General features: G+C 58.3%; 56 protein-coding genes and 2 riboswitches (2 of these 58 only partly in view). Of the genes, 34 read left to right on the plus strand and 22 right to left on the minus strand.

From position 1 onward, the window contains the following. Positions 1-104: the 3' end of a cytochrome b/b6 domain-containing protein gene (locus tag K325_RS0110630; RefSeq protein ID WP_029654248.1), read on the plus strand. 580 nt of this gene lie to the left of the window's left edge; the window shows 104 of its 684 coding nt (coding positions 581-684); the start codon falls outside the window, past its left edge; its stop codon occupies positions 102-104. Between the two features lie 12 nt (positions 105-116). Here K325_RS0110630 and K325_RS0110635 read toward each other — a convergent pair whose 3' ends face one another. Continuing rightward, complete coding sequence (locus K325_RS0110635; RefSeq protein WP_029654249.1) at positions 117-578, minus strand: c-type cytochrome; 462 nt, start codon at positions 576-578, stop codon at positions 117-119. A gap of 135 nt (positions 579-713) precedes the next feature. On the opposite strand from K325_RS0110635, the gene K325_RS0110640 reads away from it, so the two are divergent. Both K325_RS0110640 and K325_RS0110645 read left to right on the plus strand, forming a co-directional pair. Next, a complete protein-coding gene (locus tag K325_RS0110640) occupies positions 714-1,142 on the plus strand; it encodes a hotdog fold thioesterase (RefSeq protein ID WP_029654250.1) in 429 nt (142 codons plus the stop codon). A 112-nt stretch (positions 1,143-1,254) separates the two neighbouring features. Continuing rightward, positions 1,255-2,085, plus strand: a complete 831-nt coding sequence (locus K325_RS0110645) for a substrate-binding periplasmic protein (RefSeq protein ID WP_228128438.1) — start codon at positions 1,255-1,257, stop codon at positions 2,083-2,085. A gap of 21 nt (positions 2,086-2,106) precedes the next feature. Here K325_RS0110645 and K325_RS0110650 read toward each other — a convergent pair whose 3' ends face one another. Continuing rightward, positions 2,107-3,072, minus strand: a complete 966-nt coding sequence (locus K325_RS0110650; protein ID WP_029654252.1) for a GGDEF domain-containing protein — start codon at positions 3,070-3,072, stop codon at positions 2,107-2,109. Positions 3,073-3,291: 219 nt separating this feature from the next. Here K325_RS0110650 and K325_RS0110660 point away from each other — a divergent pair, with 219 nt between their 5' ends. After that, positions 3,292-3,750 (plus strand): YchJ family protein, encoded by a 459-nt coding sequence (locus K325_RS0110660; protein WP_084694214.1) that lies wholly within the window; start codon positions 3,292-3,294, stop codon positions 3,748-3,750. Between the two features lie 3 nt (positions 3,751-3,753). Here K325_RS0110660 and K325_RS0110665 read toward each other — a convergent pair whose 3' ends face one another. After that, the gene (locus K325_RS0110665; RefSeq protein WP_029654255.1) at positions 3,754-4,134 is read right to left on the minus strand and encodes a rhodanese-like domain-containing protein; all 381 of its coding nucleotides are present in this window, start codon (positions 4,132-4,134) and stop codon (positions 3,754-3,756) included. 145 nt (positions 4,135-4,279) lie between these two features. Here K325_RS0110665 and rarD point away from each other — a divergent pair, with 145 nt between their 5' ends. Together rarD and K325_RS0110675 are read left to right on the plus strand one after the other, a co-directional pair. Then, positions 4,280-5,176, plus strand: a complete 897-nt coding sequence (rarD, locus tag K325_RS0110670) for an EamA family transporter RarD (RefSeq protein ID WP_029654256.1) — start codon at positions 4,280-4,282, stop codon at positions 5,174-5,176. Next, entirely contained in the window at positions 5,173-5,409 is a 237-nt protein-coding gene (locus tag K325_RS0110675; protein WP_029654257.1) for a DUF3565 domain-containing protein, read from the plus strand. The genes rarD and K325_RS0110675 overlap by 4 nt, the downstream gene beginning before the upstream one ends. Here K325_RS0110675 and K325_RS0110680 read toward each other — a convergent pair. Continuing rightward, complete coding sequence (locus tag K325_RS0110680; RefSeq protein WP_029654258.1) at positions 5,388-6,269, minus strand: LysR family transcriptional regulator; 882 nt, start codon at positions 6,267-6,269, stop codon at positions 5,388-5,390. The genes K325_RS0110675 and K325_RS0110680 overlap by 22 nt on opposite strands. A 93-nt stretch (positions 6,270-6,362) precedes the next feature. On the opposite strand from K325_RS0110680, the gene K325_RS0110685 reads away from it, so the two are divergent. Then, positions 6,363-7,136 (plus strand): cation diffusion facilitator family transporter, encoded by a 774-nt coding sequence (locus K325_RS0110685; RefSeq protein ID WP_029654259.1) that lies wholly within the window; start codon positions 6,363-6,365, stop codon positions 7,134-7,136. Positions 7,137-7,145: 9 nt separating this feature from the next. Here K325_RS0110685 and K325_RS0110690 read toward each other — a convergent pair whose 3' ends face one another. Further along, on the minus strand, positions 7,146-8,483 hold the full coding sequence (locus tag K325_RS0110690) for a CHAD domain-containing protein (protein ID WP_029654260.1): 1,338 nt from the start codon (positions 8,481-8,483) through the stop codon (positions 7,146-7,148). A gap of 237 nt (positions 8,484-8,720) precedes the next feature. Here K325_RS0110690 and K325_RS0110695 point away from each other — a divergent pair, with 237 nt between their 5' ends. The 7 genes from K325_RS0110695 (at position 8,721) to K325_RS0110725 (ending at position 17,614) form a co-directional block, all read left to right on the plus strand. Further along, positions 8,721-10,397, plus strand: a complete 1,677-nt coding sequence (locus K325_RS0110695; protein WP_029654261.1) for a methyl-accepting chemotaxis protein — start codon at positions 8,721-8,723, stop codon at positions 10,395-10,397. A 115-nt stretch (positions 10,398-10,512) separates the two neighbouring features. Continuing rightward, the gene (locus tag K325_RS0110700; RefSeq protein WP_029654262.1) at positions 10,513-11,583 is read left to right on the plus strand and encodes a TRAP transporter substrate-binding protein; all 1,071 of its coding nucleotides are present in this window, start codon (positions 10,513-10,515) and stop codon (positions 11,581-11,583) included. 136 nt (positions 11,584-11,719) lie between these two features. Beyond that, the gene (locus tag K325_RS0110705; RefSeq protein WP_029654263.1) at positions 11,720-13,741 is read left to right on the plus strand and encodes a bifunctional metallophosphatase/5'-nucleotidase; all 2,022 of its coding nucleotides are present in this window, start codon (positions 11,720-11,722) and stop codon (positions 13,739-13,741) included. A 97-nt stretch (positions 13,742-13,838) separates the two neighbouring features. Then, positions 13,839-14,960, plus strand: coding sequence for a spermidine/putrescine ABC transporter ATP-binding protein PotA (potA, locus tag K325_RS0110710; RefSeq protein ID WP_029654264.1), 1,122 nt, complete (start codon positions 13,839-13,841; stop codon positions 14,958-14,960). Beyond that, complete coding sequence (gene potB, locus K325_RS0110715) at positions 14,953-15,810, plus strand: spermidine/putrescine ABC transporter permease PotB (protein ID WP_029654265.1); 858 nt, start codon at positions 14,953-14,955, stop codon at positions 15,808-15,810. Before potA ends, potB begins: the two co-directional genes overlap by 8 nt. Then, the gene (gene potC / locus K325_RS0110720; RefSeq protein WP_029654266.1) at positions 15,807-16,577 is read left to right on the plus strand and encodes a spermidine/putrescine ABC transporter permease PotC; all 771 of its coding nucleotides are present in this window, start codon (positions 15,807-15,809) and stop codon (positions 16,575-16,577) included. Before potB ends, potC begins: the two co-directional genes overlap by 4 nt. Then, positions 16,574-17,614 (plus strand): extracellular solute-binding protein, encoded by a 1,041-nt coding sequence (locus tag K325_RS0110725; RefSeq protein WP_029654267.1) that lies wholly within the window; start codon positions 16,574-16,576, stop codon positions 17,612-17,614. The genes potC and K325_RS0110725 overlap by 4 nt, the downstream gene beginning before the upstream one ends. Positions 17,615-17,620: 6 nt before the next feature. On the opposite strand, the gene K325_RS0110730 is transcribed toward K325_RS0110725, so the two are convergent. Genes K325_RS0110730 through phnD form a run of 5 tightly spaced genes read right to left on the minus strand, consistent with a single transcriptional unit; the run spans position 17,621 to position 21,981 of the window. Then, the gene (locus K325_RS0110730) at positions 17,621-18,565 is read right to left on the minus strand and encodes an HAD-IIA family hydrolase (protein WP_029654268.1); all 945 of its coding nucleotides are present in this window, start codon (positions 18,563-18,565) and stop codon (positions 17,621-17,623) included. 7 nt (positions 18,566-18,572) lie between these two features. Then, a complete protein-coding gene (gene phnE / locus K325_RS0110735) occupies positions 18,573-19,382 on the minus strand; it encodes a phosphonate ABC transporter, permease protein PhnE (RefSeq protein ID WP_029654269.1) in 810 nt (269 codons plus the stop codon). Next, positions 19,379-20,197, minus strand: coding sequence for a phosphonate ABC transporter, permease protein PhnE (gene phnE, locus K325_RS0110740; protein ID WP_029654270.1), 819 nt, complete (start codon positions 20,195-20,197; stop codon positions 19,379-19,381). The genes phnE (K325_RS0110735) and phnE (K325_RS0110740) overlap by 4 nt, the downstream gene beginning before the upstream one ends. Continuing rightward, a complete protein-coding gene (gene phnC / locus K325_RS0110745; RefSeq protein WP_029654271.1) occupies positions 20,197-21,015 on the minus strand; it encodes a phosphonate ABC transporter ATP-binding protein in 819 nt (272 codons plus the stop codon). The genes phnE (K325_RS0110740) and phnC overlap by 1 nt, the downstream gene beginning before the upstream one ends. 18 nt (positions 21,016-21,033) lie before the next feature. Further along, positions 21,034-21,981 (minus strand): phosphate/phosphite/phosphonate ABC transporter substrate-binding protein, encoded by a 948-nt coding sequence (gene phnD / locus K325_RS0110750; RefSeq protein WP_029654272.1) that lies wholly within the window; start codon positions 21,979-21,981, stop codon positions 21,034-21,036. A 184-nt stretch (positions 21,982-22,165) separates the two neighbouring features. Between phnD and K325_RS0110755 the strand changes: the two genes are divergently transcribed. The 5 genes from K325_RS0110755 to K325_RS0110775 all read left to right on the plus strand — a co-directional run bounded on the left by K325_RS0110755 (position 22,166) and on the right by K325_RS0110775 (position 28,359). Further along, positions 22,166-23,242 carry an extracellular solute-binding protein gene (locus tag K325_RS0110755; protein ID WP_029654273.1) on the plus strand — a complete coding sequence of 359 codons (1,077 nt, stop codon included), beginning with the start codon at positions 22,166-22,168 and terminating at the stop codon, positions 23,240-23,242. Positions 23,243-23,249: 7 nt separating this feature from the next. After that, positions 23,250-24,344, plus strand: coding sequence for an ABC transporter ATP-binding protein (locus K325_RS0110760; RefSeq protein ID WP_029654274.1), 1,095 nt, complete (start codon positions 23,250-23,252; stop codon positions 24,342-24,344). After that, a complete protein-coding gene (locus tag K325_RS0110765; protein ID WP_029654275.1) occupies positions 24,341-25,201 on the plus strand; it encodes an ABC transporter permease in 861 nt (286 codons plus the stop codon). The genes K325_RS0110760 and K325_RS0110765 overlap by 4 nt, the downstream gene beginning before the upstream one ends. Positions 25,202-25,205: 4 nt before the next feature. Further along, the gene (locus K325_RS0110770; protein WP_029654276.1) at positions 25,206-26,054 is read left to right on the plus strand and encodes an ABC transporter permease; all 849 of its coding nucleotides are present in this window, start codon (positions 25,206-25,208) and stop codon (positions 26,052-26,054) included. Between the two features lie 67 nt (positions 26,055-26,121). Further along, positions 26,122-28,359, plus strand: a complete 2,238-nt coding sequence (locus K325_RS0110775; protein ID WP_228128439.1) for a GGDEF domain-containing protein — start codon at positions 26,122-26,124, stop codon at positions 28,357-28,359. Positions 28,360-28,362: 3 nt separating this feature from the next. Here the strand turns inward: K325_RS0110775 and K325_RS0110780 are convergent, their stop codons facing one another. From K325_RS0110780 to K325_RS0110810, 7 genes are all read right to left on the minus strand, one after another. Then, a complete protein-coding gene (locus K325_RS0110780; RefSeq protein ID WP_029654278.1) occupies positions 28,363-29,775 on the minus strand; it encodes an alanine/glycine:cation symporter family protein in 1,413 nt (470 codons plus the stop codon). Between the two features lie 148 nt (positions 29,776-29,923). Next, the gene (locus K325_RS0110785) at positions 29,924-30,367 is read right to left on the minus strand and encodes a universal stress protein (RefSeq protein WP_029654279.1); all 444 of its coding nucleotides are present in this window, start codon (positions 30,365-30,367) and stop codon (positions 29,924-29,926) included. Positions 30,368-30,397: 30 nt separating this feature from the next. Beyond that, on the minus strand, positions 30,398-31,684 hold the full coding sequence (locus K325_RS0110790) for a TRAP transporter large permease (RefSeq protein ID WP_029654280.1): 1,287 nt from the start codon (positions 31,682-31,684) through the stop codon (positions 30,398-30,400). 36 nt (positions 31,685-31,720) lie between these two features. Beyond that, on the minus strand, positions 31,721-32,314 hold the full coding sequence (locus K325_RS0110795) for a TRAP transporter small permease (RefSeq protein WP_029654281.1): 594 nt from the start codon (positions 32,312-32,314) through the stop codon (positions 31,721-31,723). A 108-nt stretch (positions 32,315-32,422) separates the two neighbouring features. Beyond that, positions 32,423-33,451, minus strand: coding sequence for a TRAP transporter substrate-binding protein (locus tag K325_RS0110800; protein ID WP_029654282.1), 1,029 nt, complete (start codon positions 33,449-33,451; stop codon positions 32,423-32,425). A 141-nt stretch (positions 33,452-33,592) separates the two neighbouring features. Further along, entirely contained in the window at positions 33,593-34,132 is a 540-nt protein-coding gene (locus K325_RS0110805) for a YqiA/YcfP family alpha/beta fold hydrolase (protein ID WP_029654283.1), read from the minus strand. Then, positions 34,129-35,166, minus strand: a complete 1,038-nt coding sequence (locus K325_RS0110810) for an LLM class flavin-dependent oxidoreductase (protein WP_051146623.1) — start codon at positions 35,164-35,166, stop codon at positions 34,129-34,131. Before K325_RS0110810 ends, K325_RS0110805 begins: the two co-directional genes overlap by 4 nt. Positions 35,167-35,371: 205 nt before the next feature. Between K325_RS0110810 and K325_RS0110815 the strand changes: the two genes are divergently transcribed. Continuing rightward, entirely contained in the window at positions 35,372-36,553 is a 1,182-nt protein-coding gene (locus K325_RS0110815; RefSeq protein WP_036193406.1) for a mechanosensitive ion channel family protein, read from the plus strand. Further along, positions 36,546-37,304: a putative 4-mercaptohistidine N1-methyltransferase gene (locus tag K325_RS0110820; protein ID WP_029654286.1), complete on the plus strand. Its 759-nt coding sequence runs from the start codon at positions 36,546-36,548 to the stop codon at positions 37,302-37,304. Before K325_RS0110815 ends, K325_RS0110820 begins: the two co-directional genes overlap by 8 nt. Positions 37,305-37,452: 148 nt before the next feature. On the opposite strand, the gene pdxR is transcribed toward K325_RS0110820, so the two are convergent. Then, on the minus strand, positions 37,453-38,949 hold the full coding sequence (gene pdxR, locus K325_RS0110825) for a MocR-like pyridoxine biosynthesis transcription factor PdxR (protein ID WP_029654287.1): 1,497 nt from the start codon (positions 38,947-38,949) through the stop codon (positions 37,453-37,455). A 106-nt stretch (positions 38,950-39,055) separates the two neighbouring features. Between pdxR and K325_RS0110830 the strand changes: the two genes are divergently transcribed. The 4 genes from K325_RS0110830 to glyA all read left to right on the plus strand — a co-directional run bounded on the left by K325_RS0110830 (position 39,056) and on the right by glyA (position 43,718). After that, positions 39,056-40,297, plus strand: a complete 1,242-nt coding sequence (locus K325_RS0110830) for a benzoate/H(+) symporter BenE family transporter (RefSeq protein WP_029654288.1) — start codon at positions 39,056-39,058, stop codon at positions 40,295-40,297. Continuing rightward, entirely contained in the window at positions 40,297-41,097 is an 801-nt protein-coding gene (locus K325_RS0110835) for a YggS family pyridoxal phosphate-dependent enzyme (RefSeq protein WP_029654289.1), read from the plus strand. The genes K325_RS0110830 and K325_RS0110835 overlap by 1 nt, the downstream gene beginning before the upstream one ends. An 81-nt stretch (positions 41,098-41,178) precedes the next feature. Beyond that, the gene (locus tag K325_RS0110840) at positions 41,179-42,399 is read left to right on the plus strand and encodes an aspartate aminotransferase family protein (protein ID WP_029654290.1); all 1,221 of its coding nucleotides are present in this window, start codon (positions 41,179-41,181) and stop codon (positions 42,397-42,399) included. A 47-nt stretch (positions 42,400-42,446) separates the two neighbouring features. Then, positions 42,447-43,718, plus strand: a complete 1,272-nt coding sequence (gene glyA, locus K325_RS0110845; protein ID WP_029654291.1) for a serine hydroxymethyltransferase — start codon at positions 42,447-42,449, stop codon at positions 43,716-43,718. A 27-nt stretch (positions 43,719-43,745) separates the two neighbouring features. On the opposite strand, the gene K325_RS0110850 is transcribed toward glyA, so the two are convergent. Beyond that, positions 43,746-44,534, minus strand: coding sequence for an FCD domain-containing protein (locus K325_RS0110850; protein WP_029654292.1), 789 nt, complete (start codon positions 44,532-44,534; stop codon positions 43,746-43,748). A 219-nt stretch (positions 44,535-44,753) separates the two neighbouring features. On the opposite strand from K325_RS0110850, the gene K325_RS0110855 reads away from it, so the two are divergent. The 4 genes from K325_RS0110855 to K325_RS0110870 all read left to right on the plus strand — a co-directional run bounded on the left by K325_RS0110855 (position 44,754) and on the right by K325_RS0110870 (position 49,447). After that, on the plus strand, positions 44,754-46,448 hold the full coding sequence (locus K325_RS0110855) for an L-lactate permease (protein ID WP_029654293.1): 1,695 nt from the start codon (positions 44,754-44,756) through the stop codon (positions 46,446-46,448). Positions 46,449-46,509: 61 nt separating this feature from the next. Next, complete coding sequence (locus K325_RS0110860; RefSeq protein WP_029654294.1) at positions 46,510-47,337, plus strand: (Fe-S)-binding protein; 828 nt, start codon at positions 46,510-46,512, stop codon at positions 47,335-47,337. Continuing rightward, positions 47,334-48,776, plus strand: a complete 1,443-nt coding sequence (locus tag K325_RS0110865) for a LutB/LldF family L-lactate oxidation iron-sulfur protein (protein WP_029654295.1) — start codon at positions 47,334-47,336, stop codon at positions 48,774-48,776. Before K325_RS0110860 ends, K325_RS0110865 begins: the two co-directional genes overlap by 4 nt. Beyond that, a complete protein-coding gene (locus K325_RS0110870; protein WP_029654296.1) occupies positions 48,776-49,447 on the plus strand; it encodes a LutC/YkgG family protein in 672 nt (223 codons plus the stop codon). Before K325_RS0110865 ends, K325_RS0110870 begins: the two co-directional genes overlap by 1 nt. A 9-nt stretch (positions 49,448-49,456) precedes the next feature. On the opposite strand, the gene nfsA is transcribed toward K325_RS0110870, so the two are convergent. Then, the gene (gene nfsA / locus K325_RS0110875) at positions 49,457-50,194 is read right to left on the minus strand and encodes an oxygen-insensitive NADPH nitroreductase (RefSeq protein ID WP_029654297.1); all 738 of its coding nucleotides are present in this window, start codon (positions 50,192-50,194) and stop codon (positions 49,457-49,459) included. 159 nt (positions 50,195-50,353) lie between these two features. Then, entirely contained in the window at positions 50,354-51,403 is a 1,050-nt protein-coding gene (locus K325_RS0110880) for a cytochrome-c peroxidase (protein ID WP_029654298.1), read from the minus strand. Positions 51,404-51,632: 229 nt separating this feature from the next. On the opposite strand from K325_RS0110880, the gene K325_RS0110885 reads away from it, so the two are divergent. Next, positions 51,633-52,175 carry a rhodanese-like domain-containing protein gene (locus K325_RS0110885; RefSeq protein WP_029654299.1) on the plus strand — a complete coding sequence of 181 codons (543 nt, stop codon included), beginning with the start codon at positions 51,633-51,635 and terminating at the stop codon, positions 52,173-52,175. Positions 52,176-52,258: 83 nt separating this feature from the next. Here the strand turns inward: K325_RS0110885 and K325_RS0110890 are convergent, their stop codons facing one another. Further along, the gene (locus tag K325_RS0110890) at positions 52,259-52,702 is read right to left on the minus strand and encodes a DsrE family protein (protein WP_029654300.1); all 444 of its coding nucleotides are present in this window, start codon (positions 52,700-52,702) and stop codon (positions 52,259-52,261) included. Positions 52,703-52,933: 231 nt separating this feature from the next. Between K325_RS0110890 and K325_RS0110895 the strand changes: the two genes are divergently transcribed. From K325_RS0110895 to K325_RS0110910, 4 genes are all read left to right on the plus strand, one after another. Continuing rightward, on the plus strand, positions 52,934-54,199 hold the full coding sequence (locus tag K325_RS0110895) for an NAD(P)/FAD-dependent oxidoreductase (protein WP_051146624.1): 1,266 nt from the start codon (positions 52,934-52,936) through the stop codon (positions 54,197-54,199). 312 nt (positions 54,200-54,511) lie between these two features. Continuing rightward, entirely contained in the window at positions 54,512-54,964 is a 453-nt protein-coding gene (locus K325_RS0110900) for a protein tyrosine phosphatase family protein (protein WP_029654302.1), read from the plus strand. Next, positions 54,961-55,587 carry a peroxiredoxin gene (locus K325_RS0110905; RefSeq protein WP_029654303.1) on the plus strand — a complete coding sequence of 209 codons (627 nt, stop codon included), beginning with the start codon at positions 54,961-54,963 and terminating at the stop codon, positions 55,585-55,587. Before K325_RS0110900 ends, K325_RS0110905 begins: the two co-directional genes overlap by 4 nt. Before the next feature lie 99 nt (positions 55,588-55,686). Beyond that, a riboswitch (glycine riboswitch) is annotated at positions 55,687-55,774 on the plus strand. After that, positions 55,775-55,873, plus strand: a riboswitch (glycine riboswitch). A 40-nt stretch (positions 55,874-55,913) separates the two neighbouring features. Continuing rightward, positions 55,914-55,950, plus strand: the beginning of a protein-coding gene (locus K325_RS0110910; protein WP_228128445.1) for a trimeric intracellular cation channel family protein. It continues 563 nt past the right edge of the window; only the first 37 of its 600 coding nucleotides appear in the window; the start codon lies at positions 55,914-55,916; the stop codon falls past the right edge of the window.

The raw sequence follows: 55,950 nt of genomic DNA on the forward strand, positions 1-55,950 counted from the left end.
TTGCGTTTGTAGTTGCTGTGGCGGTGGCCGTGGCGGCAGTCTGGGTGGCGAGTGGCGGCATGGTACCGCCCCCGCCCCCACCACCCCAGGATCTGGGATGGTAAGCCCGGCCTGAATTACTTGGCGCGGAAGTTGTCGTGGCAGGCTTTGCAGGTTTCGCCGACTTTGGCGAACTGGCGCGCCACGGCGGCTTTATCGCCACCGGCGGCTTCTTCCTGCAGTTTGTTGGCTTCACGGACGAAGCTGACGGCAATTTCCTGAACCTTCATCGGCTCTTCAAAGAAGCTGGGCTTCAGGCGGGTGTTCTCGGCCCGGTCATTGGCGCTGTCGCGACTATACAATGCGCTCATTCCGGAATTGGCCACGGCCGCAATGGCGTTGGCTGCTGCCGCTACCTGCTTCTCGTCATAGGCTACAGAACCATCGATGGCATGAGCCTTGATCTTGCCCATGTTCCAGGCGGCAAACTGGTAAGCCGACTGGCGGGTTTCAATCTGGTCTTCAACGCTCATCTGGGCAACGGCGGGTGTAGCCAGTGCGGCCGCAATCAAGGCAGCGGAAACAAAGCCTTTTTTCATGACAAGTCCCTCTCAGGGTGTGGTTGGTTATGTGATAATAATGCTTTATAAAAGCATGGTTATAAGCATGCTACCCGTATAGACTAATTCCTGACAGCTATAAGAGACAAAAGTTCAATCTGGAGATACTGCACAATGTCGATCTGGACGGTTACCCCGAATCTTGAACAATTGGCCGAAGCCAGTAAGCAGACCGCGGTCAGCCATATGGGTATTGAATACCTCGAAATCGGTGACGATTTTGTGAAGGGGCGGATGCCAGTCGATGAGCGCACAGTGCAGCCGTTCGGCATTCTTCATGGCGGTGCTTCCGTTCTGCTGGCGGAGACTCTGGGCAGCATGGCGGCGAATTGTTGTCTGAAAGACCGGAATACCGTGGCCGTCGGTCTGGATATCAACGCCAACCATATCCGGCCGGTGAGTGGTGGTTGGGTGTACGGCATCGCCAAGGCTATTCACATTGGCAGCGCGACTCAGGTATGGGAAATTCGTCTGGAGAATGAGCAGGGCAAAGTCACCTGCATTTCCAGGCTCACCATGGCGGTGACAAAGCGCCCGGGATAAGGCGCATGCCGGGTTCCGTGCGCTCTGTCGGTGAGCGGGGGATTGCGGCTATCCTCAGATGTTTTTTGCGAGAGTAAATCAGAGGCTTGTCACTCAGCGGTTAGGAGTATCTGTGTCAGAAAACAGGTGGAAGTCGGCGCCCACGGTGCTGCGCGATTGGTTTTTTGCGACGGTTTTCCTGATCGTTTTTGCCGAGGTTGCTGAGGCACAGCAACGCTTTGCGTGCGATACGCTGGTGGTCAGCGGGAACCCTGAATACCCCCCGTTGCTGTGGCAGTCCAGTCAGGTGCCAGGGCAGCTGGTGGGTGCCGTCCCCGAATTGTTGCAGGAGATTGCAGCGCCCCTTGGGCTGCGGGTGGAAGTCCGGAATATTGGTTCCTGGGCCCGGGTTCAGAGGCAGGCAGCGCAGGGTGAAATTGATCTGGTGGCCGGCGCTTTCCGGACGCCGGAACGCCAGGCGTACCTGGATTATGTATTGCCACCGATGATCTCGCTCGAAACCAGTGTCTGGGTGCCCAGAAGCCGTGAGTTTACCTACCAGGGCTGGCCGTCTCTCAGAAACAAGAAAGGATGTACTCTGATCAATAACAGCTTTGGCGCGCTGTTCGACCAGTATGCTTTGGAGTTTCTGAATATTGACGGGGTACGCTCCATTGAACAGTCTTTCCGGATGGCTAAAGCCGGGCGCGTGGATTATGTGTTGTATGAGCAGCTTCAGGGCCAGGTGAAACTGGCTCGTCTGGGGCTCGATGATGAATTCGTAGCGCTTGGGCCTGTGGTCAGCCGGGAAGGGCTGTTTTTCGCCTTTCCCAAGCGGTCTCCGTGTAACAATGGCGTCATGCGTGAAGCCTTTGCGAGCCGCCTTGCGAAGCTCGTGGACAACGGGCGCGTTCTGGAGCTGGTCAGTGAGTACGGGCAGAAATACCGGGTCGGGAGCCTCTGACTGGCGCGGGAGCGGTGTGGTTCAGAGGCCGATGTTCGTGTTCACTCTGCCCCGTCCCTGATTCTTGGACCGATACAGGGCGCGATCCGCCCGCGCCAGCATGTCTTCAAGGCGTCGGTCTTTGGTGTCCCGCAGGCTGATGCCAAAGCTCGCCGACGGGGAAATGGCCTGCCCATTGTGCTCCACCGTCAGCTCCAGAAGGAGTATCAGAAGTCGCTCAGCCAGGGCGCGTGCCATCTCTGGGCCGGTCCCCGGAAGCAGAACCGCGAATTCCTCGCCGCCCATCCGGGCGACAATGTCGCAATCTCGAATCCGGGCCTGAAGAAGGGCGGAAACCTGCCTCAACACCTCGTCGCCGGCATCGTGACCATGAGTGTCATTGATGACTTTGAAGTGGTCGAGATCCATCATGATAAGGCTCAGCGGGGTACGGTGTCGGTTCGCCTGGTTCAGTAGCTGGGTTCCGAATTCAAAGAAGGCTCGCCGGTTGTGCAGCCCGGTAAGTTCGTCTTCCAGCGCGGCGGATCGGGCCTTTTCATGGGCAGCCCGAAGGGCCAGTTCCATCTCTTTGCGCTCGGTGATGTCGGTGGCGATCTCCAGCCGGACCAGCCGGCCATCTGTCCAGCGAATGGCCTGGTCCCGGCACTGGTACCATCGCTGGTCGAGCTGATTCTGAAACTCCCAGACATGGGGCTTGCTGGGTTCTCCGCGGTCGTTAACCAGCAGATGGTTGGTGCAGAAGCTGCAAGGGCCGTCGCTGTTCTGGAGGACCTGCCAGCATTTTCGGTTGTTGATGGCACCCCATATCTGGCGGCCGTAGGCGTTCATGTACAACAGATCGTGTGTGTCAAAATCTGAAACGTAGACCAGCGCATCCAGGTTGTCGAGTACTGCCAGCAGTCCCTCCGGGGGTGTATCATCATCGGGAGCTGGCGGTATCTGGTCCCGATCTGCGGGCAGGTTCAGTGACGGAATGCCGGATTTCATGGGGCGTGCGCTGTCTGTTTTTTGTTCAGTCTAGTGGCCAGTATGGCGTTTGTCATACGGCGCTGTCTCCAATTTAGTGTCATGTCTTCGGATATTACGTATGCGGATGGCAGGAGACGTCGCTTCAATTTACAAGGATTGAGTCCGGCTTTATGCCTCGCCTCGTCAGCCTCTGTGTTCCCGATTTCAAAACCTACAACGTTCAGATAAAGGGCCATCATGACCCCGGATACTTCTACCCGAGACTGTCCCTGTGGCAGTGGAATGACCTACGACCTGTGTTGCCAGCGCTGGCATCTGGGTGCCATGGCTCCGACCCCGGAGGCGTTGATGCGTTCCCGCTTCAGTGCGTTCGCGCTTGCAGACCGGGCATACCTTCTTGCAACCTGGCACCCGGATACCCGCCCTGCCGAACTCAATCTGGCGGACTCTCCGGAGTGGGTTTCACTGCAGGTGCTGTCTGCAAACGCCAATGCCGGTCAGGGCCAGGTGCATTTCCGGGCGGTGTATCGCGCTGGCCATGGCTGGGGTTATCTGGAAGAGCGGTCAGGCTTCGTCAAGGTGGATGACCGCTGGTTCTATCTCGAGGGCGAAACGACCGAGGGCGTGCTGAAGCCCGGCCGTAACGACCTGTGTCCCTGTGGCAGCGGGCGGAAATACAAAACCTGCTGCCTGTAGGGCTTACTCGAAACTGGGCAGGTCAGGCTGGGCGATGTCTTTGCCGGCGGCAACCCAGGCGTCAAAACCACCCTCAATGGACTGAACGTTCATGTAACCCATGTCCTGCAGAGCTTTGGCGCTCAGCGCGGCGCGGCCGGATGTCTTGCAGTAGAGTACGATCTTCATCTGCCGGTTCTCCAGTGACGGTTCGTTGGTGAACCTGAACTCCAGCATACCGCGAGAGATGTTCACAGCGCCGGGCAGGTGGCTGGCGCGGTATTCGTCAGCATCCCGGACATCCAGCAAAAGATCGGCCTGCCGGATGGCAGCATCGGCTTCTGACAGAGGCACTTCCTGAATGTCTTTCCGGGCTTCGGCAACAAGATCGTGGGCGGTTTTCATGGCTGCTCCCTGAGTTTAATCTGACAGGTTTCAGGTTACGGCATTTACCCCTTGCTCGTCATCCGTCAATGTCTTGAGACCAAGATCATTGCTCCGGGCGCTCATTGTCTGTGCTAGATTGGAACCCTCGGTTAGTGAGGAAGCTATGAAAACGCTTGATGAAACCCCGAAAGGCGTCGCTTACGGCCTGGGTGCCTACATTCTGTGGGGGTGCTTTCCCCTGTATTTCGCTCTGTTTGACGGGATTCCTGCCTGGGAGGTTCTGACCCACAGAGTGATCTGGTCCTGTCTGTTCCTGGCGGTGGTGATCTCGCTCTTCAAACGCTGGCCGCCGGTGATCAGTGCCCTGCGGGAGCCACGGAAGCTTGGGTTTGTGTTTGCCTGCGCGGTGTTTATCGCGCTGAACTGGGGGGTCTACATCTATGCGGTGGAAACCCGTCAGGTGCTGCAGGCCAGTCTGGGGTATTTTCTGACCCCGCTGGTGAATATCGCCCTGGGGCTGCTGATTCTGGGTGAGCGCATTTCCCGGACGCAAGCCGCAGCGGTAGGGCTAGCCGCCGTTGCCATTCTTTACCAGTTGTTCCTGCTGGGCGAAGTGCCCTGGATTACCCTGTTGCTGGCCTTCAGCTTTGGTACCTACGGCCTGACACGAAAAAAAGTGGCGCTCGACGGGCTGTCTGGATTGTTTGTGGAAACGCTGTTATTGCTGCCGCTGGGGTTGCTGGCGTTGGCCTGGTTGTCGATGCTGGGCGCTTCTCATTTTTCCGATACCCCGTCGGGCGCTCTCCTGTTGCTTTCCAGTGGTGTGGTGACGGCGATTCCGCTGCTGGCGTTTGCCGGAGCTGCCCGGCGGCTGACGCTGTCGACGGTGGGGTTTCTGATGTACATCAATCCGACCATTCAGTTCCTGATCGCGCTTTTGGTGTTTGAAGAGCCGCTGGGTCAGGAGACTCTGATGAGTTTTGTGATGATCTGGGTGGCTCTGGCCCTTTATTCCTGGTCTGCCTGGGTGGGCCGTGCCAGGGGAGAGGCTGTGGCATGAAGCGGTGTATTGAAAGCTATCACAAGGATACAGATAACCACTGGGTTGCCCGTCTGGCGTGCGGCCACCATCAGCATGTGCGCCACGATCCGCCCTGGATCAACCGTCCATGGGTGATCTCGGAGTCAGGACGGCAGGCAATGCTGGGGTTCGAGCTGGACTGCAAGAAATGTGATGAGGGGGCCCCGGTGGATGAGGAGCCAGCACACCATCAGGCCAGAGAGTCCAGGTAGGCTTCTAGCTCATTGGCGAGCCAGCCAACCACCGCCCCGCCCTGGGCCTGCTCCGACTCCAGCGCGCTGAACACCTTCCACCAGAGGGCGCTGCGGTGGTGAATGGTTTTCAGTTGTTCTTTGCGCAGGGCCTCGGCAATCAGAGGGAGTGGCAGATCGGCCCAGCCAGCCCCATCAATCACGGCATCCCGGATCAGCTCATACTGGGTGAACGCAAGGTAGTTGGCGGTTTCGGGGGACTCGGCCACCAGTTGTGCATCTTTCAGGTAGGCCAGTGTGATCTCGGTGTGGCTGATCAGGTCATCCTGGGTTACCCGTTTGAGCTGGCTGAGTGGATGTTCCGGTGCGGCAACGGTCAACATGCGCACATCGGCCAGTTCCCGAAACCACTGGTAACCCTCACTTAACAGCTCGGGCATCAGGCCGTAGGCGACATCCACAGACTGATTCCCCACCAAAGCCGGCAGCTCCCGGGGAGACGCCAGGCAGATCGACAGGCTGGTCTGGGGAAAGCGCTGCTTCAGCCTGAGCAGAATGTCGCGCCAGATCACTTCCGGAATGGCATCGTCCCGGGCAATGCGCAGCACCGATTCCGCGCCACTCAGGTGGTGCTGACAACGGGCCTGTATCTGCCCCGCTACCTGATCAAAGCGCCGGCAATCCGTCAGAATGGACTGGCCGATGGCGGTCAGATGCAGCTGATTGCCGCTGCGTTCGAACAGCTCCACCCCCAGTTCATCTTCCAGTGAGGCGAGCACTGTACTGACCGTGGTGCGGCTTCGGTTTAGCTCCCGGGCGGCAGACGCCACGCTGCCGTTGCGCACAACGGAAAGAAAGACTTTGATCTGTGAGGTCTTCATCAGGATCTCTTTGCGCCGGATTTTTCGTCGCTCAGCGACTCACGCGTTTTTACGAGTGCCGATAATATGACCGGCAATTCCAAGGAGGTCAAAATGTTTTCTTATCTGGCGCGGGAAAATCTGGCGCTGACATTATCTGCTGTGGGCGCTGGCCTGTTTGCCATTGTCGGAATTGCCTGGGGAATCTGGGTGGATTCACTGGTCATCCTGTTTGATGGTGCCTATTCACTGGTCAGCCTGGCGCTGTCCCTTCTTTCTCTTTATGCGGCCAGGCTGGTGCGCCGGCCAGCCAACAAAGACTACCCCTTTGGCCTGGGCGCCGTTGAACCCCTGGTGATTGCGGTGAAGGGGCTGGTGATTGCCCTGGTGTGTGTGATCTCGCTGATTTCCGCCGTGTTGTCGCTGTTTGAGGGGGGGCGGCCTGTTGCCGCTGATATGGGGTTGTTGTTCGGGATCATCAACGTTGTGGGGTGCCTTGGAGCCTGGTGGTATCTGCGCTGGTCGAGCCGGCGCAATGACTCGGGGCTGGTTCGCGCAGAGCAGCGCCAGTGGCTGATGGACAGCGCTCTGAGTGCTGCCGTGATGCTGGGGTTCGCAGGGGCCTGGATGCTGGAACGCACGGAATGGGCCTCGTGGTCGGTCTACGCAGACCCGGTCATGATGATTGTGATCTCGCTGTACTTCATGACCGTGCCGGTGCAGATGGTGATGGAATCTGTGCGCGAGCTGCTCCTGGCCGCCCCCCGTGGAGAGACTATGGATGACGTTCAGGACACACTGGAAGAGCTGGGACTGAATCCCGAGCAGGTGAAAGTTGCGAAACTTGGCCCTACCCTGCTTCTTGAAGCCCGACTGATTCGCATCTGAAGGACGCTGTCAGACGTTCAGACCGCCGATGGACAGGATCTGTCGGCGGACGTCTGACTGGCGCTCCGCGATGTCCTTTCTCAGATCACGGGTTCTGGCCTCCGGGCAGTCTGCTTCAAACCGCTCGATCAGGGTGGCCTGAACATGCAGATCCTGGAACCGCCCGTACAGATCCTGCCGACTGCGCAGCTGCCGGAGTGCCGGTTTCCAGTGGGAACTGTCCAGTTCCATCAGGTAGCGAATCCGCTTCAGTTCCTTACGCAAGCGATGAAACGCATCATCCGGTGCGGTATGCAACAGTTCGGCGGTGCGCCGGTTGAAGCGTTTCAGGCGCTTCTCAACGGCGGTGTGAATGTCGTCGGCTTTCAGATGGCTGGTGAGCTTTCTGGCGTGCCGGGAGTGCAGGTAGTCCTGCCAGCGCGTCAGGCTTTGCTGGTATCGGGTCTGGGTCAGACGCCGGACCAGCTTGCGCTGGCCGTCCCGGGATTTCTTGCCCGCCCAGTCAGTCAGGGGCTGCAATAGCTCCGGGTGGTTGTCGCATAGCTCTGGCAGGTCCTGAAGAAAGACGTGAAGGTCTCTCAATGGGCTGGTGGCCCGGGCGTGGCGTTTGAGCTCACTGATGTGCTCCGTCAGCGAAGGATCGCCGGAAAGATCGGCGATTGACTCGGCAATGGCCCGGCTGCGACGGAGTGCTACCCTGTACTGATGCAGGAATTCGTCGTCCAGGCCCGCCGTAACACCCGGGGTAAGCTTCTCCAGCTGGGTGGACAGTTGCAAGAGGGCTGCCGGAATGGCCTGAGATTTGTTAACGGTTTCCACCGGTTGCGCATTCCGGTTCTTGCGCAGAAATTCCTGATAACTGAAATCTCTGGGGGCCAGAAAGGTCTCCAGTCGGCCGGTGTTCTTGCCGACTTTCTTCCAGCTCTTCAGCGGCAAGCGGATTTCAATGATGCCGGCGGTTGGCAGCTCGAATGGCGCTTGTGGCACCAGATAGGCGGCCAGTTCCAGAAGTGCGGGATTGTGGCCGATAACGGTAAGGCTCTGATGGGTGCCAGGCTGGCTCTGCAGCCAGTGTAATAGACGGCGATAGTCGAAGGTGTAAAGCTCAGGCTCAGTGCCAACCTCCTTTGCTTTGGAAAGGAAAGTGCGGAGGCCTTCAAGCGTTTGCTGAGCTCGTACAGCCGGGCTGGCGAACACGGTGCCAGACAGGGCGTTGAGCGAATTCAGGGTTCTTGCTAAGGGTGTCAGCTGGTGTTCGCCGCGTTCGCTCAGCGGGCGCTGCCGGTCACTCAGGGAGTCATCCTGCCAGCTTGATTTGGCGTGGCGGATCAGAAACAGACGCTTCATAAAAAGGACTCCTTCGGCGCAACGATCGGATTTTTAGTCTGGCACAGCCTCAAGTCGTTTACATGACGGCCGATACGCAGTGTACCCTACAGCCCTTGGTATGACTGCTTTGTCGACATGCCAGAGGGCGCCGGGTGCAAGTTTTGGACACAGCTTTTAACAAACTGCAACGGCACCCGGCGCCGGGTTGTGGATAATGAAACGGCCTGCAGGATACTGACCCCCGGAGTACGTAACATGGCTTTCATGAGCAATCTGAGAATAAGCACAAGGCTTCTCATCGGCGTTATCGTGCCGGTGCTGATCACCGCTGGCGCCATTGCCTGGATCACAGCGAGCCAGATCGCTTCCAATGGCGAGGTTGAGCTCGAGCGGCTCGAGCGGGAATTGCTGGAAGCCCGAAAAGAAGGCCTGAAGAACCTCGTTGAGGCGGCAAAATCCGTGGTGATGGAGGCCAAGCGTGAACCTGGGCTGACCGATACCGAAGCCCGGGATGAAGCCCGGGACCGCCTGCGCTCCATCCGGTTCGGCGAGGACAACTATGTGTTTGCCTATGACCGGGCCATTAACAACCTGGCTTTTGCACCGGACCCCAGCCAGGAAGGGCCAACGACGAATCCGAGGGCATTGAAGCAGGCCAGAGAATTGTTTGATGCTGCGGCCCGGGATGGATTCCTGCCCTACGACTGGATGAACCCCGCTTCGGGCCAGATCGAGCCCAAGGTATCCTACTCCATCATCATTCCCGGCTGGGACTGGATGATTGGCGCGGGTGTGTATGTAACCGATATCCAGCGGGCTGTCGCGTCGGCCGAAAAGGAAGTGGATGCCACCATGTCGGCGGCCATGTGGATCATTCTGGTGGCGACCCTGGTGGTGGTTGGCATCTCACTGATTATCGGCCTGGTGATCGGTCGCACCGTGACCTCCCCTCTGAACAACGTCAGTAAGATCATGCAGGAAATTGCCGACGGGGATGGCGATTTGCGACAGCGGTTGCCGGAAGCGGGCAAGGATGAACTTGCGGAGTTGGGGCGCCGGTTCAATCATTTTGTGGTTAAGATTCAGAACACCATTCGGGAAGTCGGGTCCACCACGGATCAGGTGGCATCGGCGGCGGAGGAACTGAGCCGGGTGGCGAGTGAAACCCGCCAGTCTGTGCAGGAACAGGGCTCGGAGACAGATCAGATTGCCTCGGCCATCAATGAAATGGCGGCGACGATTCAGCAGATTTCAGGGAATGCCAACGAAGTGGAAGGGGCCGCTTCGGATGCCGATCGCATGGCTAAAGAAGGTGGTGAAACCATCAACAGTGCTCAGGGAGCGGTAAACCAGCTGTCTCAGGAGATGGACGACACCGCTCGCAGCATTAATGCCCTGGCCGAGAAATCGAATGACATTCAACAGGTACTGGATGTGATTCATGCGGTCACCGAACAGACCAACCTGCTGGCCCTGAACGCTGCGATTGAAGCAGCCCGGGCAGGTGAGCATGGTCGCGGTTTCTCGGTGGTTGCCGACGAGGTGCGCCAGTTGGCCAAGCGTTCTGCGGAATCGGCGGATCAGATCCGGGAGATGATTGACGGATTTGTTACCGAGTCCCGGGCGTCTGTGGAGCGTATGAATAACTCGCGCAGGAGCTCTGAAGCCACGGTGGAGCGGATTAACCACGCCACCAGTGCGCTGAATACGATTGTGACGTCGGTAACGCAGATCCACGATCAGGTGACGCAGATTGCCACCGCAGCAGAGCAACAGAGCCAGGTTGCCGAAGAGATCAACCAGAACGTGGTGCGCATTGTGGACGCTGCCCAGCGCAGTGACACAGGCGTTACGCAGACCAACGAAGCCAGCCACGAGCTGGCCCGGCTTGGGGAGCACCTGCGGGATCTGGTCGCCCAGTTCAAAGTCTGACGTTTCCCGCCTGAGCGAAGCCGGCCCCGCCTCATTGGCGTGGCCGGCTTTCGTCGTTATGATGAGGCCTTCAGGCATGTTTAACCAACAACTGACAACAATGGAAGTGAACACTATGTCTATGCGTAAAACCCTGCTGGCGGCAGTCAGTGCCCTGGGGCTGTTGGCCAGCCCGTGGGCCCTGGCAGACAAAACCTATACCCTGCGTCTGGCAGAAACCTGGGGGCCGAACTCCGGCTTGTTGGGGGATGCGCCCCGCAACATGGCCTCCATGGCTGAGGAAATGTCCAATGGCCGGCTGAAGATCCGCATTGATTCCTCCAACAAGCACAAGGCACCTTTTGGTATTTTTGATATGGTGCGGAATGGTCAGTACGACATGGGGCATACCGCGTCCTATTACTACAAAGGCACCATCCCCAATGCGATGTACTTCACCACCGTCCCCTTCGGAATGATTGCGCCGGAGATGTACGCCTGGTTCTACCATGATGATGGCATGGAACTCATGCAGAAGGTGTACGAGCCCTTTGGTCTGCTGTCCTTCCCCGGTGGTAATACCTCAAATCAGATGGGGGGCTGGTTCCGCAAGGAAATCAATTCCCTGGAAGACATGAAGGGGCTGAAGATGCGCATCCCGGGCTTTGCCGGTGAAGTGATGTCTGAAGTCGGCGTGGCAGTTACCAGCCTTCCCCCGGGCGAGTTGTATACCGCGCTGGAGCGTAACACCATTGATGCGGTTGAGTGGGTTGGCCCTGCGCTGGATCTGCAGATGGGCTTCCATCAGATCGCCAAGTACTACTATTCCGGTTGGCAGGAGCCGAATGCCGAAGTGCAATTCCTGATCAACAAGAAAGCCTGGGACAAACTGCCGGCCGATCTTCAGGCCATCCTTCGGGTTTCCATGCGCACAGCGGCCTACGATATGTACATTCAGAGTACACACGAGAGTGGTGTGGCCTGGGAAAAAATGAAGCAGGAATACCCGGACGTGACGCACAAGGTGTTTCCGCCAGAGGTTGTTCATGCTCTGCGTGAAACCACCAACCGGCTGCTGGATGAGTTTGCCGAGAAAGACGAGCTGGCGCGGGAAATCATTACCTCCCAGCGCGAGTACCTGGAACAGGTGCGTCCCTGGACTAACATTTCAGACAAGGCGTATCTGAACAGCGTCGCCAACGACTGAGCTTTTATCGCCTGCGGTGACATATTCCTGACTTGCTCTGGTCATGGATATGTCACCCGATCTTTCTATGGTCATTGAGGACTTGCGGCGAATCCCGCCGCCGGGGTTTCTCACTCAGTGACAAGGAAGGAACGCGATGCCTCAAACCAAGCGACTGACCCGTGCAGTCATTCTGGCGCTTTCGGCAAGTATGTTGGCGGCGTGCAGCGATGACGATGATTCGGCACCGGCAACCGGAACCGATGCATTTTCACTCCAGATTCTTCACTTTGCAGACATTGACGGCAGCGGTGGCGCTGCGGATGCGCGCAACATGTCGGCGCTCATTGACGGCTTCCGTTCCGAAATGCCGGGCCGAACGCTGGTGCTGAGTTCCGGTGATAACCTGATTCCCGGGCCGGAATATTTTGCGGCCAGTGATGAGCGCCTGACGGAGGCTCTGGGTGAGCCTGGTAATGGGCGGGCCAATATTGCCTGGCTCAATGCTATGGGGGTTCAGGCGTCGGTGGTGGGTAACCATGATCTCGATGCTGGCACTGAAGCGTTCGCTGAGCTGATTTCGCCTGATGGTGAGTGGCCTGGTGCCGGGTTCCCCTATCTCTCAGCCAACATTGATTTTACCACGGACAGTCATACGGCGGCCCTGGTGGCAAGAGAGGGGGTGCCGGCCGAGGCGGGCAAGCTCTCAGCCACGGCAACGCTGAATGTTGAGGGGGGTGTGATTGGTGTTGTGGGGGCGTCTGTGCCCACGTTGCCCAGCATTACCAGCACGGGCGGGCTGACGTTGTCGCCCTCGACGTTTGATCCGGCCGTAGCCGCCGACCTGGATGCTCTGGCGGCAGAAATTCAGGACGATGTGAATGCTTTGATGGACGCCGGCATCAACAAGATCATCCTGCTTGCCCACATGCAGCAGTTGAGTGTGGAAAAAGCTCTGGCTCCCCGGCTGGATGGGGTTGATGTGATTGTGGCCGGCGGCTCGAATACGTTGCTGGCTGACAGCAACGATTCACTTCGCGATGGCGACCATGCGGCGGGGGATTATCCGTTATCGTTCGAATCTGCCTCGGGTGAACCGGTGCTGGTGGTCAATACTGACGGTGATTTCAGTTATCTGGGGCGACTGGTTCTGTCGTTTGATGAGCGTGGCCGGATCGTAACCGAGGCACTCGATCCCGGCGTAAATGGCGCCTGGTCAACCGCAATGATCAACCCCGCCTTTGAGGTGAATGCCGCGGTTGCTGCCCTAACCGATGCTCTGGATGCCGTTCTGGTTGCCAAAGATGGCAACGTTCTGGGTAAAACGTCTGTCTATCTGGACGGGCGCCGGAGCCAGGTGCGCACTCAGGAAACCAATCTTGGGAATCTGACGGCCGAAGCCAACCTGTGGCTGGCGCAACAACAGGATGCATCAGTGTCGGTCTCTCTGAAGAACGGTGGGGGTATCCGTGATGGCATTGGCCTGGCCTTGCAGCCACCAGGCACGACCGACCCCTCCGAGATCGAATTCCTGCCGCCAGCGGCCAATGCACTGGTTGGCAAGCCGGCGGGCGGGATCTCCCAGCTGGATCTGGAAACCAGTCTGCGGTTCAACAACCGGCTGGCCATGGTCACGGTGACACCGGCCGAACTGGCAGATTTGATGGAATATGCTTTTGCCGCCAGCGGTGAAGGTAGCACTCCGGGCCGTTTCCCTCAGATTGCTGGTATGCGGGTGGCGTTTGATGACCGCCAGACGGCCCGGGCCAATGGCGATTCCAATCTGGCCAGCGCGGTCACCCGTCGGGTCCGGGAGCTGGAAATTCTGGATGCGAACGGGGCCGTGGTACAGGACGTGGTCACCGGGGGCGTTGTCGATATCACCGGAGCCCCCATCCGCATGGTCACGCTGGCGTTCCTGGCAGGTGATTGCGTGAACGACAGCTCGGCCTCATGCGGCGATGGCTACCCGTTCAAGAATCTGGTGGCGCCGAACCGGGCCGATGTTACGGTGGACCCCGGACAATCAGACTTCTCTCCGGCAGGTGGCGAACAGGATGCCATGGCGGAATATCTGAAGGTTGTGTATCCGGTCTCTGGTGAGGGATTCGCCGAGCCTGAGACCACCGTGGATCAGGACGCGCGCATTGTGAATGTCGCGGTTCGTGCAACGCCCTGATGAGGCCTGTGCGGGGCTGTCAGAAAAAACCGACAGCCCCCTTTTTGATTGGGTCGGTTTCTGGAAAAATAGGCCGCTCTTTCTGTGGGCAGGGCCGATGAAACAGACACTGCTATTTCTGAGCAATCTCACCAAAGAATTTGACGGTAAAAAGGTACTGGATTCCCTGAATCTGGAGATCCTTGACGGCGAATTCATAACCCTCCTGGGGCCGTCCGGCTGTGGTAAAACCACTCTGCTGCGAATGATGGCCGGTTTTGAGCACCCGGACGAAGGCACCATTGCCCTGGGTAGCCGGGATCTCACGCACACGCCCCCGGAGCACAGGCCGTTGAACACGGTGTTTCAGCACTACGCATTGTTTCCCCATATGTCGGTTTTCGACAACGTGGCTTATGGCCTGAAAATGGAGAAGCGGCCGAAAGAGGAAATTCGGCAGCGGGTGGAGGAAGCCCTGGCAATGGTTCAGCTTGAGGACTTTTCCCGACGTAAACCCCATCAGCTCTCTGGTGGCCAGCAGCAGCGTGTGGCCATCGCCCGGGCGGTGGTCAAACGACCGAAAGTCCTGTTGCTGGATGAGCCTTTGTCGGCACTGGATTATAAATTGCGCCGGACCATGCAGGTTGAGCTAAAACGCCTGCAGCGGGAACTGGGCATTACCTTCGTGTTCGTGACCCACGATCAGGAAGAAGCGCTGTCTATGTCAGACCGGGTTGTGGTACTGAAAGACGGGCTGATTCAGCAGTTGGGAACCCCGAGGGAAGTGTATGAGCGGCCAGCTAACCTGTTCACGGCACGATTTGTGGGTGAAACGAACTTCTTCCCTGGCCGGGTCGAGCAGGCCCACGAGGAAGACACCATTATTGTGGATGTCTTTGGTCTGAAGCGAACCTTCCGCAAACCGGACTTTCCCGTGACCGTGGGCCAGTCTCTGCACGTGCTTCTTCGCCCGGAGGATATCCGGGTACTGGCGCCCGGAGACGACGAGGGCGTGGCTGGCAAGGTGGTTGAGCGGAACTACAAGGGCAGCACCCTGGATTCGGTGATTCATCTGGAGGATGGCACCGAGGTACTGGCGTCGGAATTCTTTGATGAAGACGACCCCACATTCGATTACCGGCTCGGCGAGCCGGTCAAGGTCAGTTGGGTGGATGGCTGGGAATGGCTCCTGCCAACCGAGCCGGAAACCCCTTCCGAGGAAGCCGGCACTGATGCGTAGCCTGATGCAGCAGCCGTTCCGTACGGCGGTGTTGGTGCTTGTCTGGGGCTGGTTGCTGTTTCTGGTGCTGGCTCCGAATCTTCTGGTGGTCGGGGCCAGTGTCATGACTCGCGATCCGGCCTCCTTCATTTCGCTGCCAGTGACTCTGGATGCCTACCGGCAGTTGCTGAATCCGCTGTACCTGGATGTATTCCTGCACTCCCTGTACATGGCGGCAATGACCACCCTGGTGTGTCTGCTCATCGGATACCCGTTTGCGTGGTCGCTGTCGAAAGTGGCCAAACGACATCAGGTACTGCTGATTTTCCTGCTGATTGTGCCGTTCTGGACCAACTCGCTGGTCAGAACGTACGCCCTGAAACTGATTCTGGCTACCAATGGTCTGCTCAACAATGCGCTGTTATCGATGGGCCTGATCGATGAGCCCATGCAGTTGCTGTATACCGAAGGTGCGGTGGTGATCGGCCTGGTGTATCTGCTGCTGCCGTTCATGATCCTGCCGTTGTACTCGGTGTTCGACGATCTTCGGGAGGATTACCTCAGAGCGTCCCACGATCTGGGCGCCGGGCGCTTCTCGACCTTTATCCATGTCATCGTGCCCCTGACGCTGCCGGGGGTGCTGGCCGGCATCATGCTGGTGCTGCTGCCTGCCATGGGGCTGTTCTTTGTGCCGGATATTCTTGGCGGGTCCCGAAACCTGCTGGTGGGCAACGTGATCAAAAATCAGTTCCTGGACGCCCGAAACTGGCCCTTTGGCGCGGCTGCCAGCATCATGCTGACTCTGGCCATGGCGTTCCTGATGTTTGCCCATCGGTTGAGTAAACGGCGGATCGGGGAGGAGGGCGTATGAGCCGCTGGTTGCCACGCACCTATCTGACGCTGATCTATCTGCTGTTGTACGTGCCGATTGTGGTGCTGGTGGTGTTCTCATTCAACGACTCACGCACCGGCTATGAATGGGGCGGGCTCAGCCTGCGTTGGTATGACGCCTTGTTCAATAACCGGGCGATGGTGCAGGCCATGTGGAATTCACTGTGGCTGGCCCTCTCGGCCGCGACGGTATCGACCCTGATCGGGGCGCTGACGGCTCTGGCGTTGCACCGTTACCGGTTCCGCGGGAAGAATGTCCTCAATGGCATGTTGTTTGTGGTGATGATGTCGCCGGAAATTGTGCTGGCGATCTCATTGCTGGCGTTGTTCCTTCTGGTTGGGTTTCAGCTGGGCTACGTTTCTTTATTACTGGCGCATGTGACCTTCTGCCTGCCTTTTGTGGTCATTACTGTGATGGCGAGGCTGAGCGGTTTTGATGAGCGCCTGCCGGAAGCCGCGCGGGACTTGGGTGCAAATGATTTCACCATGACCCGTACTGTGCTGATTCCGGTAATTATGCCGGCTCTGCTGGCAGGCTGGTTGCTGGGCTTTACCCTGTCACTGGACGATGTGGTGGTGAGCACTTTTGTCAGTGGCCCGAGTTATGAAATTCTGCCTTTACGCATCTACTCCATGGTGCGGGTTGGCCTGAAACCCGAGGTGAATGCCCTTGGCACACTGCTGCTGGTGTTTTCACTGGTGATGTTGATGTTGTCTCAATGGATACTCTTAAGGAGCAAGCGATGAAGAAACTGGCACTGGCTGGCCTGCTGGCGGTGGGCCTGACGGGCTGCAGTGGTTCCGAGGAACCCAGGGTTCTGAACCTGTACAACTGGTCTGAGTACATGCCTCAGGAAGTTCTGGACCGATTCACCGAGGAAACGGGTATTCAGGTGGTGTACACCACTTACGATAGCAACGAAGCGATGTATGCCCGGCTGAAACTGCTCGATGAAAGTGCTGCCTACGATCTGGCCGTGCCCTCGACCTATTACGTTAGCAAGATGCGCCAGGAAGACCTCCTGATGCCGATTGATCGCAGCAAGATTGAAGGCTTTGACAACCTGGACCCGGAGCTGATCAACCTCGATATTGACCCGGACAACCAGTACAGCATGCCCTACCTCTGGGGAACCACGGGGATCGCCGTGGATACCACCGATGTTGAAGGCGAGGTTACCGCCTGGGCGGATCTGTGGGATGAGCGTTTCGAGGGTCGGGTGATGCTGACCAACGATATGCGAGAGGTTTTCCACATTGGCTTGCGTGTGCTGGGCTACTCGGGCAACAGCACCAACCCCGAGGAAATCAGGGAAGCCTATGAGAAGCTGACGGAACTGATGCCCTCGGTGCGTACTTTCAATTCAGACGCGCCCCGGATGCCTTACCTTGAAGGGGAAACCGACGTTGGCATGATCTGGAACGGTGAAGCTGTGATGGGGCGGGAAGCTATGCCGGCTCTGGACTACGTGTACCCGGACGAAGGCATCATTGTCTGGCTGGACAGTTTTGTGATTCCCAAGAACGCCAAGAACCCGGAGGCTGCTCACCAGTTCATCAGCTTTGTGATGAAACCGGAAATCTCGGCTCTGATCAGCGAAGACATTGGTTACGCGACCCCCAGCGTGGCAGCCCGTGACCTGCTGGACGATGACGTTGCTGCCGACCGGGCCAGTTACCCGACCCCGGACGACATGGTCAACGCTGAGTTCCAGACCGACATTGGCGATGAAGCCCTGCAGGTTTACGCCAAGTACTGGGAAATGCTCAAGTCCGGTCAGTAACCGGGCTCAGATGGCCGGAGCGACATAGTCCGGTGCGATTCCGGACTGCGCAATGCAGTCCGGAATGTTCATTCCCTTCAGCGACCCTTCCGCAGTCACCAGCAGGGTTTTCATACCCGCCGCCTGACCGCCAAGAATATCGGTGTGCAGGGTGTCCCCAACCATCAGTATGTCCCCGGCCGGAATCCCCGGGACTTTATCCAGCACCGCCTGGAATGCTGGCAGGTAGGGCTTGCCGAAAAACTCCGGAAGGGTGTCGCACTGGTCCATCAGGCGATGGGCGAAGAACCCGGGTTCCAGAGTCAGGCAATCTCCCCGAGGGGCGACCAGGTCTGGGTTGGCCACAATCACAGGGCGAGGGAGTCGTTTCAGACTGTCCGCCAGCGTGTCGTGGTCCGCTTCATTCCAACCTTCGCTGCTGAGGAAGATAAACCCGTCGAATGCATCCAGCTGGGAGCCTGTGGTTCCGGGTAGCACCGGGTGTCCGTCCACCGGCAGCGTATCGGGTTCCGAGGAAGCGGGCGCCAGGACGCCATACCGACCGGTCACCGGCGCTGAACGCAGCCGCTGCTCCAGCACCCAGCGGCTGGAAACGAGGTTTTCGGGCGCAATGGCAAACCCCATCAATTGATATTTCCTGACCAGGGCGGCGTGGCTGGCCGTGGCCGCGTTGGACAGGATCATGACCGTTTTGCCCAGAGACTGCAGCTGCCGGATACGCTCAATGGCAGAAGGAAACGCACGGGTGCCCGCGTTCAGCACGCCAAAGGCATCAAATACGAAGACCTGAAACTGCTCAAGGAGCGGAGCCAGAGAATCGAGTGCCCGGGTGTTCGGCTGTTGGTCCGCAGGCAGGCCCTCTGGCAGGGTGGCGCGGACGTGTTGGTACTGGGCAAAGGCCCAGGCCGGTGTGGGGGTAACGCCGGCAAACGAAGTCGGATGATTGTCCATGGTTGTCTCAGAGTACCGCCTGTCGCACTTTCGCAGAAACCCATTCGGAAATCACGACGGTCCCGAGGATCACGATGAAAATCATGGCCACCTGATTCCAGGCCAGGGTGCTCAGGGAGGCGTTGAGCTGAATGCCCAATCCGCCTGCGCCGACCAGACCGAGAATGGTGGATTCGCGAATGTTGATATCCCAGCGGAATACGCTGATGCCCCAGAACGCGGGCAGAATCTGGGGAACCACCGCGTAGTCAATCACCTGAGCGCCGGAGGCACCCGTGGCCCGGATGGCCTCGACCTGCTTTTCGTCGATTTCTTCGATGGCTTCGTAGAGCAGCTTGGCGACGAAACCGATGGATCGTAGACCAATGGCAACGATGCCGGCGAGCAGGCCAGGGCCGATGATGGCGACCAGCAGCAGGGCCCAGATCAGGGAGTTGATGGACCGGGACGAGACGATGATAAGCAGGGCCAGTGGCCGGACGAAACGGACGCTGGGAGTGGTGTTGGTGGCGGCCATGAAGGCGACGGGAATCGCGAACAGGACACCCAGCAAGGTACCCAGAGTGGCAATGTTGAGGGTATCCCACAACGGCTGCCAGAGGTTGTTGATGTAGCCCCAGGCGGGTGGGAACATCCGCCCGCCGATGTCGGCGGCCTGTTGTGGGGCATCACTGACGAACGCCCAGATGGTGTTCTCGTTCATGATCTGCCAGCACACGACCGTGAAAGCCACCAGCCAGAACCAGCCAAACCATCGCAGCAAGGATTGTTTGGGCGTCCGGTATTGCCATTGTGGGTTGAGGGATGGATGGTTCACTGAACCCACCTGCGAATGTAAGAAGATGAATACTCTACCACCAGAACGATGGCGATGATGATGATCAGCACGGCGCCGGCCGAGTCATACTCATAGCGGTCGATGGCCGTGTTCAGGGTAGCTCCGATACCTCCGGCACCGACAATGCCGATGACTGCGGATTCCCGGAAGTTGATGTCAAACCGGTACAGCGAAAGCCCTACGAGACGTGGCATCACCTGAGGCTGAACGGCGTAGTTCACCACCTGCCACCAACTGGCGCCCGTGGCACGTACGGCTTCTATCTGGCTGCGGTCGCAGTCCTCGATTTCCTCCGCCAGGAGTTTCGACAGAAAGCCGATGGTGGCGAAGGCCAGAGTCAGAAAGCCCGCGAAGGGGCCGAAACCGAACATGGCCACCAACAGGATGGCAATGATCACTTCCTGAAACGACCGGGATACGGTGATGATGCCCCGGCAGGCCAGGTAAACCGGTGCCGGTGCAAGGTTCCGGGCAGCGCCGATCCCGATCGGCACAGACACCAGAATGCCGGCGACCGTGGATGTGACAGTCATGGTCAGGCTTTCCAGCAGGCCTGCGTAGATGTCGTTCCATCGGGAGGTGAAGTCGGGCACCAGAAAGCCCTGAACAAAGCGCCAGCCCCGTTCAAGCCCGAGGTACACCCGCTGCCAGTCTACCTCGATGGTCTGGATGGCCAGAATTAGGTAAACCAGCCCGCCCAGCAGGATAACCTTGCGCCAGAACGGGTGAGTCAGAAGCAGTGGGGGGCGTTTCCAATGTCTGGGGTAGGTGTGTGCAGTGGACTTGCCGGGCATCACGCGCTCTCCATCAGATCAACGCCGGAGGCGTCCTCGCCTTGATCTCCGGAACCATTCTCACCCCGCAGTTGAGTCCAGTCTTCATCACCGTAGATGGTCGTCAGCACGTCGTCCGTCAGGGCGTCCGGGGGCCCATCAAACACGATTTCACCGGCACGCAGGCCGATGATGCGGTCAGAGAACTGCTGGGCCAGCAGAACGTCGTGAATGTTGATGATGGCGGGCAGATTGCGTTCCTGGCAGGCGCTTCGGATCAGTCGCATGATCTGCCGGGAGGTTTTCGGGTCCAGGGATGCGGTGGGTTCATCCACCAGCAGCAGCTCCGGGTTCTGTTCCAGAGCCCGGGCGATACCCACCCGTTGCCGTTGTCCGCCGGACAGGGCATCGGCCCGCTTGTTGTGATGGTCAGCCAGACCAACGTTGTCCAGAAGTGAGAACGCCAGCGCAATGTCATCGCCGGTGAACTTGCGGAAGTAGGACCGCCAGGCCGGCATGTACCCGAGCCTGCCAGACAGTACGTTTTCCATCACGGTCAGTCGCTCGACCAGAGCGTATTCCTGAAAAATCATGCCGATTCGCCGCCGTGCCCGGCGTAGCTCCCGCCGGCTCAGGCCGGTCAGCTCGGTATCACCCAGAGTGATGGAGCCCGATGAGGGCTCCACCAAACGGTTGATACAGCGGATCAGCGTGGATTTACCGGCGCCCGAGGGACCGATCAGGCCCACCACCTGTCCCGAAGGAACCTCGAAACAGGCATTGTGGAGGGCCTTGTCACCCGTTTTGTAGGTTTTGGAAACCTTATCCAGTTTTAACACGTAGTACCGCCTGACTGATTAACGACAGTTGTATTCCACGCCATTGGCGGCGTCGATCTTACGGATCACTTCCCAGTGGTTCTTGAAGGTGATGGGCACGAACTGGGCCTCACCGGATTTGGAGAACTCTTCCTCAAGTGCGGTTCCTTCCCACTCAAAGGAGAAGAATGCCTCCTGGATTTTCTTCTGCAGTTCCGGGGTCAGGTTGTGGGCAATGCCGTAACCGGTTGTCGGGAAGGTCTGGGATTTGTACAGGCTGACCAGCTGGTCTTCGCTCACTACATCCCGGCGCAGCATGCGCTTGAGAACGGAGTTGGCAACCGCTGCCGCGGGGTAGTCCTTGTTGGCCACGCCCAGAATCGAGTTGTCGTGCTTGCCGGAGAACACCGGCTCGAAGTCTTCACCAGCGATCATGTTGTAGTCGGCCTTCAGAATGGCAGACGGGGCCTTGAAGCCGGAGTTGGACGTCTGAGAGGTGAACGCCATCTCGCTACCGCGAATGTCTTCGACCTTCTCAATGCCGGAACCCGGGTAGCTGAGGATCTCCATCTCGTAGCCGAAGGAACCGTCAGCTGCCGCCATCATGGTGAACGGACGCAGACCGGCACAGGCAACGGCCAGCGGGTTGGAGCCCGTGTTGAAACCGGCAATGTGCAGACGCCCTGCGCGCATGGCTTCAATCTGGGCAGCATTGGACTGGACCGGGAAGAACTGAACTTTCTTGCCTGTGGTCTCGGCCAGGTGGTCCAGGAACTCAGACCAGACTTCTTTGTAAACCGCCGGATCTTCGACCGGCGTGTAGGCAAACACCAGCGTGGACGGGTCCACCAGTTTAGAGGCTTCGGTCGGGATGTCGGCCACCAGATCGCCGTCGGTGTCCTGGTAACGGCTGTCGAGCTGGAACGCGCCATGGGCGAGAACCGGCGTCAGCATGGCCGCGCAGGTCAGGGTCAGAAACTTGTTCATGTTCGGTATCCTCAGGGTTAATTTCGGATGAGTCTGGCGGCACACTAAGTCGGTTTGATGATGGTTTGATGACAGTGATCGGAGGGGCTCGGAAGCTTCACAAAACTGTCATTTATGGTCTATAACGTCCTTGGGTCTGTCTGATGGCGATTGCTTTACACCATTCTTTGCACAAGGATTTGACATGAAAGGTTCGCAGGGTAAGAAGCTGTTGTTTACGGGGTCTCTGGTGGCGGCGCTGGGCGTATCCGGTGTGGTTAATGCCGAGGAGCTCCGCCTGATCACATGGGGGGGCTATGCCCCGGATGATGTGGTGGCCCAGTTTGAGGAAGAAACCGGCATTGATGTCAAAATTACCCTGTCGAACAACGAGGACATGATTTCCAAGCTGCGCGCTACCGGCGGCGCCGGGTTTGATCTGGCTCAGCCCAGCCAGGACCGGATCGTGGGTGTCCAGCGCCAGTTCAATATCTACAAGCCGATCGACTATGGTCAGATCAAGACCGACCAGCTCCAGCCGTCCATGGTGAAAGCCACCCAGGCCGCGACGGCACTGAACGGGCAGTCTTACGGGGTGCCGTCGGTCTGGGGGACCAGCGGGCTGATTGTGCATGAGTCCGTGGCGGATACCGTAACAGACTATACCGATCTGTGTGCCACAGAGGTTGCGGGCAAGGTCAGTTACCGTCTGAAGCGGCCAACGTTGATGGGCTTTGCCTTCGCCATGGGGATGGACCCGTTCGCTGCGTATGATGATCGCGATGAGTACCAGTCCATCATGGCAAAAGTCGAAGACACTCTGATTGATTGCAAAGCCAAGGTGAAAACCTACTGGACCGGGGGCGATCAGTTGCTGTCCCTGCTGAGAACCGGTGAGGTGGTGGCCGCGATGGCCTGGGATGCCGGAGGCTGGAAACTGAGCGCGGAGAACCCGGACATTCGCTTTGTTGCGCCTGCATCCGGGGCATTGGGCTGGATCGATACCTTTGCCATTCCCCGGCGCAGTGAAAACGAAGCGGCTGCGTATAAGTGGATCAACTTTGTGATGCAGCCGGAGATTGCGGCCAGAATCACCAATGCGTCCGGTAATTTTACGGCGTCCAAGGGTGCGGATGAGTTTGTGAAGGCCGATCTGCGGGATGCCTACCGGGCGAGCTTTGATGAGCAGGCCATCAACAACATCAAATGGTATCCGCCCGTGCCGCCGGGGCTGGAATCTCTGGAAGGGCAGGTCCTGGACCGGGTACAGGCGGCTAACTGAAAACTCTATGATAACCGAGTCTGACCTGTCCTGTAGCGGCCTGGTCCGCCGCTTTGCCGGCCATGCGGCGGTGGATCACATTTCTCTGGATGTGCCTGCGGGCACGTTCTTTTCCATCCTTGGCCCTTCTGGGTGTGGTAAGACCACACTGCTGAGGCTGCTGGCGGGATTTGACCGGCCCGACGAAGGTGACATTTTCATTCGCGGGCAACGAATGAATGACGTGGCGCCGAATAAACGCCCCGTGAACATGGTATTCCAGCATCTGGCGCTGTTTCCCACGATGACGGTGGGCGACAATATCGGCTATGGCCTCAAGCGTAAAAAAGTGCCCGCCGCAGAGCGCCGCCGGTGCATTGCCCGGGTGCTGGAACAGGTTGGGCTGCCCGGGTTGGAAAACCGGAACCCGCAGGACTTGTCGGGTGGCCAGCGTCAGCGGGTGGCTCTGGCGCGTTGCCTGGTGTTGGAGCCCACCCTCTTGTTGCTGGATGAGCCCCTTGGCGCACTTGATCTGAAGCTGCGTGAGCAAATGAAGATTGAGCTCAAGCACCTGCAGAAAGCGTTTGGCACCACGTTTGTTTACATCACCCACGACCAGTCCGAGGCCATGGTGATGTCGGATCAGGTGGCGGTCATGAGAAACGGTCGGTTCGATCAGGTGGCGCCACCGGAGGTTCTCTACCGTGAGCCTGCGACGCCGTTTGTCGCTGGTTTTGTGGGTGACAACAACCGGTTGGCGGGCAAGGTGGTGTCGGTAGCTGACGGGCTGGCCAGTCTGCGGCTGGAAGACGGCTCCGTGGTGCATGGCCGGTTGGCTTCGGAGGGTCTTGGCCCGGGGGCTCTGGCTGAGCTCTATATCCGCCCGGAGTCGCTGGTTTTTACCGGCGCAGATTCTCCAGCTGGTTTTTCGTCCCTGAACGCCCGGGTTCGGGCCACCCTGTTTGACGGCGCAAACAGCCGGGTGGAGGCCGAACACCTCGGCCAACCGATCTTTGCCAGACTGCCCCAGGACGGCTCGGCCCCCGGTCTGGTGCCGGATGCCCACCTGCCGTTGGCCTGGGACCCGGCGCTGGCCTGCGTGTTCGGAGTAGGTTCCCTGTGAATGCCTCTGCCGGCCGACTGTCGCTCTGGCTGCTGCTGACGCCTTTTCTGCTCTGGATTACCTTGCTGGTGTTGGTGCCGCATCTTCAGATGCTGCGGGTGTCATTCCAGGTTCGGGAAAGCTGGGACACCCTGGCGTGGGGGCTGGAGCAGTATCAGAACTTTTTCAGAGAGTCCTATTATTGGCGTACCTTCCTGCGCACGGGCGTGATGTCGCTGTTTACCACGTTTCTGACCCTGCTGGTCGCTTTTCCTATCGCCTGGTACATCGCCCGGCTGGCCCGCGGGCGCGCCAAAGGGCTGCTCTTTCTGGCGTGCCTGATACCCTTTTGGGCGAGTGAGTTAGTCCGTACTTACGGCTGGATGATTCTGCTTCGGGAGAGTGGCGTTTTCAGCGCCTGGCTGCAGGCGCTTGGATGGGCCGATGGGCCGGTGGAGATGTTGTACAACGATGTCGCGGTGATCATCGGTCTGGTCTACAACGGTTTGTTGTTCATGGTAGTGCCTCTGGTCACCACGCTCGATGGGCTGGATGAGAATCTGGTGGAAGCTGGTTACGATCTGGGGGGGGGCCACCTGACGGTCTTGCGCGAAGTCGTGGTGCCCTGGGCCATGCCGGGGATTGTCTCCGGTTGTATCGTCGTCTTTATGCTGACACTCGGCAGTTACCTCACCCCGAATCTGATGGGGGGTAAGGACAGCGCCTGGTTTACCGAGCAGATCTTTACTCAGTTCATTACCCGGTTCAATTGGGAGCAGGGCGCGGCTCTCGGGGTGTTGTTGCTGTTTCTCTCGTCGCTGATTGTCTGGCTCGGGCTGAAGCTGAGTGGGCAGTCGCTGCGGAAAGTGATGGGGTGAAGCGATGATTCGTTCTGTCCCCAGATCCCGACTGTTTGATGGCGTCTATCTGGCCTATCTGCTGGCATTTTTCGTGTACCTGGCTTTGCCTCTGGTGGTCACCGCGGTTTTCGCCTTCAACGACTCGCCCTTTCCGTCCCTGCCCTGGCAGGGTTTTACGCTGGATTGGTATCTGGCTGGGGGGGAAGGTGGCCGTACCGGGCTGTTCCACGATGACGGTTTGCTCAGTGCGCTCTGGGTGAGTGCAAAGATTGCCTTCTGGGTGACGCTGGGCAGCGTCTCGCTGGGGTGTGTGAATGCGGTTCTGTTTGAACGTCTGGAATTTCGCGGTAAAGAGTTGCTCTATTTACTGATGCTGCTGCCCCTGGTCATTCCTGGCGTCATTCTTGGTGTGTCGATTCTGGTGTTCTACAGCGGTATGGCCAATGACGTGTCGCGCCTCTGGGGCCTTGAGCTGGATATCTTCCGTCCGGGGCTCACTCTGTTGGTAATGGGGCAGGTGGCGTTTATAACCACGCTGGCCACGCTGGTGATTGCCGCCCGTTTGCGCAAGTTTGACCGGCAATTGGAGGAAGCAGCCCTGAACCTTGGCGCCACACCCCTGGTTGCCTGGTTTACCGTCACTTTTCCGTGGTTGTTGCCCTCTGTTCTTGGGGCGGCAGCGATGGCGTTTCTGATGTCGTTTGAGAACTTTAATACCACCGTAATGCTTACGGGCAGCGATACCCCGCTCACCGTTGCATTGTTCAATCGCTTGCGTGAGGGCTCAACTCCGGTGCTGAACGCCGTGGCCCTGTTTCTGATGTTGGTGTCTGCCTTGCTTGCGCTGACGACGCTTCGACAAAAACGCTGAGAAAGTTCTGGCGCCTGCCGGTAACGGTTTATACTTACAGTACTACTAACCAGACGCAGGTTTTACGTTGCGAGCTTCCCATTCCCAATTCGTGGTGCTGTTGGTGCTCGCTGCCTGCGGGCTGTGGTTTTCATCCGCCGCCTCGGCTGCCATGCAGCCTCTCGACGAAAGCTGGCAATACCGCTGGGGCGACTCTCCGGTTCTGGCCGACGGCACTCCTGCCTGGTTGTTTGAAGACGCGCCCGATCAGTGGCATGACATTGGTTTCCCCTCTAACCCTCCCGGCCGTGATGGTCGCGATTACGCCTGGTTTCGTGTGACCCTGCCGGAGGGCAACTGGTTCCATCCCGTGCTCTATGTGTACAGCGTGGACATCATTGTTCAGGTCTGGTTCCGGGGAGAGCGACTGTATCAGTACGGAACGTTTGAGGGCGAGGGGCGCGGGGCGTTTGAGGGCTGGCCCTGGCACGAGATTCAGCTGCCGGATGACTATGAAGGAGAAACGCTCTACTTCCGGGTGTTTTCCGATTACACCGACATTGGCTTGTGGGGTGAGGTGGCGATTACCGAACCCCCGGATCTCACACTGTATATTCTCAGCCAGTCTGCGGAAGACCTGATTGTGTCAGCCCTGTCGGCCCTGATTGCCGGTCTTGCCCTGGTATTTGCTTGCATCCAGCGCGGTCAGAAAAGCCTGGCGACGGTTGCCCTGTTTTCATCGCTGGTTGCCGTCATGTTGCTGGCGGAGAGCCAGGCCAGCCTGTTGTTGCTCTATCGCCCATTGTTCTGGGACTACCTGGCGGCAGCGTCCTACTATCTCATTCCCGTCGCGCTCACCTTGCTGTTGGCCCAATGGCTAGGAAAACAGCGTTCAGGACTGATTCGTGGGCTGATGTGGTTTCACCTTGTGTATGCCGTGGGAGCCGTTGTCGGGGCTCTGGGTGGCCTGGTGGCGCTGTCGTCGACGTTCCCGGTGTTTGATGCCGTGCTGGTGGTTTCCCTGTTGCTGATTGCGATGGTGGCCGTTCGACAGTTCTCAGGCCTCTATCGGGAGCAGCAGATTCTGCTGCTGGCCTGTGGAGGGTTTGTCGCGCTCCTGATCCTGGACATGGCTGTGGCGCATGGTTTCCTGCCCTGGGGGCGGGTGCCGGTCAGTTGGGGAGCCTTGGGGTTTTCACTGGCGGTGATCGGGATTTCTGTCTGGCATTTTGGGCGTACCCAGAGAGCGCTGCATCAACTGACGGCCCGGCTTGAGCAGAAAGTCCGGGAACGCACCGCCCGAGCGGAGGCTTTGGCGGCTCGTGAAGTGGCCCGGGGCCGGCTGTTGGCGCTTGAAAGCAAGAAAAGCCAGAAGTTTGCAGATGTTATTGCGGCCTTGCAGGATTGTGCCGGGATTGAAGAGGCGTTTGAGGGCCTGCTCAGAGCCATGCCGGAACTTTATCTTCCCATAGCGGGCGGTTTTTACCGCAGAGGCCAGAATGGGCGATACGAGTGCCAGACTCAGTGGGGAGAAGCTCGCGCCGGAGCTTTCCCCTTGGCTCTGGGCCAGGGGCTCTCCGGGATAACGGAAACCGTTTTACCCGTGCGCAGCGATGAACTGCCGCTGCAACTGTACTTCTTTCTGCGTGTGGAATCCGGACACTCCGGCCCAGAGCCCGAGGGGGTGCTGGCACTGGAGCGGCCAGAGCTACCTGATGAGCTCAAAGACTATGGCAGTCTTCGGGTGATTGGCTGGGTGCATCAATCTGTTGAAAAAATCGGGATTACCTTGTCCGGCCTGGCGCTTCGGGCTGAATTGCAGAAATTTTCATACGAAGACAGCCTGACGGGCCTGAAGAACCGGCGCCACTTCGACGAACTCTTCCGGCATGAGCGGGAAGTGTCGGTTCGCTCGGAGCGGTCGCTCAGCCTGCTGATTTTCGATATCGATCACTTCAAACGCTTCAACGATTGCCACGGGCATGAGGCTGGGGATCAGGCACTGCGAAGGGTGGGGAAACTGCTTGGTGCCTGCTTTCGCGGCAGTGATACGGTGTGTCGCTATGGTGGTGAAGAATTCGCGGTACTGATGCCCGGGGCCTCTCTGGAGGAGGCCCGGTACCGGGCCGAGCAGCTTCGGGGTGCGATTGCCGCCGAGCGAATTGAACATCGGGGGGAGCACCTGGGGTATCTGACCATTTCTGCGGGTATTGCCTGCTGGCCGGAGAACTGCCCGGCGTTTGAAGGCTTGTTCCGGGCAGCAGACATGGCGCTGTATGAGGCCAAGGAGGCGGGCCGCAACCGGGTGGTGGCGGCGACGCCCTGATCCTCAGTGCCAGATATTGCTGTCAATTTTCTCGTGCAGTTCGGGATAGTCTTTTGACCGGAAGTGCGGGACTTTCCCTTCCTTGCGCTGGGCAAGGTAGTCTCTGGTCAGTTTCACGACGGTTCCAGACAACAGAACGATGGCAATCAGGTTGATGGTGGCCATCAGTCCCATAGAGGCGTCGGCCGCGTTGAACACGGTTTTGACCGCTTCGTAGCCACCCCAGACGACCATCGCCAGCGCCGCCAGCCGAAGAAGCGTCAGGCCAAGGGTATTGCCGCCTTTCAGATAGACCAGAGCGTTCTCTGCGTAGGTGTAGTTTGCCACGATGGAGGTGAAGGCAAAGAACAGGATTGCGACGGCGATGAAGTAACCCCCGAACTCGCCCAGATGAACTTCCAGGGCCTGCTGGGTCAGTTGGGTGCCGGTCACTTCGGAGCCGGGTTGCAGAACGCCCGCGAGCAGAATCATCACGGCGGTTGCGGTACACACCACAATGGTGTCCACGAAGACCCCGAATGCCTGCACCAAGCCCTGAGAGGAAGGGTGGTGTGGGGCCGGTGTGGCGGTCGCGGCGATGTTCGGGGCGGAGCCCATACCAGCTTCATTGGAAAACAGGCCCCGCTTGATCCCATTCAGCATGGCGGCCGTCACCGAACCTGCGGCTCCGCCGGCAGCTTCCTGAAGACCAAACGCGCTTTTGACAATCAGGGAGAGAATACCGGGGACCTCCTGAATATTCACGACCATGACGCCGAGGGCGAGCAGCACATAGGCGCCGGCCATGAACGGCACCACAAATTCCGCAAACCGGACGATCTTGCGCAGGCCCCCGAAGATGACAATGCCCGCGAAGATGGCGACGACCACACCGACGCTCAGCTTGGAGACACCAAAGGCGCCCTCCATGGCATCGGCAATCGCGTTGGCCTGTACGGCGTTAAAAACAAGCCCGAAAGAAATGATCAGGCAGACCGCGAAAATGGCCGCCGCCCAGGGCGCTTTCAGTCCTTTGGCGATATAGACGGCCGGGCCGCCACGGTACTGACCTTTGCCGTCCCGGACCTTATAAAGCTGAGCCAGGGTACTCTCGGCGTACCCCGTCGCCATACCAACGAGAGCCACCAGCCACATCCAGAAAATCGCGCCGGCTCCGCCCATGTAAAGAGCCACTGCAACACCGGTCAGGTTGCCGGTGCCTACCCGGGAGGCGAGGCTGGTGCAAAGCGCCTGAAACGGTGAGATGCCGTGCACGTCGCTGTCTCGGGAGCCGCGAATTGCCCGCAGCATTTCGCCAAAATGGATGAACTGAAGAAAGCCCAGGCGGATGGTAAAGAAAATACCGACCGCCAGCAGGCCGTAAAGGAGAACATAGCCCCAGATAATGGAGTTGAGGAAGTCAACAACGGGAGTCATGGGTAGACGCCTTGGGATTTGTGAATGAAAAGTAATGAGAGGAGGGGCAGTCTAGCACGCTTAAAAAACGAGCAGACTGCGGATATCCGCGATTGCCGGGCAAGGCTTATTGTGTTGCCCGGCAATGGGTGGGGGGCTATTTACCGGTTCAGACGACCAGTACCGGGCATTTTGCCTGGGAAGCGACCCGGTGAGAGACGCTGCCCAGAAAGGTACCGTCTTTATCGCTGTTGGTGCCTTTGGTGCCAACGACAATCAGATCGGCTTCCTTGTCCTGGGCAAACTTGACGATGACTTTGGAGGGGCGACCGGCTTTGACGAAACCCCGAACTTTGGTTGCGCCGTGCTCCCTGGCCAGCTCCTTGGCGTGATTGACCACGCCTTTGGCATACTCCGACAGCACTTTGTCCGGGATATCCATGTCGTCGGGGCGGCCAATAGAGAGGGATGCCTCAAACAGGCTGTGGTGTTTGTAGACGCAGAGAATAAAGATCTCGGCGTCCGGGATCAGTTTTTGCAGCTCAATGGCTTTATCCAGCGCCTTGAGAGAGGTTTTTGAGCCGTCCACAGCGGCCAGGATCCGTTTAAACATGCTGTTCTCCTTTGGTCATTGGCTGTGGACTCAATCCCTGAAGGCGATGTCACGCAGGAACAGAGCGATTTCAGGAAATGCGATGATCAGGCCTGCAGCTGCCACCAGCATGAAGATGAACGGAGGGGTGCCCCGGATCACTTCCATATAGGGTCGCTTGAAGATTGCAATCGCAGTAAAGATGTCACAGCCAAAGGGTGGCGTGGCCGAGCCGATGGCAACCTGCAGAGTGATCAGTACGCCAACCAGAACCGGGTCCAGGCCGGTAGCCTGGATGGCTGGTGCGAAAATGGGCGTCAGAACCAGAATGACGACGATGGGGTCCACGAACATGCAGGCGACAAAAAAAGCCACACAGATAGCGATCAGAACGCCGACCGGCCCGGCTTCATTCACGCCCACCGCTTCCAGAATGCTCTGGGGGATCTGGGCAAACGAAATGATCCAGGAGAAACCGTTGCCAACGGCGACCAGAATGAAGACCACGGCGGTGATCAGACCAGTGGACTTGGCGATCTTATAGATGTCGGTCAGTTTCAGGGAGCGGAAGACCACGAACTCCAGCAGGAAAGCGTAAAGAACGCAGACCGCGGCGGCTTCCGTCGGGCTGAAAATACCTCCGTAGATGCCGCCCACAATGATAACCGGGAACATCAGCGGCCAGGAGGCATCGCGCACCGACAGGGCCCGCTCTCTCCAGGTTGCCCTGGCCTCGGTTGGCACATCGTTCTTGTAGGCGTAGATCAGGCAGTAGACGGAGAACATCACCAGAATCAGGATGCCCGGGCCGATACCGGCAATGAACAGTTCGGCGATGGAGGTTTCTGAAATAACGCCATAAATGATCATGCCGATGCTGGGTGGAATCAGAAAGGCGATGTCACTGGCGTTAATGATCAGTGCCAGAGTGAACGGGTCTGAATAGCCGGCCTTGAGCATTTTCGGGCGTAATGGGGAGCCAACCGCGACGACCGTTGCCTGGGTGGAGCCGGAGACCGCGCCGAACAGTGTGCAGGAGGTGGCGGTGCTGATGGCGAGGCCACCTTTGATGTGGCCGATAAAGGCCATGACCATATTGATCAGGCGGTCAGCGGACTGACCCCGGGTCATGATGTCTGCGGCGAGAATGAACATCGGAACGGCGATCAACGACGCCGGCCGGATGCCACCCATCATCTGCTGGATGAATGTGCCCATCTGGCCGAAGCCGTCAAACATCATTACAAAGCCGACCACGGCTGCGGTGGTCAGCGGTATCATCATCGGGAAGCCGAGAAGCAGCAGCCCGATCATGATGATCATCATAATTGTTGCCATGGTGTGTCTTTCCTTAACCTATGGATTCACGCTGCGTCACACTTCCGTTTCGGTGTCGGCGTAACCATCAATCACACCGGTCGACAGATAAACATCCCGGGTGGTGAAATTCTTGATGGCCGTCAGCAGGTACTGGATGCCGGTGATGGCAAAGCCCACGGGCGCCCAGATGTAGATCCACCAGATCTCAAAGCCAAGCGCTGGCAGGATTCGGCCGCGGCTGTGCAGGGTCTGGATGTATTCGAACGAGTAGTAGCACAGGAAAAACATCACCACAGACGTGAACAGGGCGATGATGATCATCAGCACCTTACGGCCTTTGGTCGGAAAGGCGTCGTAGAGCGCTGACATCCGGATGTGGCGACCGTGCCGGGCGGCGTAGCCAATCCCTGCAAAGGTAATCAGAATAATCAGTATCCGGTTGATTTCACCGGAAAAAAACAGGCCTTCACTGAAGACGAAGCGGGCAATGACGTTTGCGCAGGTGTTGATGGCCATCAACAGCACGCCAGCGGCAAGCATGACGGCCTCGATTTTTGAAATCCAGACGTCGATGGTGCCCAGAAATCCGGGCAAACCGGACTCATAGTGGCCAGTATCGTCTTCGATCTCCTGGGAGTTCTCGGACATGGGTTCTGCTCCAGAACATGTCGCTCCCGGCGGGACGGATCCCCGGCGGGGCGGGGTGAAAGCGGGGCTGCCATTCCAAAGTCAGGGATAGCAGCCGTGAGGTGAGGTTCAGTCCTTCTGAACGTCTTTCAGGTCTTCCTTGAACTGCTCCAGCAGCTCTGCACCATCTTCGCCGGTCATTTCGATGAACTTCTCTTCCACCTGAGGTGCCCGGGCTCTGAACGCTTCAATCTGTTCGTCGTTCAGACGGGTCACCGTGACCTCGTCGCTGTTCGCCTGGATTTTTTCCAGCGCTTTGTCAGCCAGGCCGTCAATGTGCACGATGATTTCCTCAAAGGCGAAATCAGCGGCATCCTGAACCAGCTTCTTGTCTTCGTCAGACAGACCGTTGTAGAAGTCCTGATTGGCCATCATGGCCGTGGTGAACCAGCCGTGGCCGGTAAAGATCAGGTTCGGGGAGACTTCGTACAGTCCGCCGGACTCGATCCAGAAGATCGGGTTTTCCTGGCCCTGAATCATGTTGGTCTGAAGGGCGCCGTAAACCTCACCCCAGGGCAGAGGCGTCGGTGTGGCGCCGAAGGCTGAGTAGGTTTCAGACAGCAGGGGGTTGGTCATCACCCGGATTTTCTTGTTGCTGAACTCTTCCGGTGAGGTGACGGGCTCGTCAACCGTAACGACCATTTCGCCTTCCGGGTACATCTTCAGCAATTCCAGGCCTTTTTCGGAATAGAGTTCCGGGAAGTCTTCGTTGATCGCTTCAGATTCCCGGAAGAATTTGATGACCGTGTTCATGTCGGTTGGCATCAGGTACGGGATGAAGAAAATCTGGGCTTCGGGGATCAGCGAGCCGGTAAAGCCCGGGGACTGGTTCACAAAATTCAGGATGCCTGCCTGGGTCTGCTCCATGATGTCGTCGGATTCGCCCAACTCACCGAAGCGATAAATCTGCAGAGTGTGGTCAGAGTTCTCTTCGATGTACGCTTTGAACTTGTAAGCGAATACGTCCTGAACGTCGCCTTCGTATTCTTCATGGGCATAGCGCCAGTTGGCTGCATTCACGGCGTTTGCTGCCGTCAGGCCGGCGAACGCCAGCGCTGAAATACCAGCCAGTTTCCTGAATTTACGTGTGCTGCTCATCGGGTGGTCTCCGCTCGTTATTTTACGTTAATCCATTGTTACGCTTTTAAAGACTGGCAAAACAAAGTCGTTTTCGCAAGGAATCCGGGGAAATAACCTGTTCTGCAGGATTGGAATAACGCGAGTCGCAAGTGCATGAATTCAGGATGGATTCGGTTTTTCAAAACACGCTGAGAGAAACTTTCTGAACTCATTCGCGACCCTTTGAACGCTGTTCTCCAGCCGGTGACCGTCCGCCAGAATAAGGGTCTCAATCTGCTGTTGCCTTGCCAGTTCAATAACCGGCATTACAGGTACTACATTGTCTTGCCAGCCATGGATGAGGCACGCGTGGTGTGCGTTGAGCACCGGGTGTGATTCCGGATAGCCCGGCAGTGCGAGGGCCGGGGCGAGCATAAAACACCCCAGTACCGGTGTCCGTTCGCTGGTTCGGGCACACACCCATCCGCCCATACTGGAGCCGGCGAGCACTGTCCGGCTCGGATCGGCCCCGGCGTCCGACATCGCCTGCGCCATTTGCTCGAGGCGCTGGCCGGGGTCTTTGGTGCTGCGATGGTCCACGGACTCTGCGTACACGCCCTCGAACTCGTCGGCGACCGCCTTCAGGGCCTGTATTTTGGTGCTTCCGGGACCGCTTTCGAGCCCGTGGGAGAGGAAAACGTAATAGTCGGGACGTGTCATGAGTCAGTTTCCCCCTGATGGCATGTGGTCTGGAACGGGGCGCCTGCTCCGCGGGTGGTGGCCAGTATATCGAGGGCCCGGCGGCGTTTGTCCGGGTCGTGAATGTCGATCGTGAACATCAGTTCGTCCACCTGGATGTCCGAGAGGAGTTCGTCCAGTTGCAGGCGAAGGTCCTGAGGGTTGCCCTGAACCTGGAGCTTCAGGAAATCCTTCACGCCGGCTTTTTCCGATGGGGACCACAGGTCGTCCATGCTCTCGACCGGGGGTTTCATCCAGAGGGGTTGTCCCCGGAACAGGGACAGAATGCGCTGGTAACTGGTGGTGGCCAGGAATCTGGCTTCTTCTTTGGATTCCGCCGGGACGGCGGGAAGCGACAGCATGGCGTAGGGCTGCTCAAGCTGCGCGGAGGGCTGGAAGTTATCCCGGTATACCCGCAGGGCTTCCCGATACAGGCGTGGTGCGAAGTGGCCGGCGAAGGCATAGGGCAGCCCCTTCAGGGCGGCCAGTTGTGCACTGTACAAGCTGGAACCCAGCAGCCAGATGGGGACGTTGGTGCCTGCCCCGGGAATGGCTTTCACGGGCTGTCCGGGCTGGAGCGGGCCCAGAAGGCTTTGCAGGCGGGCAACGTCCTCCGGGAACTGTTCAGCCCCAAGGCCATCCCTGCGCAAGGCCCGCGCGGTGATCTGGTCGGTGCCTGGAGCCCGGCCGAGACCAAGGTCGATCCGGTTCGGGTACAGGCATGCCAGAGTGCCGAATTGTTCGGCGATGACCAGTGGCGGGTGGTTGGGCAGCATGACACCGCCGGAGCCGACCCGGAGTCGCTGGGTCTTCCCGGCAATGTGCCCCACCAGAACCGAGGTGGCCGAACTGGAAATGCCCTCCATGTTGTGGTGTTCCGCCAACCAGAAACGGCGGAAATCGAGGGTTTCGGCGTGTTGTGCGTAACGGACGCTGTTAGCCAGCGTGGTGGCAACGGAGTCACCTTCGCGCACGGAGGCCAGTTCTAGCAGTGAGTAGGGAATGGGTGCTGGCATGGTACTCCTGATGCTGAGCTCGGTTGATGGCGTGACCAGTCATGGAGACGGGTTGTTATGCCTTCAAGGGTAGCCCGGGAGCGCGGGAAAGAGAATCCGGCATCGGGGTGCCGGTTCTGTCGCGGGTGGAATAACCGTCTACCCTGACAGTAAGAGCTGCCGGGACAGAACGTGTTTCGGCCAGACGTTCCGAAAAGGGGCCAAAATGCCTGAGAACCTGTTGGATTCCGTGCTCGCTCAGATAGAGCAAAACCTTTCAGATACTGCCCGTGCGTTCGCCAATGGCCAGAGCGACTGGAGCGAATTTGCGGTTCATATCCTCAGCCAGTTGCTGATCTCGGTGATCTATCTCGGACTGTTGATGGCGGTGTACGGCGTGCTGATCAGCCTGGCCCGCGTTGTGGTGGGCAAGCAGCGTACGTCGCACCTCTGGTTCGTCCATGGTCGAACCGGGGTCCGGTATCTGTTCGGGTTGGGTGGGGTTCTGGTGATTATGGCTCAGTTTGGTGCGGCCCCGGAGCTGCTCAAAGCAATGGCAAGAGCGGGTCTGATGGCACTCGCTTTTTTTGTTGCCTGGTTGCTGCTTGGCCGGCTGATCCGGGATGCCATGAAGCGCTATCGGCTGGACCCTTCCATCCGGCAGCTGGTCGAAAACCTGTTTTCGGTACTTACCATCACCTTCGCCGGGGTGACCGTGTTGTCCCAGTTCGGATTTGATGTAATCTCGATTGTCGCGGGGCTGGGCATTGTCGGGATTGCGGTGGGCTTTGCCGCTCAGTCCACGCTGTCTAATTTTATTGCCGGCATTACCCTGCTGATTGAGCGCCCGTTCCGGATCGGTGACTGGGTGACCATTAACGGCCAGGACGGCAAAGTGGTGAAAATCGCTCTGAGGACCACCTGGCTGCGAACCCGGGATAATATCTTTACCATGATCCCTAACGATAACGTCGCTTCGTCGGAGATCGTCAACTACAGCGCGGAAGGGGCTACGCGGCTGAATATTCCGGTTGGGATTGCCTACAAGGAATCGGCGAGTACCGCCCGGGAGGTGATCATGCCGGTGTTGTTTGGACACCCTGAGGTGCTTCAGTCTGCGGGCATGGAGCCGCGGGTGGTGATGAAGAGCCTGGGGGATTCGTCGGTCGATCTTGAGGTGAAAATCTGGATCACGCCGGATAATCTGGATGTGCAGCCCGGCATCATGGCCGATGTTCTGGAGCAGATCAAAGAAGCCCTGGATGCCGCCGATATCGAGATACCGTTTCCTCATTTGCAGTTGTTTATTGATGAAGCCAAAGGGCTGGTCCCTCTGGTTGAACCCCTTTACCCGGGCCCGGGCGACCTCAAGCCACCGCGGCCGGAATCTGGAGAAAACCATGACTGAGCCGTCAGGCTATTACGAAGACAACAACACACTGGCCCAGTATCTGGAGTTTCATTTTGGTGAAAGCTGGCACGGAGAGGCCAACTTTCCGAAAGAGCTGGTTGGGGCTGCGATGGATGCCATGAATGGTCGCGCCACGTGTCGGGCCCTGGATATCGGGTGTGCGGTGGGGCGGGGGACGCTGGAACTGGCCCGTTATTTCGATCATGTGGATGGGGTCGATTACTCGGAAACGTTTGTCAGCAAATGCAAGGCGCTGGTTCGTGATGGGGCTGCACGCTACGCCCGGCCAGAAGAAGGTGAGCTGGTCAGCTATCAGGAACGTTCACTGTCAGGCCTTGGATTAACCGAAGCGGCCCGGCGAGTGGCCTTCCATCAGGGCGATGCCTGCAATCTTGGAAACGACTACCGCGATTATGATCTGGTCCTGGCGGGTAACCTGATTGACCGGCTTTATAAACCAGCACGGTTTCTCTGGCAGATTCATGAGCGTCTCAACGACCTGGGGTTGCTGGTCATTGCGTCGCCCTATACCTGGCTGGAGGAATACACTCCGAAGGAAGAGTGGCTGGGAGGTTTTATGAAAGATGGCCAGCCCTATACAACACTGGACGGTCTCAAAGAGGTACTGTCCCCCCATTTCCGGTTGCTGGCAGAGCCCAGAAGCCTGCCGTTCGTGATCCGTGAGACCTGCAACAAGTTCCAGCACAGCTTTTCGGAACTGACGATCTGGGAAAAACGGCCGGAATAAGACCGGTTGTCACAAAACGGTCATGCTGATCGGTTAGAGTGCAGACTCATCAGGACGAAATGCATTGTGTTGATGCATCGTGTGATTGCTTGGCCGGGGGGATCTCCCCGGCTTTTTTTTGCCTGCCCGTCCCATCGCAACCGGTTTGTTAGTCGCACAGGGCGCGCAGCACCCGCGCAAGCTCTCTGACGCCACGTTCCTGTTCATGGGGTGCGTGGGCGGCAAACCCCATCAGAAAGCCCGCCTCTTGTCTGTCCGAGGCATGCAGGGCGGTTAACCCTTGCAGATCTATTCCGGCACGGTGCGCAGATTCAATGGCGTCGCGTTCGGGGATATTCCGGGTAAAGACGCAAGGCATCTGCATGCCACCGGCCGGTACCCGAGGCTCCAGAAAGTCTGCCAGATACCTTTGGATCAGTTGCGCCAGGACGTTGCGCCGCTCGGCGTAAATGGCTCTCATGGTCCGGATATGGGCACCAAAGTGACCGCCTTCAATGAAACGTGCCAGCGTCAGCTGCGGTATCGGGGCGCTGTGCCCATCCTGCAGCGTACGGGCAACCGTCATGGGAGCGACCAGCGGTGGGGGCAAGACCAGATAGCCGATGCGAAGCCCTGGGAACAGGGATTTGGTAAAAGTGCCGATGTAGATCGTGCGCTCGTGAGGATCAAGCCCCTGAACACAGGCCGTTGGTTTTCCGGCGTAGTGAAACTCGCTGTCGTAGTCATCTTCGATAATCCAGCTCTGGTTTTGCTGAGCCCAGTCGATCACTGCCAGTCGTCGGTCCAGGGCCAGGGTCGCGCCGGTCGGAAACTGGTGTGAGGGGGTCAGGAAGACCGCCCGGGGTGGCGTTTCAGATTCCCGGGTTGTCCTGAGCAGGTGCTCCACCTGAAGACCGTCGGCATCCAGAGGAATCGGGACGCACTCCAGCCCCGCGGCTTCAAATGCTTTGCGCGCCCCGTGATACACGGGGTCTTCGATGAAGATCTGCTCGCCGGCGTCCAGCAGAACCGATGCACATAACGCCATGGCCTGTTGGGAGCTGGTCACTATCAGAACGCGCTCGGGGGTGGCGTTGGCGCCGCGTTCGAGGTTGACGTAGTCGGCGATGGCACGCCGCAAGGGCTCCATACCCTGAGGCGGGCTGTGAAGCAGAGCCCGGGTGCCATAGTCCTTCAACACCTGCCTCTCCAGCTTCTCCCAGATCTGGAGTGGAAAGTTCCGCGTTTCCGGAACGCCGGGAGCGAAAGCCCTTGGGGCCAGAAAGTCTCGAACGCCGCCCTTCCGGAATATTGCACAGCCTCGCTGGCTCAGACGCACAGGCTCATTTTCCGGGCCCGCTTTCGGGGCTTTGCGGTGTCTCGGCCGAGGCTGGATACGCTCGGAGACAAAACTGCCACTGCCAACCCGGCGCTCAATAAAGCCTTCCGAATGCAGTTGACTGTAAGCGGACTCTACCGTGTCCCGGGAGACCCCCAGTGATTTCGCAAGGGCGCGCGAGGCAGGCAGGGGTCTGCCCACGGGGATGATGCCGTCAAGGATCAGCTGCCGAATGCCCCGTTGGACTCGCGCATACAGCGGCAAGGCTTCATGGATGGGGTTGCTGACCCAGGCTTTCAGGGTTTCCAGTTGGGTATGCTTGAACAATTGGTCTGGGCCTTTGGCGAAAAGTGGCTGGGAACATACAGCCATTTTACGGCTATAAATAGGTTCCTCAACTAGCTTGTTCACCGTTCAGGAGTTTCTGTCGGCCATGTCGTTTGCCTCGCCCCGTTCGTCCGTCCACTGGAGTGATCTTGCCCATCCCGTTGTGGCTGGCTTGATTTCGGTTATCGTCAACTATGGCGGTACGTTTATTTTGGTGTTTCAGGCCGCCAAAGTGGCTGGGCTCAGTCCCGAACTGACGGCCTCCTGGGTGTGGTCTGTTTCCATTGGCGTGGGAATCACAGGGATCATTCTGAGTTGTGCTTACCGGGAACCCATTATCACCGCTTGGTCCACGCCAGCGGCGGCCTTTCTTGTGACAGCCTTGGCGACAACAACGTACGAAGAGGCTGTGGGTGCCTATCTGATGTCGGCAATGGCGTTTGTGCTCCTGGGTCTTTCTGGTTGGTTCGAGCGTGTCCTTCGTTTGATTCCGGCGGGTGTGGCGGCGGGGCTGTTGGCCGGTATTCTGCTCCAGTTTGGCATTGATGCGTTTGGCGGGATGAGTATCGATCCGGTGCTTGCAGGGGTGCTCATCGGGGCCTACGCAACGTTTAAGCGATTCTCCGCTCGCTATGCGGTTGTGGCGCTCTTGATACTGGGGCTGGCCTTTCTGATGTTTCAGGATCGCTTGAACCTGTCTGCGTTGAGGCTGGAGCTGGCAGCTCCGGTGTTCACAGCGCCGGAATTCTCGCTTAATGCGCTGCTGAGTCTGTCCCTTCCATTGTTCATGATCACCCTGACGGGACAATACATGCCGGGGATGTTGGTGCTGCGTAATGAGGGGTTCCGAACCAGTGCAAATCCGATCGTGACCGTCACTGGGCTGGGGTCGGTCTTAATGGCCCCGTTTGGCTCGCATGCGTTCAATATTGCCGCAATCACAGCCGCGATCTGTACGGGGCGAGAAGCCCACGAACAGCCGTCAAAACGCTGGATCGCCGGGGTTGCTGCAGGTGTGTTCTACATTCTGGTTGGTGTCTTTGGGGTAACCCTGGCCTCTGTATTCATGGCATTTCCGGCAACGTTTATTACAACGTTGGCGGGGCTGGCCCTGCTGGGTACCATCGGTGGCAGTCTGGCCAGTGCGATGGCCGAAGCGGAAACCCGTGAAGCCTCTCTGATCACGTTTCTGGCTGCTGCCGCCAATATTACACTGCTGGGTATCGGTGGTGCTTTCTGGGGGCTGGTGATCGGGCTGATTGCCCACGGGGTGCTCAATGGCCGGTGGCCAAAGAGAGCTTTGAGGCCCTCTGGCTCAATCGTGTCGTCTGGTGGGAGAGCAAAGTGATGCCGGACCCCAGCACGCCGCAGACACTCCACGAAAACCATGGACGCTATCCGCAGGCCAGGACCGTTGCCGACTTCCGGCACAACCTGGCGATGGTACAAACGCGCATCAAATCTGCCTGTCACCGGGTTGGGCGTGACCCGGCCACGGTACGCCTGCTACCGGTCAGTAAAACCAAGCCTGAGGAGTGTTTACGGCTGGCCTACACTGCGGGTTGCCGGATCTTCGGGGAAAACAAGGTGCAGGAAGCTCAGCGAAAAGCCGATGCCCTTGATGATCTGGCCGATCTGCGCTGGTCGGTGATTGGCCACCTGCAAACCAACAAAGCCAGGCATGTCGCCCGTTTTGCTCATGAATTTCAGGCACTGGACAGCTTGCGCTTAGCGGCGGCTCTGGACCGGCGCCTGCAAACCGAAGGTCGGTCTCTGGATGTGTTTGTGCAGGTCAACACCTCCGGTGAAGCCAGTAAATACGGATTGTCGCCCTCAGAGGTGCCCGCCTTTCTTCAGGCGTTGCCTGCGTTCTCGGCATTGCAGGTACGAGGCCTGATGACGTTGGCACGTTTTTCCAGCAACGCCGAACAGGTGCGCCCGTGTTTTGTGATGCTACGCAACCTGCGGGACCAGCTGCGGCAGGTTGCCCCGAACGGCATCGGGTTGGATGAGTTGTCGATGGGTATGTCCGGCGATTTCGAGATGGCCATTGAAGAGGGGGCGACGGTGGTGCGCGTCGGGCAGGCCATTTTTGGTGCCCGGGCGACACCGGACAACTACTACTGGCCGGATGGCGCACCAGCCTGACAAATGGCTATGCCTGTTCAACTGCCTGCGAACGACACCCTGAGTGACGTTATTTTTCCGATTCGAACTGGAGGATCTTCCATGCATGCTGTGACGTCTCATCTGATGGAGGTCTATGCCCGTGAGCCCGTTTCCTTTGTCCGTGGCTGCGGTGCGCGACTTTGGGATGAACAAGGGGTTGAATACCTGGATGCTATAGCGGGTGTGGCCGTGACCAGTCTGGGGCATGCCCATCCGGATATTACGGATGCGATCGTCCAGCAGGCAGGGCGCTTGCTGCACACGTCCAATGTCTTTCGTATTGACTGGCAGGAACAGCTGGGCGAGCGCCTGTGTTTGCTGACTGGGATGCAGAAAGCGTTTTTCTGCAACTCAGGGGCTGAGGCTAACGAAACGGCGCTCAAGCTGGCCAGGCTGCACGGTCATCGGCGGCAGATTTCGGTACCAAAAGTTGTGGTGATGGAGAATGGTTTCCACGGCCGTACGATCGCAACGCTTTCCGCAACCGGCAACCCCTCCGGTCAGCGAGGCTTTGAGCCGCTATTACCGGGCTTCCTGCGTGTGACCTACAACGACATCGAAGCGGTTCGCAAGGTTGCCGAGTGTGAACCTGATGTCGTTGCTGTGTTGCTGGAGCCCGTGCAGGGGGAGGGCGGTGTCCGTGCCCTCAGTCCGCACTACCTGCGTGAACTTCGCGCACTTTGCGATCAGCGCGGCTGGCTGCTGATGCTTGATGAAATCCAGACGGGGCTTGGTCGCACGGGCACCTGGTTCGGCTACCAGCATGCGGGTGTTGCGCCGGATGTGGTGACGTTGGCGAAGGCTCTGGGTAATGGTGTTCCTATCGGGGCCTGCCTGGCCCGTGGCACCGCCGCCGAGCTGTTCTCTCCCGGTCAGCATGGCTCGACCTTTGGCGGCAATCCTTTAGCCTGCCGGGTGGCTTGCAAGGTGCTTGAGGTTATCGCTCGTGATCATTTGCCGGAGCGAGCCGCTGAACTGGGGGTTCGTTTGCGTTCCGGTCTGGAACGCGCGCTGTGTGATCATCCCCACGTCATCGCCATTCGCGGTCAGGGGCTGATGGTCGGGATTGAGTTGGATCAGCCCTGCAAGGCGTTGGTTGGTCGGGCGTTGGAGGAGCAGCGCTTGCTGATCACCGTAACCCGCGATTCGATCATCCGGCTCCTGCCCCCTCTGATCTGCGACGACCGTCAGATTGACGACATTGTGGACCGTGTCGATCGTTTGCTAACTCCTGGCGTCGACTCCCCGGCCACACTTGCGACTGAAGAAGCCCGTCTGTGAATGCCTCGTTACAGACCCGAGACCCATTGGAAAACAGGACCTGAAACATGAGTGACACCGTCTGCTCCCTCTCTGAATTCGATCCCCGGTTGGCGGAGGCCATTCGCGGTGAAGAGCGCCGCCAGGAAGAGCACCTTGAACTGATCGCGTCTGAAAATTACGCCAGCCCGCGGGTGATGGCTGCTCAGAACTCGGTTTTCACCAATAAGTACGCAGAGGGCTATCCGGGCAAACGCTACTATGGCGGTTGTGAACACGTGGACGTGGCAGAAAAGCTGGCTCTGGAAAGAGCCAGAACACTGTTTAACTGTGATTACGCCAACGTTCAGCCACACTCCGGTGCTCAGGCCAACGCAGCGGTTTTCCTGGCGCTGACAGAGCCCGGCGACACCGTGATGGGCATGAATCTGGCGGAGGGAGGGCATCTGACGCACGGAATGCCGTCCAACTTCTCGGGCAGGCACTACCGAATTGTGCCTTATGGTCTTGATGCCACTACCGGATGGATTGATTACGACGAAATGGAGCGAATCGCATTGGAGGCCAGGCCCAAGATGCTGATTGGTGGCTTCTCGGCGTATTCCCGTTATAAGGACTGGGCCAGAATGCGGGCCATTGCCGATAAGGTAGGGGCCTGCTTCTGGGTGGATATGGCCCATGTTGCCGGATTGGTTGCGGCGGGTGAGTATCCCGACCCCTTGCCTTATGCCCACGTGGTCACCAGCACCACCCACAAAACCCTTCGTGGCCCCCGTGGCGGGCTGCTTCTGGCAAGCGGGCAGAGCGATGCGTTTTACCGAAAGCTCGATTCCGCTGTGTTCCCGGGGACTCAGGGAGGGCCGCTGATGCACGTTGTTGCCGCCAAGGCGGTGGCGTTTAAAGAGGCGTTAAGCCCTGAGTTCAAGGGGTATCAGCGCCAGGTGGTGATGAATGCCAGGGCTATGGCTTCTGTGATCGAACGGCGCGGCTACCGCATTGTTTCCGGGGGGACGGACAACCATCTGATGCTCCTTGACCTGTCGTCAAAGCCCTACTCGGGCAAGGAGGCGGATGCTGCGTTGGGGCGCGCCTGCATTACGGTAAATAAAAATTCAGTGCCCGGCGACCGGCGCTCCCCGTTCGTGACATCGGGGCTGCGCATCGGCACACCCGCGGTGACGACGCGGGGGTTTGGTCTTGCAGAGTGTAAACGGGTGGCTGGCTGGATATGCGACGTTCTGGATGCGCTTGAACTTGGCCAAAGTGTGGCGGCCCGGACACAGGGTAAAGTGCGTAAGCAGGTTGTGGATTTGTGTCGCCACTTCCCGGTCTACCGATAGCTGGTTTACCAGAAGCCGCCAATAGCGTTACCTGGCCCTGGTGTCCGTGTTGCTCTTCTCCCGGCGCAACGCCCGTTTGCGCCGACGCTCTGTCTCGGTGCGCTCGGAGATGGTCTGCTGTACAAACTCGATGTGTTCACCGGCAATGGCCCTGGCATCTTCCTGGCGGCCCTCAGTAATGGCCTGATAGAGCTGCCGGTGTTGTTCGGTCAGGCCCTGTCGGGTCTGGGCTTCGCGTGAGTACATGCCGCCTATGTTGGTGACAATGTTGTTTTTGAGCATGCTGAACAGGTTCCGCATGGTGTGTAGCAACACGACGTTGTGGCTGGCCTCGGCAATGGCCATATGGAAGCGGGCGTCGGCGGCACCCTCCTTTTCCAGGTCGCCGGCTGATGGGCTGTCGTAACAAGCCTGCAGCTCCTGCCAGGCTTTTTCCAGCCGGGCCAGGTCAACTTCGGTCGCGCGTTGGGCGGCGTAGTAAGCACAGTCGCCCTCCAGAGTTCGTCGAAATTCAAGTAAGTCACGGTGTGCCTCTGGGTGCTGTTCCAGCAGTGCGACCAGAGGGTCGCTGAAACTGCTGCCCAGATTCTCTGCCACATAATTGCCCCCGCCCTGTCGGCTTTTCAGCAGGCCTTTGGCCGCCAGGCGCTGCACGGCTTCCCGCAGAGAAGGGCGGGAAACTCCGAACTGCTCGGCCAGAACCCGCTCCGGAGGCAATCGCTGCCCAGGTTCTAGGGTCCCTTCCAGAATCATGGTTTCGAGTTGCTCAACAATGGTGTCGGCGAGACGTCTGGGGGCAATCTGATTAATCGACATGCGGCCTCTCTAGGCAGGTAAAAATTGGTAATACCAATAAATCTTATCCGTGTCCAGCCTTGTTTTTACAACAAAACTTCCAGGCAATACGACCAATGTATAAGTCTTGTCCTTTTGACAGTTACCGGGCTGCTCAAATAACGTACTCGGCACAGCTTTGTTAATTGGTCATACCAATTATCCAGAAATAGAATCCAACAACAATACCTGGAGAAGACAATGTCGTCCGGATTACTCGCCCTGCTGGCGTTTACGCCTATCCTTCTGGCCGGAGTGCTGCTGATTGGCATGCGCTGGCCTGCTCGCCACGCGATGCCCGTGGTGTTTCTGGTGACCGCCCTGATTGGCTATGGTGCCTGGGACATGACCCTCAATCGCATTCTAGCGTCCACCGTACAGGGTCTGGTGATTACCATTGGTCTGTTGTGGATCATTTTTGGTGCCATCCTGCTGCTCAATACCCTCAAGCACTCCGGGGCAATCACCACCATTCGGGCAGGCTTTACCAACATCACGCCGGATCGTCGGATTCAGGCCATCATCATCGTCTGGCTGTTCGGCAGCTTTATCGAAGGTGCGTCCGGGTTCGGCACGCCGGCTGCCATTGCCGCTCCTCTGCTGGTGGCGGTGGGATTCCCGGCCATGGCAGCGGTTATGCTGGGCATGATGGTACAAAGTACCCCGGTCTCGTTTGGCGCGGTGGGGACCCCGATTGTGGTGGGGGTTACCACTGGCCTGGATCGTGCCAGTATTACCGAACGGCTGGAGGCCCTCGGCTCTAACTGGGATACCTATCTGCAGCTGATCACCTCGGAAGTCGCCATCACTCATGCCCTTGTGGGCGTCATCATGCCGGTACTGATGGTCACCATGATGACCCGCTTCTTCGGTAAAAACAGACGTTGGAGAGAAGGTCTGGAAGTCCTGCCCTTTGCGCTGTTCGCCGGCATCGCTTTTGTTGTGCCCTATGCCCTGACCGGAGTCATTCTGGGGCCTGAGTTCCCGTCGCTGCTGGGTGGTCTGATTGGCCTGGCGATTGTTACGACGGCAGCCAAAAAAGGTTTCCTGATTCCGAAACGGACCTGGGATTTTGCCGACAGCAAAGACTGGCCCACCGAATGGCTGGGCAGTATCGAAATGAAGCTGGAAGAGATTGCGGCCAAACCCATGAGTGGTTTCCGGGCCTGGGTTCCATACGTGCTGGTGGGCCTCATTCTGGTGTTGAGCCGTACGGTTGATCCGATCAAGCAGGCATTCACCAGTGTGGGGGTGTCGTTCTCGAACATACTGGGTGAAGCCGGCATCAACGCGGGTATTCAGCCTCTGTATCTGCCGGGAGGAATCCTGGTGATGGTGGTGCTGGCCACTTTCTTTATCCACCGGATGAACCTTCGCGCCCTTAACGCAGCGGTGAAAGAGTCTGGCGGTGTGTTGCTCAGCGCCGGCTTTGTTCTGCTGTTCACCGTGCCTATGGTTCGTATCCTGATCAATTCGGGCGTAAACCTGTCGGACCTGCCCAGTATGCCGCTGGCTATGGCCACCTGGGCCGCGGATGCGGTGGGTGGTATCTACCCGCTGCTGGCGCCAACCGTAGGGGCGCTGGGTGCCTTTCTGGCAGGCTCCAACACGGTCTCGAACATGATGTTCAGCCAGTTCCAGTTTGGCGTCGCGGAGAGTCTCGGACTGTCGACGGCCCTGATGGTGGCAGTGCAGGCCGTGGGGGCTGCCGCCGGTAACATGGTGGCCATTCACAACGTGGTGGCGGCGTCTGCCACGGTTGGGTTGCTGGGCCGCGAAGGCCAGACACTGCGCAAGACGGTGTGGCCGACCCTATACTATCTGGTAGCGACCGGGTCCATTGCCCTTCTGGCGGCATACGGCCTGGGGCTGATTGACCCCCTGCTTTCCCGGTAGGGCTGACCTGAAGATAACGGACGACGCTGCCATTGGCAGTGTCGTCCGGAGGCAATGACTGATGAGTGAGCTGTTCTACGATGCGGCCCCCAACGCCACCCGTGTGGCGCCGGAGCGGGCAAAACCAAGGACCTACCCAGCCAGGCCGGAGGAGGTGACTCTGTTCGGCACCTGCGTGGTGGATCTTTTCTTCCCGGAAGCGGGATTGGATGCCATTCGCCTGCTGGAGCGGGAAGGTATCCGCGTGCATTTCCCGCAGGAACAGGCCTGCTGTGGCCAGCCCGCCTGGACGTCCGGCTATGTGAACGAAGCCCGGGAGGTTGCGCGGGCACAGCTCAATCTGCTGGATAACGGGTTGCCGGTGGTGGTGCCATCGGGCTCCTGTGCGGGCATGTTCCGGCAACATTACCGGGAGGTGTTTGCCGATGAGCCGGACACCCTGAAGCGGGTAGACGACCTGGCAGAGCGCACGTATGAACTGACGGAATTCCTGCTGCATGTCTGCAAGGTGGATTGGCAGGATCTGGGGCAGCCTACCCGGATTGCTCTGCATACCTCGTGTTCTGCCCGCCGTGAGATGAATACCCATCTCCATGCCCGGGAATTGCTGGGAAAACTGGCGAACGTCACGCGGCTGGACCACGATCATGAGAGCGAATGCTGTGGTTTTGGCGGTACCTTCTCGGTACGCATGCCGGAGGTCTCCGGGGCCATGGTGCTCGACAAAACCCGTTCCCTCAGGGAATCCGGGGCGGTGGAAATGGTAACGGCGGACGGCGGCTGTCTGCTGAATATCAACGGCTCACTGGAAAAACAGCACCAGGCTTTTCGGGGCCGGCATCTGGCCAGCTTCCTGTGGGAGCGGGTTAGCGGGGAGGCGATGTCATGAGCCAGCGTATACCGGTAACCGAACTCACCGATAGCTTCCGTGGCCGGGCCGTGGGTGCCCTGGCGGATAACCAGTTGCGCACCAATTTCCGGGTCGCCATGGACTCGCTGATGAAAAAGCGGGCTGATGCTTTTCCGGACGAAGAGGAGCGTGAAGGCCTGCGAGAGCTGGGTAACCATATCAAGGCCCGGGCCCTGTCGCGGTTGCCGGATCTGCTGGAGCAACTGGAAGCGAAGCTGACCGCGAACGGTGTGCATGTCCACTGGGCAGAAACCACCGAAGACGCGAACCGGATTGTCCACAGCATCATCGAGGCCCAAAAAGGCACTCAGGTGGTGAAAGGCAAATCCATGGTCAGCGAAGAAATGGAGATGAACGATTTTCTGGCCGAACGAAACATCGAGTGCCTGGAGTCCGACATGGGGGAGTACATCGTTCAGCTGGACGGTGAGAAACCCTCTCACATCATCATGCCCGCGATTCACAAGAATCGGTTTCAGGTCGCCAAACTGTTTCACGACAAACTGGGTGTTGACGAAACCGAAGATGTGAACGAGCTGATCCAGATAGGCCGGCGCACGCTGAGGCAGAAATTCCTGGAGGCGGACGTTGGGGTGTCTGGTGTCAACTTCGCCATTGCTGAAACCGGCACCCTGTTGCTGGTAGAGAACGAAGGTAACGGCCGCATGAGCACGACTGCGCCGCCAGTGCACATTGCCGTGACCGGCATTGAAAAGGTGGTGGAAAACCTGCGGGACGTGGTGCCCCTGCTCTCGTTACTGACCCGGTCGGCGCTGGGGCAGCCGATTACCACGTATGTGAACATGATCTCCGGCCCGCGCAAAGCCGACGAACTGGATGGCCCGGAAGAAGTTCATCTGGTGCTGCTGGACAATGGCCGCAGCGGTGCCTTTGCCGATGCCCAGTTGCGCCAGACTCTGAACTGTATCCGGTGCGGTGCCTGTATGAACCACTGCCCGGTTTATACCCGGGTGGGAGGCCACACCTATGGCGAGGTGTACCCCGGGCCGATTGGTAAGATCATCACGCCGCACATGGTGGGCCTGCACAAAGTCCCGGACCATCCCAGCGCGTCCTCTTTGTGTGGCGCCTGTGGTGAGGTGTGCCCGGTCAAAATTCCCATTCCGGAAATGCTGCAACGACTGCGGCAGGAAAACGTGAAAAGCCCCGCTGAACACCCGAAGGTCAAGGACGGCGGCGCCAAGTACTCCCGCAAAGAGCGAGCCCTCTGGCGGTTCTGGGTCACTCTGAATACCTCGCCGGGGTTTTACCGGTTGTTTCTGTGGGCCGCCACGCGGTTCCGCAAACTGGCCCCAAAAAACGTCGGTCCCTGGACGGAAAATCATACCGCCCCGGTGCCTGCCCGCCGGTCGTTGCATGACCTGGCGAAAGCCCATTTGAATCAGGGAGACCGGTGATGAGTGCTCGCAGCAATATACTGAATAAACTGCGTGCCGGCCTGGCTGGCACTAGCCCCCGGCCGGATGATTTCGATGAAAGCCTGGTAACCCGCCCCTGGCAGTATGCGCCGGAAGACCGGATTACCCGGCTGCGTAGCCTGATGGAGGCGGTGCATACTGAAGTTCACCAACTGACCCGTGCCGAATGGCCCGCCAGGGTTCAGTTGCTGTTGGAGCAGCGTGGTTTGAGCAATCTGCTATACGCGCCGGGGACCGAACATGGTCGGCAGCTGGCGGAGCACTGGCGGCATTCTGCGGCCAAACCGGACCTGCTGGTTTACGACCGGCCAGTGGAAGACTGGAAGGAGGAGTTGTTCTGGAACGTGGACGCCAGCATTACCGGGACGGTGGGCGGCATTGCGGCGACGGGATCGCTGGTGCTCTGGCCGGATCGCCATGAACCGCGCTTGATGAGCCTGTTGCCACCGCTGCACATTGCCCTGCTGAGGGCGAGTGAGGTGGAAGACAATCTCTACGGGATGATGCAGAAGCAGAACTGGTCGGCAGGATTGCCAACGAACCTGTTGCTGGTCTCCGGGCCGTCGAAGACGGCTGATATTGAACAGGTGCTGGCCTACGGGGCCCACGGCCCGAAAGAACTGGTGGTCCTCATCCTTGAGGACGCCTGAGACCTGGGGTTACTTTACCCCAAAGCCTCGCTGATTCAGGAAATCTTTCATGTGCGGCCGGAGCTTGCTGGTGAACAGCGGCATCAGCTGCTCGGACCAGGTGGTCTCCTTGTTGCTGCCGGTGCGCGCCTGGTAGTACTGGCGCATCTCGCTGTCGAAGTGATCCACCAGTGCCTGATCCCGGGAATCGTCGTAGGTATCCTCTTTCAGAATAGCGTCCAGTGGCAGGCGGGGTTTTACCTCCGGAGCCTGATCCGGGTAACCCAGGCACAGGCCAAATACCGGATACACATGGGCCGGAAGATTCAGCAGTTCACTGACGTCCTGCGGGTTGTTGCGAATACCACCGATGTAACAGATACCCAGCCCTTCCGATTCCGCCGCAACGGCAACGTTCTGGGCCATCAGGGCGGTATCAATGCTCGCGACCAGCAGCTGCTCGGTCATCCCGCGTGCCACGTCTGCTCCGGCTCGTTCGGCGGCTTCGGTGGCGCGTTTCATGTCGGCACAGAACACCAGAAAGTCGGAACAACTGGCGATATAGGGCTGGCCGCCGGCCAGTTCGGCTATTTTCTGGCGGTTCTGTGGATTGACCACATGGATAATGGTGTAGGCCTGAACATGGTTCGAGGTGGCCGCTGCCTGCCCGGCGCGGATCAGCTGTTCAAACAGCGCCCGAGGGATCGCCTGATCCTTGAACTTGCGTATGGAACGGTGGGATGTCAGAAGCTCAATGGTGGGGTTCATAGCCTATCGCCTGTCTCATGAAAAGACAGACGATAGCTTGCTCATCAGGGCCGGCACAACCGGACCAAGGTGGGTAATTGTCCGGATGGGCGCCTGAACTCCCATCGAAGGAAGGCGCACCGGGGCGGCGCGCCTTTTGGGTAGATCAGGAATGGCCGGTTACGGAACCATGTCGACCGGTTTTGGTGTCTTGGCCGTGCTTGGCGGCAGCATCGGATAGGTAACCTCGGGAACATTCCCCGTCAGGGTCTTGAGGAAAGCGACGATGGATTTCACTTCGTCATCCTCCAGTTCGGTGCCCAGTTGGGCGGTTCCCATCACGGCCACGGCTTCTTCCAGGCTCCAGACGGCGCCGGAGTGGAAATACGGCGCGGTCAGTTCAATGTTGCGCAGTGGCGAGGCACGGAAGACGTACTCATCCGATGCGGTTTCGGTAACGGCAAAGCGTCCTTTATCGCCTTCGGGCAGGATCTCAGCGCCCGGGCGGGTCACCAGACCAAAGGGGTAGTAGTTCTGCCCCCCCAGATTCACGCCACTGTGGCAGGCGGCGCACCCCCGGTCCATGAACAGGGCCAGTCCTTCTTTTTCTTTGTCGTTCAGGGCATCGGCATTGCCGCGAAGGTACTGATCGAACGGAGCCTCCGGCGTGATCAGAGTCGCTTCATACGCTTCGATGGCGATAGCCATATTATCGAAGCTGACAGGGTCGTCCTGGCCTGGAAACGCGCTTTTAAAACGCTCGATGTACTCGGGCATGCTTTTCAGGGTTGAGACAACCCGGTCTGGCGAACTGCTCATCTCAACGCCAGCCTGTACCGGACCCTTGGCCTGCTCTGCCAGATCGGCCGCGCGGCCGTCCCAGAACTGCGCTGCGTTAAACACCGCGTTGAACACGGTCGGGGAGTTTCGGGGGCCTTTCTGCCAGCCATGGCCAATAGACGTTGGCAATTCATCGTCGCCGCCCAGACCGACGTTGTGGCAGGTATTGCAGCTGATCAGATGGCTGGAAGAGAGGCGCGGTTCAAAGAACAGCATCTTACCAAGCTCCACTTTGGGCTGGGTCAGTTCATTCCCATCGATCACCGGTGGGTATTTCGGAATGGGCTCAAACATGCCGTTTGCCTTTTCCATCAGGTTCTCGGCCATGGCAGAGCCTGATGCAACTCCGAGGCTGAGGGCCAACACTTTCATCATTGGGTGCTTGGTCATATCGCTTTCTCCTTGTGAGAACGGCCTTGTTTCTCTCCGACTCCAAGGTAACAAACTGCTCAAAATGCGCACGCGCAACCGGCCAGAGTTGGCAGCATACTTGATGTTCATCAATTTGCCGGATGGTCTGCATTTTTCGGATGGGGCTGCGGCATTACGCCACGTTGAGGTATGGCGCACCGGGGGTCCATAATACGGTTATAAGGTTATTCTATAGTGGGAGGTGGGTATGAGGTCGTTGTTTATCACATTGCTGTTCTGGTTCGGGTTTGTCGTTTCCGCGCATGGGGAAGCATTGTCCGTTACTCCGGAAGAAACCTGGGCTCTGGTTCAGGAGCAGGGGGAGGACGTCTTGTTCATTGACGTTCGGGACCCGGTTGAAATCATGTTTATCGGCTTTACCGATGCCGTAGACCGAAACATTCCTTTCCAGTTGGTGGATCGCGCTCGCTGGAACGAAGAGAAAGGAGTGTTTGCTATGGACATCAACAAGGACTTTGTCGCGCAGGTGGATGCCGCGCTGAACGGAAAGGGGCTGGACCGGGACGCGCTGATTATCACCATGTGCCGTTCAGGCTCTGCCCGCGGCAAGCCCAGCGCCGATTACCTGCTGGAACGCGGTTTTTCCAACGTGAAGTATGTTGAACATGGTTTTCAGGGAAGCACCGTCAAAGACGGCGATAAAAAAGGTTTTCGCGTGAAAAACGGCTGGCAGAACTCTGGCCTGCCCTGGACGCCCAAAACCAACCCGGAGAAAATCTACCGTCCGTGACCACCAGGATGCCCGCCTGATCTGGGCGGGCATCTTCCTGCCATGCTCGGTACGTTGATCACCCGTTGAGGGAGTCTGTGCTCTCAGAATGTGAATGTTCGGATCTTTCGGTTCAGCATCTGGTCAGCCATGTCCGGTGGCGTGGCAACACCTACGCCGTCCAGCAAATCATCTTTGCTGTGGTCACTGTTGGGTAGGTAAAGTGCACACACACTGACGGTTCCGCCCGCTTTCATCAGTCCACGCAGCATCTGGCCCGGTGTGAGGTTTTTCGGTGCCAGAGCTTCAGATTCATAGTTTCTCAGTGCCAGGTCACCGGCTTTATCGCAAAGCAGCACACTCACCCTGGCCCCCTTCTGGGCCATGGTATTGGACAGCACCATGGCCATGCCCTGAGTCTGCAGAGAGTCACTGGCAAGGATAACCAGCACTTCCTCCAACGGCTTTCCGTTGTTTTTTTCGGCTGCGGCGTTCAGTGGGATGGCAAACAGCAGGGCCAGCATGGCGTTTCGGATCGGGTGTTTCATAGGAGAGCTCCTGAATGATGAAGGTTCGGAGCGCATCCTAGAGTCATTGTATGGGTGGTTTCAGTGACAATGTCACGGTTCTCTGGCCGGGTTCCGGGTACCCCGCTCTTCTTCGGCGCAAACGTTTCCTGAAATATTCTATATCGGTATAACGTTATTCCATTTGTGGTGTTAGGATTTGACATGCATCAATAAGAATCCCCAATCAAATAACGACAAGAGGGCAGAGGCATGAACGGTGAAATCCGGAAGCCAGAGGTGGATAAACGGCACGTGGTGGTGATTGTGGGTGGAGGGGCGGCGGGCATCTCCGCTGCGGCAAGCCTGCACAAGCGTGACCGGAGTCTTGATATTGCCATTGTGGAACCATCTTCCACACATTATTACCAGCCAGGCTGGACCATGGTGGGAGGCGGCGTTTTCAGGCCGGAGGTGACTTCCCGCCCCATGTCGGAGGTTATGCCGGGCTTTGTGTCCTGGTATCAGCAGGCCGTGGCCTCGGTAGAGCCGGATGAGAATCAGGTTCGGCTGGCGGATGGATCGGTGGTGGCTTATCAGGCATTGATTCTGGCTCCGGGCCTGGAGCTGAACTGGTCAGCGATTGATGGCCTGGAAATGGCCCTCGGTTCCCACGGTGTGACCTCCAACTATCGGCAAGGTATGGCGCAGTATACCTGGCAAACCGTGCAGAACCTGGCGCAGGGCACGGCTTTGTTCAGCCAGCCGCCCATTCCGATCAAGTGTGCGGGGGCACCCCAAAAAGCCATGTATCTGTCTGCCGATCACTGGCGGCGCCGTGGTGCCCTGGCGCATATCGACATTCAGTTTCACAACGCGGGGGCTGTCCTGTTTGGCGTGCCCGATTACGTACCGGCGTTGCAGCAATACATCGACAAATACGGCATTCAGGTTCACTTCCAGAGCAATCTGGTGGCGGTCAACGGCCCTGCCCGAAAAGCTACCTTTCAGATGACCGATGCCGAAGGCAATCGCCATGAGCGGGAACAAGCGTTCGATATGTTGCATGCGGTTCCTCCACAGCGTGCGCCGGCGTTTATCCGTGAGTCGGTGCTGGCCAATGATGGGGGCTGGCTGAATCTCGCAGACGACACGCTCCAGCACAAAGCGTATGCCAATATCTTCGGGCTGGGCGATGTCAGTGGTACTGGCAATGCAAAAACCGCTGCGGCTGTTCGGAAACAGGCGCCGGTGGTTGCTGAAAACCTGATTGCGAGCCTTCAGGGCAAGCCGCTGCCGGCGGTGTATCTTGGTTATGGCTCCTGCCCTCTGACCGTGGAGAACGGGCGTATTGTCCTGGCTGAGTTTGGCTATAACGGTGTGTTGCAACCAACCTTTCCTCAGTGGGTCAATGATGGTACCCGGGCGACTCGTGCGGCGTGGTGGCTCAAAGCCAAACAATTGCCCGCTCTGTACTGGCATGTGATGCTGAAAGGACGGGAGTGGCTGGCCAAACCCGCAACGCGCGATGCCCGTTGAGGGCCTCGGTCAACCTCTGGTGGAGGGGCTTCAGCCCCTCCCGCCAGTTCGGCGTCGTCGTTTTTCATAGTAAATAATTTCAAGACCCAGACGTTCTATTTGCATATCCTATGACTGGCATAAATTTTAATATTCGTTATTGATATATGCTTATTCTTTTTTGTGTGTTCTACTGAAGCTGTGAGTGAGCGAAAGCATTCCCGGGAAGAGGGCGTGACGACGCAAGTATTGGATAGGGGGGCACCCTGGTGTGTTATGGGTGGCTTTCCCCGGACGTTTTGCTACATGATGTTTGAGGTGGAGATGCGCACAATGAAGATACATTTTCTTGAACCAGGCTTTGCAGTGGCGGATGCCGTGTCTCCGGAAGATTTTTCTGAGGTTCGTCGCCAGGGGTTCCGGACGGTGATTTGTAATCGTCGTGCGGGCGAAGATGGCCATGAAAGTGAAGCGGTGTTCCGGCAAGCGGCGGCCGATCATGATCTGCAATGGTTTTGTGTCCCGGTTGCGGCGGGCGAATACACCGATCAGGATGTCGATGCCTTTGGCCGAGTGCTCGATTCTGCGCCTGCACCGATTCTGGGATTCTGCCGTACCGGCCGACGGGCGGTGCACTTGTGGGCCCAGTCACGTGCGCGGAGTCCGCAATGTAACATTCCTATGTTACTTAAGGCTGCCCATGAGGCCGGCCATGAAACCCAGCCTATTGAAGCGTTAATAAGCAACACCACACAGGTGGAAACCCCGACAGGAGATATGAAATGACTATCCGTCTTGGACAGATTGCCCCTGATTTTAACGTAGAGACCACGAAAGGCCCCATGAGCTTTCACCAGTGGGCAGGCGATGCCTGGGTCTTTTTTTTCAGCCACCCGGCTGACTTCACTCCGGTGTGTACCACGGAGATGGGGCGCACGGCTCAGCTGGCGGAAGAGTTTGCTGCACGCAATGTGAAGCCGCTTGGTTTGTCGACTGACTCTGTGGCAGAGCATCTGAAGTGGATTGATGACGTCAACGATACCCAGAGCTGCGACCTGCAGTTCCCGATCGTTGCGGACGAAGATCACAAGATTGCCGAGCTCTACGAGATGATTCACCCCGGTGAAAGTGAAACGGCTGCTGTTCGCAGTGTGTTCATCATCGACCCGGACAAAAAAGTACGTCTGACCATGACGTATCCGATGGCAGTTGGCCGTAACTTTGATGAAATCCTGCGGGCCATTGATGCGCTCCAGACGGCAGATGCCAACAGTTGTGCTCTGCCAGCCGACTGGGAGAAAGGCGACGAGGTCATTATCCCGCCGTCCATCACCAATGAGAAGGCAAAAGAGATGTTCCCGCAAGGCTGGGACGAGCTGCGCCCCTACTTGCGCCTGACCAAAATCTGAGTCCAGGCGAAGCCGGGATAAGGGCCTCTTCCCCTCAAGGGAGGGGGCTTTTTTTCCTGGTGGATGCCTCGACGTCCTGGCCGACACGCTCTATAATTCGCGCTCTCCGCAGGAGAGAGAGCCGGCCAGGCTCCGCCGAAGGCGCAAACTCCCATAAACGCTCAGGCACACGTACTGCGGTTTTCAGATAACGCCGACTGGAGAGAGGCTGCGCAGGCAGTCCACCGAAGGGGCAAGCAGAGCCGCGCTCTGTAAACTCTCAGGTATCAGGGACAGGGGGAGAGGCCACAGAAACGCAGGAGTCCTGTGTGCTGACCTCTATCTATATGATTGCCATTACGGCGGAAGCCATGTCCGGTGCCC

This window comes from Marinobacter daepoensis DSM 16072, assembly GCF_000421165.1.
Taxonomy (GTDB): domain Bacteria; phylum Pseudomonadota; class Gammaproteobacteria; order Pseudomonadales; family Oleiphilaceae; genus Marinobacter; species Marinobacter daepoensis.

Excerpts from the sequence above, each read along its gene's own strand:
- K325_RS0110635 (WP_029654249.1), bottom strand. The coding sequence starts at position 578 with ATGAAAAAAGGCTTTGTTTCCGCTGCCTTGATTGCGGCCGCACTGGCT.
- K325_RS0110800 (WP_029654282.1), bottom strand. The coding sequence starts at position 33,451 with ATGAGCAGCACACGTAAATTCAGGAAACTGGCTGGTATTTCAGCGCTG.
- K325_RS0110830 (WP_029654288.1), top strand. The coding sequence starts at position 39,056 with ATGTCGTTTGCCTCGCCCCGTTCGTCCGTCCACTGGAGTGATCTTGCC.
- phnE (WP_029654270.1), bottom strand. The coding sequence starts at position 20,197 with ATGCCCGGCAAGTCCACTGCACACACCTACCCCAGACATTGGAAACGC.
- K325_RS0110900 (WP_029654302.1), top strand. The coding sequence starts at position 54,512 with ATGAAGATACATTTTCTTGAACCAGGCTTTGCAGTGGCGGATGCCGTG.
- K325_RS0110660 (WP_084694214.1), top strand. The coding sequence starts at position 3,292 with ATGACCCCGGATACTTCTACCCGAGACTGTCCCTGTGGCAGTGGAATG.
- K325_RS0110650 (WP_029654252.1), bottom strand. The coding sequence starts at position 3,072 with ATGAAATCCGGCATTCCGTCACTGAACCTGCCCGCAGATCGGGACCAG.
- K325_RS0110810 (WP_051146623.1), bottom strand. The coding sequence starts at position 35,166 with ATGCCAGCACCCATTCCCTACTCACTGCTAGAACTGGCCTCCGTGCGC.
- K325_RS0110890 (WP_029654300.1), bottom strand. The coding sequence starts at position 52,702 with ATGAAACACCCGATCCGAAACGCCATGCTGGCCCTGCTGTTTGCCATC.
- K325_RS0110885 (WP_029654299.1), top strand. The coding sequence starts at position 51,633 with ATGAGGTCGTTGTTTATCACATTGCTGTTCTGGTTCGGGTTTGTCGTT.
- K325_RS0110805 (WP_029654283.1), bottom strand. The coding sequence starts at position 34,132 with ATGACACGTCCCGACTATTACGTTTTCCTCTCCCACGGGCTCGAAAGC.
- K325_RS0110640 (WP_029654250.1), top strand. The coding sequence starts at position 714 with ATGTCGATCTGGACGGTTACCCCGAATCTTGAACAATTGGCCGAAGCC.
- K325_RS0110760 (WP_029654274.1), top strand. The coding sequence starts at position 23,250 with ATGATAACCGAGTCTGACCTGTCCTGTAGCGGCCTGGTCCGCCGCTTT.
- K325_RS0110770 (WP_029654276.1), top strand. The coding sequence starts at position 25,206 with ATGATTCGTTCTGTCCCCAGATCCCGACTGTTTGATGGCGTCTATCTG.
- K325_RS0110840 (WP_029654290.1), top strand. The coding sequence starts at position 41,179 with ATGCATGCTGTGACGTCTCATCTGATGGAGGTCTATGCCCGTGAGCCC.
- nfsA (WP_029654297.1), bottom strand. The coding sequence starts at position 50,194 with ATGAACCCCACCATTGAGCTTCTGACATCCCACCGTTCCATACGCAAG.
- K325_RS0110855 (WP_029654293.1), top strand. The coding sequence starts at position 44,754 with ATGTCGTCCGGATTACTCGCCCTGCTGGCGTTTACGCCTATCCTTCTG.
- K325_RS0110730 (WP_029654268.1), bottom strand. The coding sequence starts at position 18,565 with ATGGACAATCATCCGACTTCGTTTGCCGGCGTTACCCCCACACCGGCC.
- K325_RS0110665 (WP_029654255.1), bottom strand. The coding sequence starts at position 4,134 with ATGAAAACCGCCCACGATCTTGTTGCCGAAGCCCGGAAAGACATTCAG.
- K325_RS0110675 (WP_029654257.1), top strand. The coding sequence starts at position 5,173 with ATGAAGCGGTGTATTGAAAGCTATCACAAGGATACAGATAACCACTGG.
- K325_RS0110820 (WP_029654286.1), top strand. The coding sequence starts at position 36,546 with ATGACTGAGCCGTCAGGCTATTACGAAGACAACAACACACTGGCCCAG.
- K325_RS0110795 (WP_029654281.1), bottom strand. The coding sequence starts at position 32,314 with ATGTCCGAGAACTCCCAGGAGATCGAAGACGATACTGGCCACTATGAG.
- K325_RS0110880 (WP_029654298.1), bottom strand. The coding sequence starts at position 51,403 with ATGACCAAGCACCCAATGATGAAAGTGTTGGCCCTCAGCCTCGGAGTT.
- K325_RS0110835 (WP_029654289.1), top strand. The coding sequence starts at position 40,297 with ATGCCGGACCCCAGCACGCCGCAGACACTCCACGAAAACCATGGACGC.
- K325_RS0110790 (WP_029654280.1), bottom strand. The coding sequence starts at position 31,684 with ATGGCAACAATTATGATGATCATCATGATCGGGCTGCTGCTTCTCGGC.
- glyA (WP_029654291.1), top strand. The coding sequence starts at position 42,447 with ATGAGTGACACCGTCTGCTCCCTCTCTGAATTCGATCCCCGGTTGGCG.
- K325_RS0110785 (WP_029654279.1), bottom strand. The coding sequence starts at position 30,367 with ATGTTTAAACGGATCCTGGCCGCTGTGGACGGCTCAAAAACCTCTCTC.
- K325_RS0110850 (WP_029654292.1), bottom strand. The coding sequence starts at position 44,534 with ATGTCGATTAATCAGATTGCCCCCAGACGTCTCGCCGACACCATTGTT.
- potB (WP_029654265.1), top strand. The coding sequence starts at position 14,953 with ATGCGTAGCCTGATGCAGCAGCCGTTCCGTACGGCGGTGTTGGTGCTT.
- K325_RS0110905 (WP_029654303.1), top strand. The coding sequence starts at position 54,961 with ATGACTATCCGTCTTGGACAGATTGCCCCTGATTTTAACGTAGAGACC.
- K325_RS0110700 (WP_029654262.1), top strand. The coding sequence starts at position 10,513 with ATGTCTATGCGTAAAACCCTGCTGGCGGCAGTCAGTGCCCTGGGGCTG.
- rarD (WP_029654256.1), top strand. The coding sequence starts at position 4,280 with ATGAAAACGCTTGATGAAACCCCGAAAGGCGTCGCTTACGGCCTGGGT.
- K325_RS0110815 (WP_036193406.1), top strand. The coding sequence starts at position 35,372 with ATGCCTGAGAACCTGTTGGATTCCGTGCTCGCTCAGATAGAGCAAAAC.
- potA (WP_029654264.1), top strand. The coding sequence starts at position 13,839 with ATGAAACAGACACTGCTATTTCTGAGCAATCTCACCAAAGAATTTGAC.
- K325_RS0110865 (WP_029654295.1), top strand. The coding sequence starts at position 47,334 with ATGAGCCAGCGTATACCGGTAACCGAACTCACCGATAGCTTCCGTGGC.
- K325_RS0110705 (WP_029654263.1), top strand. The coding sequence starts at position 11,720 with ATGCCTCAAACCAAGCGACTGACCCGTGCAGTCATTCTGGCGCTTTCG.
- K325_RS0110860 (WP_029654294.1), top strand. The coding sequence starts at position 46,510 with ATGAGTGAGCTGTTCTACGATGCGGCCCCCAACGCCACCCGTGTGGCG.
- K325_RS0110685 (WP_029654259.1), top strand. The coding sequence starts at position 6,363 with ATGTTTTCTTATCTGGCGCGGGAAAATCTGGCGCTGACATTATCTGCT.
- phnD (WP_029654272.1), bottom strand. The coding sequence starts at position 21,981 with ATGAACAAGTTTCTGACCCTGACCTGCGCGGCCATGCTGACGCCGGTT.
- K325_RS0110870 (WP_029654296.1), top strand. The coding sequence starts at position 48,776 with ATGAGTGCTCGCAGCAATATACTGAATAAACTGCGTGCCGGCCTGGCT.
- K325_RS0110695 (WP_029654261.1), top strand. The coding sequence starts at position 8,721 with ATGGCTTTCATGAGCAATCTGAGAATAAGCACAAGGCTTCTCATCGGC.
- K325_RS0110690 (WP_029654260.1), bottom strand. The coding sequence starts at position 8,483 with ATGAAGCGTCTGTTTCTGATCCGCCACGCCAAATCAAGCTGGCAGGAT.
- K325_RS0110680 (WP_029654258.1), bottom strand. The coding sequence starts at position 6,269 with ATGAAGACCTCACAGATCAAAGTCTTTCTTTCCGTTGTGCGCAACGGC.
- potC (WP_029654266.1), top strand. The coding sequence starts at position 15,807 with ATGAGCCGCTGGTTGCCACGCACCTATCTGACGCTGATCTATCTGCTG.
- K325_RS0110725 (WP_029654267.1), top strand. The coding sequence starts at position 16,574 with ATGAAGAAACTGGCACTGGCTGGCCTGCTGGCGGTGGGCCTGACGGGC.
- K325_RS0110755 (WP_029654273.1), top strand. The coding sequence starts at position 22,166 with ATGAAAGGTTCGCAGGGTAAGAAGCTGTTGTTTACGGGGTCTCTGGTG.
- K325_RS0110895 (WP_051146624.1), top strand. The coding sequence starts at position 52,934 with ATGAACGGTGAAATCCGGAAGCCAGAGGTGGATAAACGGCACGTGGTG.
- K325_RS0110780 (WP_029654278.1), bottom strand. The coding sequence starts at position 29,775 with ATGACTCCCGTTGTTGACTTCCTCAACTCCATTATCTGGGGCTATGTT.